Origin of the sequence: Jidongwangia harbinensis, assembly GCF_020216025.1 — a bacterium.
Taxonomy (GTDB): Bacteria; Actinomycetota; Actinomycetes; order Mycobacteriales; family Micromonosporaceae; genus Actinoplanes; species Actinoplanes harbinensis.
On record NZ_JAIWNC010000024.1, the window covers coordinates 115,344 to 172,589 of the forward strand.

A 57,246-nucleotide genomic window follows, 5' to 3' on the forward strand; every position below is an offset into this window, starting at 1 on the left:
GGTCCGGGCGGTCCGCCGGGCCACCGTGGCGGAGACCCCGGACGGCCCGGCCGCCGACGTGCTGAGCCATCTGGAACGCGCGGAGCGGTGCCTGCACCGGGCGGTGCCGACGGCCCGGCGGGCGCTGACCGATTCGGCGCTGGGACTGGCCGCCGAGGAGCTGCTCGCCAGCATCCAGGAGCAGCTCGGCGCGCTGCGGCACCGCCGGGCGAACGCCGCGCGGATGGCGGCGGCGTGTGCCTGCCTGGTCGACTACCAGGCGTTCGTCGCCGGATCGGCGCTCACCGTGTCGCGGGCCGACCAGGACAACGTCCGCTCGTCGCTGGCCGGCCTGGCGGGGCGGATCACCCGGTTGCGGGGCGGCGCACCGGCCGGTTCCGCCGAGGCCCGCCTGCTCGCCACGCTGGCCGACGGCGTGGCCGACCTGCAGAGCCGGCTCCCGATGCCGCATCGCGCCGGCCGGCGCTGACCACACCGGCCCGCCGCCGCCACGGTCCGGAGTGGCGATACGGTGACCACATGTTGATCAGCTGCGGTTGCCCGGTCTCCGGTGCGTGGGCCCGGCCGGACTCCCTGACCCACGTAGCGTCCCGCGCCGAGGGCCTCGGCTACCACGGGCTCTGGACGTTCCAGCGGTTGCTGGTCGGCGCGGATCAGGACCTGGCGCCGGTGTACCGCAGCGTGCTGGATCCGATGGTCGCGTTGAGCTACGCGGCCGCCCGGACCTCCCGGATCCGGCTCGGCGTCGCGGTGATCAACCTGCCCTTCCTGTCCCCGGTGTACCTGGCCAAGCAGGCCGCCACGCTGGACCTGCTGTCCGGCGGCCGGCTCGACCTCGGGCTCGGCACCGGCTGGTCCGAGGTCGAGTTCGCCGCCACCGGAACCGATCCGAACCCGCGTGGCCGCCGCACCGAGGAGTACCTGCGGGTGCTCCGGACGTTGTTCACCGACCGGGTGAGCGCGTTCGACGGCACGCTCTACACCGTGCCGCCGAGCACCATGGCCCCGGCACCGGTCCAGCCGGGCGGCCCGCCGGTCCTGCTCGGCGGCACCGCGGACCCGGCGCTGCGGCGGGCCGGCCGGATCGCCGCCGGGTGGATCAGCAGCAGCCGGGCCACCCGCGCCGACATCGCCCGCGGCGCCCGGATCGTGCGGCAGGCCGCCGAGGAGGCGGGCCGCGACCCGGAGGCGGTACGCATCGTGGTCCGCGGCGTGGTGCGGGCCGGGCACCGGGACGACACGATGCCGCTGTCCGGCAGCTGGGCGCAGATCCGGGCGGGGGCGGACAGCTACGCCGAGGCCGGTGTCACGGAACTCTTCTACGACCTGAACTGGGACCCGCTCATCGGCTCGCCGGACGCGGACCCGGACGCCGCGGCCGAACGCGCCGAGGAGATCCTGACCGCCCTGGCCCCCGGCGCCTGAACCCGGGCGACGGTCACGCTCCGCAGTGGCGCCTGTGCCGGGAGCGTTCGAAGCATGTCGACATGTCGATTTGAGCCCGGTCGGCACCTATTCTTGCCACACGTGCGTCATGACGTACCGTCACGCCATTCCTGAGCGCTCGAACAATGGCGGGAGAATTGCGCGGGCTCCGGCCCGGCCTCCGGGCCGGCCGCCGGGCGGCCCGGCCGGGCGGAGCCGAAAGAGCCTCGCGTCGGCGGCGTCCGCACCGTCGTTACCCGCGTCCGACCTGCCCACCACCGAAGATCTTGCGCACCGGAGCGGTGGGCTGATTCGACGATCATGGGTTTCCGACACGGATAGGAAACATCGATGACATCAAGCCCGGGAGGCGCCCGGACGCGGCCGTGGTGACTTTGCGCGATGGGGTGATACCCCGATGTAGCGGCTTCCCGGGCCTTTGTGGCATCTAGAGCACTAAGATGTCCGTTTTGTGGTCAAGGATCTCACTTACCGGAGCTGTCCTGCAACCAGCGTGTGACATGCTCAATCAGGAAACGGGCCCGAGCTGTTATTCATTCGATGCGTCAACTCATTTCCTACGAGCGAAACTCCGACTACCTTCCCAACCGCAGCGTCCGAATACCTCTCACGCACGACGCACGTGGAGGTGTCGTGTCCGTAGGAGGTGACGAAGCTTGGAACCACTGATCGAGGAAGCCGATCTCAGAAGGACCGGCTCCCCGACCGACGCCATGGGTTCCGCTCCGGCCGGTCCGGAGAAGAAGGTCAAGACGCAGGGCAAGTCGCCGACCGCGATCGCCTTCGCCCGTCTGCGCCGGGACAAGGTCGCGATGATCTGCGCCGGCATCTTCGGGTTCTTCGTCCTGATCGCCGTCTTCGCGCCGCTCCTGGCCCGGCTGGAGGGCCAGGACCCGACCACGCTCAACCAGGACCTCCTCGATCAGTACGGCTACCCGGTCATCGGCGCCACCGCGGAGCACTGGTTCGGCGTCGAGCCCCGGCTGGGCCGCGACCTGTTCGCCCGGTTCGTCTACGGCGCCCGTCCCTCGCTGATCGTCGCCGGATCCGTCACGATCATCACCACGATCATCGGCGTCACCATCGGCCTGATCGCGGGCTTCGCCGGTGGCTGGATCGACCGGATCCTCTCCTGGGTCATCGACCTGGTCCTGAGCCTGCCCTACCTCCTCTTCGCGATCGCGGTGCCGGCCGCGCTGCTGGCGATCTTCCTGGGCTCGTCCGAGAACGCGGCCGCGGAGGACGTCGCCACGACGCGCTTCTACTCTCTGATCATCGTGTTGTCCTTCTTCGGCTGGGCCAGCCTCGCCCGCCTGATCCGGGGCGAGGTGCTCTCCCTGCGGGAGCGCGAGTTCGTCGCGGCGGCCAAGGTGCTCGGCGTACCCACTCGCAAGGTGCTGTTCAAGGAGCTGCTGCCCAACCTGGTGGCGCCCATCGTCATCTCGGTCTCGATGGCTCTACCGAGCTACATCGTGGTCGAGGCGGGCCTGACCTACCTGGGCGTCGGCCTTACCGAGCCGACCCCGTCGTGGGGCGTGACGATCGCCGCCGCACAGAGCTACTACCGGAACTTCCCGCTGTTCCTGTGGATTCCGGTCTTTGCGATCACCATCCTCGTGCTGGCGCTGAGCCTGCTCGGCGACTCGATCCGCGACGCTTTCGACCCCCGCACCCGACGGTGACCTCCGGTCCCGACTCGCAATGAGAAGAGGAGAAATGGCAAGGCGATTTCACGTGGCCGTGGCGGCCACCGCCGCCGCAGCCCTGGTGCTGACGGGTTGTAGCAGCCCGTCCGAGAACAACCAGGGCTCGGGCAACAACACCGATACGGGCAAGATCACGACGCAGGCGAACGCGATCGACCCGAACGCCAAGGGACCCGCGGAGGAACTCCCGGGCGCCAAGCGCGGCGGCACGATCGAGGTGCAGGCGCAGACCACGCCGAACACGTTCGACCCGACGGACATCTACTACGTCGACTCGAACGAGATCGGCAAGCTGCTGTTCCGTACCCCCACCCAGTTCGACATCCGGGACGGCAAGCCCACCCTGGTGCCCGACCTGACCGACCTGGGCACCCCGTCGGCCGACAAGCTGACCTGGACGTTCAAGATGCAGCCCGGCATCAAGTACGAGGACGGCACCGAGGTCAAGGTCGAGGACCTGGCGTACGCCATCAAGCGGTCCTTCGCCCACGACGTCTACGTCAACGGCCCGACGTACCAGATGCAGTACTTCAAGGACGGCGACAAGTACAAGGGTCCGTACAAGAGCGGCGACACCTACTCCGGCGTGGAGACCCAGGGCACCGACACCCTGATCATCCACCTGGCCCGCCCGTTCTCCGACCTGCCGTTCTACATGACGTTCCCGATGTTCACGCCGATCCCGAAGGCGAAGGACACCAAGCAGGAGTACAAGAACAAGCCGCTGGCCACCGGCCCGTACATGTTCGACACGTTCCAGCCGGGCACCCAGCTCAAGCTCAAGCGCAACCCGAACTGGGTCGCCGCCACCGACCCGGTGCGCCACGACTACCCGGACGCCTGGGAGTTCAACTGGGGCGTGGAGCTGGTCAAGAGCCAGACCGCCGTGCTGAACAGCAACGGCAAGGACGCCAACGCGATCAACTACGACGAGCTGGACGCCTCGCTGATCCCGCAGATCCAGGCCGGCAAGCAGTCCCAGCTGGTCCAGGGTGAGAGCTCCTGCACGCTGGTGGTGCAGATGGACACCCGCAAGATCCCGCTGGAGGTCCGCAAGGCGATCGCCAAGGCGTACCCGAACGACCAGATCTGGAAGGCCGCCGGCCTCAACGAGTACGTCGCGGAGCCGGCCAGCACGGTCATGCCGCCGAGCGTCCAGGGTTACCAGAAGTACGCCCCGGTCCCGGACCTGACCGGCACCGGCCCCGGCGACCCCGCCGCGGCCAAGCAGATGCTGGAAGCGGCCGGCAAGCTCGGCTTCGAGGTCAGCTGGTTCTTCGACAACACCAAGCCGATCCCGCAGCAGACCAGCCAGATCCGCGCCGACGCGCTGACCAAGGCCGGCTTCAAGGTCAAGCCGATCGGTGTGGCCACCGCCGAGCTGCGCGCCAAGCTCGGTGACTACAAGGCTCCGGTCAACCTCGGCCAGAGCCCGTCCGGCTGGTGCTCGGACTGGCCGACCGGCTCCTCCTGGTTCCCGGTGCTGTTCCAGACGCACAGCATCGAGGACGGCCAGAGCTGGGGCATGCTGGCCGACAAGGCCCTCGACAAGGAGATCGACGACATCGCCAACCTGCCGGCCACGGAAGCGACCGGCAAGTGGGCCGCGATGGACAAGAAGATCATGGAGCAGTACGTCGCCATCCCGCGGTACTACGACAAGATGGCCGTCGTGCAGGGCAGCAACATCGGCACCACCATCGGTGACCCCACCATGGGCATGCCGTCCTTCATCGACATGTACCTGAAGAGCTGACGCTCCTCAGTTAGCCCGGTCCGCGGTGGTCCGCTCTGCCCCGGCAGATCGGACCACCGCGGACCGTAAGACCTCCCCTTCCCCTTGGACCTGCGCAGGAGCTAGCGGTGCTGCTGTACATCCTTCGACGCGTCGTGAGCGCGATCTCCGTCGTCGTCGTCACCCTGGTGGCCAGCTTCGCGCTGTTCTTCCTCGCGCCCACCGACCCGGCCGGCGTGATCTGCGGCCCGCGCTGCACCCCGGAACGCCTGGCCGACATCGAGGCCAGCCTCGACCTGGACAAGCCCGCCGTCCAGCAGATCGGCCTCTACATGAAGGGCCTGGTCGTCGGCCGCGACTACACCGCCGGCGGCGTTACCACGCATTGCCCGGCGCCGTGCATGGGCTACTCCTACACGCTGGGCCAGCCGGTCACCAAGCTGCTCGCCCAGGCGATCCCGGTCACCATCTCGATCGTCATCGGCGGCGCGGTGGTCTACCTGACCATCGGCATCATGGCCGGTACCATCGCCGCCCAGCATCGAGGGACCACGCTGGACCGGATCACGGTCGGTTCCACGCTGATCATCGCCTCGTTCCCGTACTTCGTCTTCGCGCTGCTCGTGGCGCTGTACGCGACGTTCCTGCCGGAATCGCAGTACACCCCGTTCCTGGAGGATCCGATAGCCTGGGCCAGCGGTCTGCTCACCGCCTGGCTGTGCGTCGGTGTCACGAACGCGGCGTCGTACACCCGGTACTCCCGAGCCTCGATGATCGAGTCGCTGGGCCAGGACTTCGTCCGGACCGCCCGGTCCAAGGGCATCACGCGCCGCCGGGTGGTGTACCGCCACGGCCTGCGCGCGGCCCTCACCCCGGTCGCCACGATCTTCGGCATCGACCTGGCGTTCCAGCTCACCGGCGCGATCTTCACCGAGAGCATCTTCGGACTGCCCGGCATCGGCCTGCTCACGCTGCGCGCCTTCGGCCAGTACGACCTGCCGGTCCTGATGGGCGGCGTGCTGGTCGGCTCGGCCGTGCTGGTCACCATGAACCTCGTCGTGGACATTCTGTACACGTTCCTCGACCCCCGCGTACGGCTCGGATGAGCCACCCGCACCCGGACAGATCCGCACCACGCACGACGGCCCCCGGCGTGAGCGACTGCACCGCAGCGCAGCAAGGGCCAGGAGCGCACGCCAGAGGAGGGACCGCATGAGCGACCAGACGATCCGGGCACCGCAGACCGTGACCCGCACGGCGCGCCCCCGCGACGAGAACGAGGAGCCGTACCTCGAGGTCACCGACCTGCAGGTGCAGTTCCCCACCGCGGACGGCATGGTGCAGGCGGTCCAGGGACTCAGCTACCGGCTGCCGCTGCGCCGCACGCTGGCGATCGTCGGCGAGTCCGGGTCCGGCAAGAGCGTGTCGAGCATGGCCGTGATGGGCCTGCACGACACCAAGACGGCCCGGATCTCCGGCTCGATCAAGGTCGGCGGGCGCGAGATCGTCGGCATGAGCGAGAAGGACCTGGAGGAGTTCCGGGGCGCCGACGCCGCGATGATCTTCCAGGACCCGCAGTCGTCGCTGCACCCGTACTTCACCATCGGCGACCAGATCATGGAGTCGTACCGGGCGCACCACAACGTGTCCAAGCGCAAGGCCAAGGACCGCGCGATCGAGATGCTGGACCGGGTGGGCATCCCCAACCCGCAGCGCCGGGTCAGCCAGTTCCCGCACGAGTTCTCCGGCGGCATGCGCCAGCGCGCGATGATCGCGATGGCGCTGGTCAACGACCCGAAGCTGCTGATCGCGGACGAGCCGACCACGGCGCTGGACGTCACCGTGCAGGCGCAGATCCTGGACCTGATCGCCGACCTGCAGCGCGACTTCGGCTCCGCGGTCGTGTTCATCACCCACGACCTGGGCGTGGTGGCCGAGATCGCGGACGACATCCTGGTGATGTACGCGGGCAACGCGGTCGAGCACGGCCCGGTCGACAAGATCCTCGGCCGGCCGCTGCACCCGTACTCCTGGGGCCTGATGGAAAGCATCCCGGCCCTGACCGGGGAACCGCAGCCCCTGCACCCGATCCCCGGTGCCCCGCCGAGCCTGCTCGCCGTGCCCAGCGGCTGCCCGTTCCACCCGCGCTGTGAGTTCAAGGACCGGGTGGCCGGCGATCTGTGCCGGACCTTGAAGCCGGAGCTGATCCCGCGGACCATCGATCAGGGCCGGGCGTCCCGCTGTCACCTCAAGGAGCCCGACCGGGTGTTCGATACCGAAATCCTCCCCCGGCTGCCGTAAGGACCACGACCATGAGCATCGCGACCGAGACCTCCGGGTCGGGCGTACCGCAGCGGGCGGACGCTCCGCTGCTGCAGCTGGAGAACCTCGCCATGCACTTCAAGACCAGTGGCGATGGTCTGCTGTTCCGGGGCACCAAGTGGGTGCAGGCGGTGGACGGCGTCAACCTCACCGTGCACGCCGGGGAGACGCTGGGCCTGGTCGGTGAGTCCGGCTGCGGCAAGTCCACCACCGCCCGGCTGATCACCCGGCTGCTGGAGCCGACCGCCGGGAAGATCCTGTACCAGGGCAACGACATCGCGCACCTCAACGAGCGCAAAATGCGGCCGTTCCGCCGGGAGATCCAACTGATCTTCCAGGACCCGTTCTCGTCGCTGAACCCGCGGCACACCGTCGGCACAATCGTGGGCACCGCGCTGCGCACCCACGGCATGGTGGACAAGCACGGCGAGCTGCGGCGCGTGCAGGAACTGCTGGAGATGGTCGGCCTCAACCCCGAGCACTACAACCGCTACCCGCACGAGTTCTCCGGCGGCCAGCGCCAGCGCATCGGCATCGCCCGCGCCCTGGCCACCCAACCGAAGATCATCGTGGCGGACGAGCCGGTCAGTGCGCTGGACGTGTCGATCCAGGCCCAGGTGATGAACCTGCTGGAGAACCTGCGCAAGGAACTCGGCATCGCGTTCGTGTTCATCGCGCACGACCTCGGCGTGGTGCGGCACTTCTGCGACCGGGTCGCGGTCATATACCTGGGCCGGGTGGTCGAGGAGGGCCCGCGGGACTCGCTGTACCAGAAGCCGCAGCACCCGTACACCCAGGCGCTGCTGTCCGCGGTGCCGGACATCGGCGTGGTCCGCGGCGTGCCGCCGAAGTCGCGGATCCGCCTGGTCGGCGACGTACCGAGCCCGGTCGACCCGCCGTCCGGCTGCCGGTTCCGGACCCGCTGCTGGAAGGCCCAGGACATCTGTGCCCAGGTGGACCCGCCGCTCGACCTCAAGGCGCCGAACCAGCGCGCGGCCTGCCACTTCGCCGAGCCACCGGCCGAGCCGATCGTCGCCGAGGTTCCGGCCTGAGCCGTGCCCACCACGGTCTACCGGTCCCGATGGCGGACCACCCGGAGCCGGCTGCTGATCGCGGCCGCGGTGCTGGCGCTCATCCTCGCCGGCTACCTCGTCGGGCGCGCGCAGTCGTCGGACCCGGCGGTGTCCGCGCCGCCCCCGCCACCACCGTCCCCGGCCGAGTCGCCGGCCGGGTCGCCGGCCGGGTCGGCGGCGCCGTCCTCGGAGCCGGCGGCGTCCGCGCCGGTGGCCGGTGTGGACGCGTACGGTCGGCTGGAGGCCGAGAACGCCGCCGCGGTGTCCGGGATCGAGATGGAGGACACCGCGGACTCCGGCGGCGGGCGGAACGCCGGCTGGATCAACAACGGCGACTGGCTCCGCTTCGACCAGGTGAACTTCGGTGACACGGCGCCCGCGTCGGTGCAGGTGCGGCTGGCATCCGAGGCAACCGCGGGCGGGCGGCTGGAGATCCGCCTGGACGACCCGGCGGCCGCGCCGGTGGCCACGTTGACCACCGCACACACCGGCGGATGGCAGAACTGGCGCACCGAGGTCACCGACGTGAGCCCGGTGACCGGGATGCACACCGTGTTCGTCACGTTCGGCAACGACCGGCCGGACGACTTCCTGAACCTGAACTGGCTGACCTTCCGCCGCGAGTAGGACGCGCGTCGCGGCCCGGTCACCACCGGTCCGTTACGCCAGGCGGAAGTCGGCGTAGTCGAAGCCCGGCGCCACCACGCAACTCACCAGGACCGGCTCCGGACCGGCCGGTTCGGCGTCCTGCCAGACCCCGGCCGGCACCAGCGCCTGCGGCCGGTCCGGGCCGAGCCGGATCGCCCCGGTCGCGGCCGGCGCGTCGCCGTCGCCGCCGAGGCGCAGGTCCAGGGGGCCGCCGGCGTGCCAGAACCACAGCTCGTCCGAGGCCACCACGTGCCAGGCCGAACGCTCACCCGGGTGCAGCGCGAAGTAGATGGCGGTGGCGGTGGCGCGCGGTCCGGCGTACCCCTCGGGGTGGATCGTGGTCGCGGACCGGAAGGTCTCGCGGAACCAGCCGCCCTCCGGGTGTGGCTGGAGGTCGAACTGCTCGGCGAACGCGGGGCGGGATGTCATGCCGGCCATCATCCAACCTCCCGTCATTCGAACATGTGTGCGAGAATCTCGCGATGGATCACGCCACGATCCTGCACGCCGACCTGGATTCCTTCTACGCGTCGGTCGAGCAGCGCGACGACCCCGGCCTGCGTGGGCGGCCGGTGCTGGTCGGCATGGGCGTGGTCCTGGCGGCGAGCTACGAGGCGAAGGCCCAGGGGGTACGCACACCGATGGGGCTCGCCGCGGCGCGGGCGCTGTGCCCGCGGGCGGTGGTGGTCCCGCCGCGGATGTCGGCGTACTCGAAGGCCAGCAAGGCGGTCTTCGCGGTGTTCCGGGACACCACGCCGATCGTCGAGGGCATCTCCATCGACGAGGCGTTCCTCGACGTCGGCGGCCTGCTGAAGATCCGTGGCACGCCGGCCGACATCGCCGCGCGGTTGCGCGCCGACGTGCGGCACCGGGTCGGGCTGCCGATCACGGTGGGCGTGGCCCGGACGAAATTCCTGGCCAAGGTGGCCAGCGGCGTGGGCAAGCCGGACGGACTGCTGGTGGTGCCGCCGGGCGAGGAGCTGGCGTTCCTGCATCCGCTGCCGATCGAGCGGCTCTGGGGCGTCGGCCCGGTGACCGCCGCCAAGCTGCGCGAGCGCCACATCCACACGGTGGGGCACGTGGCCCGGGTGGGTGAGGCGGCGCTGGTGTCGATGCTCGGCACGCACGCCGGCCGGCATCTGCACGCGCTCGCCCACAATCGCGACCCGCGCCGGGTCCGGGTGGGCCAGCGGCGCGGGTCGATCGGGTCGCAGTGCGCGCTGGGGCGCCGGCCGCGGCCGTTCGAGGAGATCGAGGCGACGCTGGCCGCACTGGTCGACCGGGTGACCCGGCGGATGCGCGCGGCGGGCCGGGCCGGGCGCACGGTCACGCTGCGGCTGCGGTTCGCCGACTACACCCGGGCCACCCGGTCCCGCAGCATGGTGAAGGCGAGCATGCAGACCCGGGCGATCCTGGACACCGCCCGGTCGCTGCTGGCGGAGAACCGTCCGCTGATCGACGAGCGCGGGCTGACCCTGGTGGGCGTGGCGGTCAGCAACCTGGACGGCGACGGCAACGTGCAGCTGGAGCTGCCGTTCCAGACGGCGCCGGACACCGACCGGCTGGACACCGCGCTGGACGCGGTCCGGGACCGGTTCGGCGGCAAGGCGGTGACCCGGGCGGCGTCGCTGGGCCGCGACCTCAACCCGTCGGTCCCGATCCTGTCGGACTGACCGGCCGGCCGAGTCCGAGCTGCGCGCGCCCGGTCGCGTTGAGGTCGTCGACGGTGGGCCGGCCGGCCCAGTCCACCTCGTAGTCCTCGGCCGCGAAGTCGCTCGGGCTGACCCCGGTCCGGAACGCCGTGCCGCACCGTTCGGCGTAGGCGGCGTTCTTCGCGCAGTGCGGGCTGGCCGGGATGTACATGACGTTGCCCCAGCCCTTCTGGTCACGGACCGGCCCGACCGAGTGGATCAGGTCGCCGTGCCACCAGACGGTGTCGCCGGGCTCGACCGCCGGGATCGGGGTGAGGGCCGGCATCAGCACCGGATGCCACCTCTCGTCGACCGGGAGCGCCTGGCCGTTCGCGGCGCCGCACAGGTCGTCGTCGGCGACGTCGTCCTGCAGCGCCCGCAACAGCAGGTACGCCATGGCGGACGGGATCGGCACGGTGTGCAGCACGCCCTCGGTGGGCGCCATGTCGGACAGCGCGGTCCAGCCCTGGAAGGTACGGAACGCCGAGCACATCACGGTGGAGTCGTATTCGTGCACCTCGGTGCGGTAGGCGCCGTCCCACGGGTCGTAGGCGCCGGGGTCGCCGTCGAAGACGTGCCGGAACACCTGCTGGTACGCCGGCAGCAGCCAGCGCTCGACCGACCCGGAGTCGGTGTGCGCGGACAGCCCGCCGGAGCTGGTGCCGGGTTCGCGGCGGCGGACCCGGTCCGGGTACCCGGTGTCGCGGGCCGGGTCGAACCACACGCGCCCCTGCGACTCGTGTTTCCAGAACGAGTTGAGGAAGCCGCGCACGGCCACCATGGCGTCGTCGGAGCGGGCCTCCATCTGCGGGCCGGACCAGTAGATCGGGAAGATCGACGGCCGGGCCGCGGCCAGTCCGCCGAAGATGCCGTCGTCGACGTAGCGGTACGTGCCGGCGAAGTCGTTGCGTTCCAGGTAGGACACCAGCTCGCGGTCCCACGCCTCGGCCCGCGCGCGCGGGAACGTGCCCTTGACCACCGCGCACCCGCGCCGCCGGATCGCCTCGATCTGCCGGGCCGGCACGGTGCCGGCCGCGATGTCGGCGAAGTGCACCACCGGCCAGATGTCCGCGCCGTCCGCCCGCCGCGCCACGATGTCCGCCACCTCGGCCCGCATCGCGTCCTCGGCCTGGCGGAAGGCGCCCGCCACGTCGCCGATCCGTGCGCGCAGCGCCGACTTGGTCTCCCGGATCGCCGCCGGTACGTCGGCCGGTGGGGTCGCCATGTCTGCCTCCCGATTTAAGATGGTCACCTAACTAGATGCTTCAACTAAGGTAGGAGGTCGATCGGGAAGATCACAAGAGGTGACGGTGAACGACGTCGAACGGGCCCTGCCGCAGACCGTTCTGCGCGAGGCCACCGACCGCAGACTGCTCGATGAGACCATCCGGCAGGTACGGACCACCCGGGCGGAACTCGCCGCCGCCACCGGATACTCCCGGCCCACCGTCTCCGAGGCGGTCCGCCGCATGGTGGCCGGCGGCCTGCTCGACGCCACCGGCCTGAAGGAGACCGGCAAGCGCGGCCGGGTCGGCACCTTCTACTCGCTCGGCGCCCGCGCCGGCCGGGTGCTCGCCGTCGAGATCGACCAGTCCGGGGTGCAGGTACGCGCCGCCGACCTGGCCGGACGGACACTGTCCGAGCAGCACCGGGCACCCACCGCGCCGGGCGACACGGACAGCCTGGCCGGGTCGCTGCGCGCCGCCGTACGGGAGGCGGCCGGCGGCCCGGGCCCGCTGCGGGCGGTCGGCGTCTCCATCGCCAACCCGGTCGACCCGGTCAGCCACGAGACGGTGCCGCTGGCCGGGACGCCGTTCCCCGAGGGCCTGCTGAACGCCGTGACCCTGATCGGCGACCTGGTGTCCGCCCCGGTCCTGGTGGACAACGACGTCAACCTGGCCGCGCTCGCCGAGCACCGCCTCGGCCGGGCGGCCGGCGTGTCCAGCTTCGCGTACGTCTACGTGGGCGCGGGCCTCGGCGTCGGCCTGTACATCGGCGACCAGCTGATCCGCGGCGCGCACGGGCTGGCCGGCGAGATCGGCTACCTGCCCGGCCGCACCTCGTCGACGCTGGCCACCGACCTGGCGGCGGCCGGCTTCGGCCGCTCGGACGCCCCGTCCAACGACGTCGCGGCGGTGCTCACGCTGCTGGAGGCCGCGGACGACGACGCGCTGCACCGGCTGGCCGAGGGCGTCCGGCGGGCGATCGTCTCGGTCGCAGCCGTGGTCGATCCGGCGCTGGTGCTGCTCGGCGGGCCGGTGGGCACGCATCCCGCGCTGCTGCCCCGGGTGCGCGACCTGGTCGCCGGCTCGTTCCCCGGCCCCACCCGGATCGACCGGGGCACGCTGGGCGCGGACGCGCCGCTGCACGGGGCGCTGCAGATGGCGGTGGAACACGCCCGCGCGGCGGCCGTCTACGGCCTGCGCTGACCGCCGTCTCCGCGCACCGCCCGCCCCCGCCCGGCACCCGGGACGGGTCACCGGGCAGACTGGGGTGGGTGCGGAAGATCTATGTCATCGGTATCGGCGCGGGCGACCCCGACCATCTGACCCTGCAGGCGGCCAAGGCGATCGGCCGGACCGACGTGTTCTTCCTGATGGACAAGGGCCAGACCAAGGAAAGCATGATCGAACTGCGGCGCCGGCTGCTCAAGGCGTACGCCCGCCCGAGCCGCCGGATCGCCGAGGGCCGCGACCCGGACCGCGACCGCGCCCCCGCCGACTACCCGGACACCGTCGCCGACTGGCGGCACCGCCGCGCGGCGGTCACCGAGGCGCTGATCACCGAACACCTGCTGGACGGCGAGACCGGCGCGTTCCTGGTCTGGGGCGACCCGTCGCTCTACGACTCGACGATCGCGATCCTGAAGGAGATCCTCGACCGTGGCGACATCACGTTCGAGTACGAGGTGATCCCCGGCATCAGCAGCGTCTCGGCGCTCGCCGCGAAGCACCGCATCGGCCTGAACCGGGTGGGCCGCCCGGTGCAGATCACCACCGGCCGCCGGCTCGCCGACGAGGGCTGGCCGGCCGGCGTCGACGACGTGGTGGTCATGCTGGACGCGCAGCAGGCGTTCACGTCGCACCCGGACGCGGACGTGTATTGGGGCGCCTACGTGGGTACCCCGGACGAGTTGCTGGCGTCCGGGCCGGTGGCGAACGTCGCGGACGACATCCTGCGGACCCGCGCCGAGGCCCGCGAACGCCACGGCTGGATCATGGACACCTACCTCCTGCGCCGGCCGGAGTAGACCGCAGCGGCCCGTTGTCCAGCCGTGTCCAACCCCGTCCGGTCTGACAACCACGCTCATCGATGCCCTGCCACGCTGCCTCCACGGACAAGCGCTGAGGAGGATCGATGAGAGGAAATCAGATGCGGCGTCGGTGGTGGGCGTTCTTCGCGACGCTGCTGGCTCTGGTGCTGACCGGGGCGGCGACACCCGCCGCCACGGCGGCGGCGCCGACCACGTTGCGCTACGACGACCTGCCCGCGGCCCAGGCTCACCAGAAGGGCTTCGTGCTCGACCCGGGCATCTGGCCGAACCGCGCGGTGACCTTCTCGTTCGGCACCGGCACCACGGATCTGGGCGGCGCCGCCCAGCGCAACGCGGTGCGGAGCGCGATCGCGCTCTGGCAGAACGCCTCGGGACTGCGGTTCACCGAGGTCGCCGCGGGCGGGCAGATCCAGTTCTCGTACGTGACCGGCAACCACGGCGACGGCAACTCGTTCGACGGCGTGGGCGGGGTGCTGGCGCACGCGTTCTTCCCGCCGCCGACGAACACCAACCCGATCGCCGGTGACACCCACTTCGACGACGCGGAAATCTGGACCAACGCCACCCGGCCGGCCGGCGGTCAGCCGATCGACCTGGTCACCGTCGCGGCTCACGAGATCGGCCACGCCATCGGCCTGCGGCACTCCGCGGACTCCAGTGCGCTGATGTTCGCGTTCTACGGCGGCTCGCACCGCTTCCTGGGACAGGACGACATCAACGGCGTCCGGGCCAAGTACGGCGCTCCGTAGACCGCACCGATCCGGACCGGATCAACGCCGGTGGTCGCTCCCGCGGTCGCCGGCTTCCGGCTGAGCACCCGGCCGGGCCGGCTCCTGGTCCAGGGCGGCCAGGCGGGCGGCCACCTCCGCGGCGTCCGGGTGTTCCAGGTCGCGCAGGATGTCCCAGGCACGGCGCCAACTGTCCCGGGCCGCGTCCGGGTCACCCATCGCCCGCTGGGTGTCGCCGAGCCGGCGCAGCACGTCGGCCTCGGAGAACCGGTGACCCAGCTCCTGCCACAGCTCGTGGGCCCGCCGGTAGGCGGCCACCGCCGGATGGTACTGACCCAGGTCGTACTGCGCCTGCCCGACGCTGTCCCACGAGTCCGCGGCGCCGAACCGGTCGTCCAGCCGCTCCAGCAGGCGCAGCGCCCGCCGCAGATGGGCGAGGGCCTCGTCCGGCCGGCCCAGCCCGATCAGCGACCAGCCGATGTTGTTCAGGGCCCGCCCCCGGCCGGACCGCTGCCCGGCCCGGGTGAACAGGTCCAGCGCCTGCCGGCCGTGGTGCAGCGCCTTCTCCCAGCGCCCCTGCCGGTACGCCATCCAGGTCAGGTCCATGTGGATCCGCGCCTGGCCGCAGTCGTCGGCGGCGGTCCGGAACAGCACCAGCGCCGCCCCGAAGTGACCGCCGGCCGCACCGAGCCGGTCGAGGTGCATGCAGGCCCGTCCCATGCTGCGCCGGGCGTGCGCCTCCTCCACCGGATCGGCCAGCCGCCGGGCCGCCGCCAGGGCCTGCTCCTGCACCGCGATCCACAGCTGCCAGCGCCCGCGCCGTTCCAGGTAGTGCGCCAGCGTCCGGGTGAGCCGGCAGAGATGCAGGTCCGCCCCGGCCGCCTCGGCGGCCGCCAGCATCCCCTGCAGCACCGGCAGCTCGGTGTCGAACCAGGCGAGCGCCGCGCCGTGGTCGGCCGGCCCGGACACCGTGACACCCGGCGTGTTCGGCGGGAGGGGCACCGGGTCGCGGTGCGGGTCCAGCCGCAGATCGGCATGGTGTGCGGTGCGCAGGTAGTGGCTCAGCAGCCGCTCGCGGGCGGCGCTCCGGTCGGTGCCCGAGTCGGTGGCCCGGGTCAGATGGCCGGCGTACTCGCGGAGCAGATCGTGGAACGCGTACCGGCCCGGGGTGTGCTCGGCCAGCAGGTTCGCCACGGTCAGCTCGGTCACCGACGGCCGGACCAGGGTGAGCGGCTGTCCCAGCAGGCTGGCCACGGCCGGGGCCGCGAGATCCGGGCCGGGATGCAGCGCCAGCAGCCGGAACAGCCGGGCCGGGCCGGGCGCCAGCGTGCGGTACGACCAGGAGAACACCGTCCGGGTGTCGGTGGTCAGGTCCGCCGCCGCGAACGCCGCCTGCCGGCCCGGTGCCGCGGCCAGCTCCGCGGCCAGCGCGGTGAGCGGGAACGTCGGGTGCATCGCGGCCCGCGCCGCCACGATGGCCAGCGCCAGCGGCAGCCGGGCGCAGGCGGCGATGATCTCCGCGACCGCGGCCGGTTCCGCCGCCACCCGGTCCGCGCCGATCCGGGCGACCAGCAGGTCGCGCGCCTCCGCCTCGGTGAGCAGGTCCAGCACCACCGGTTGGGCGCCTTCCGTGGCGACCAGGCCGGTCAGCTGGTTGCGGCTGGTGACCAGCGTCCGGCACGCGGACCCGCCGACGAGCAGCGGCCGCACCTGCGCGGCGTCCCGGGCGTTGTCCAGCACGACCAGCGTGCGCCGGTCGAACAGCAGTTCCCGGTACACCGCCGACCGCCGGTCCGAGCTGGCCGGGATGCGGTGGGCCGGCACCCCGAGCGTGTCCAGCAGCGCACGTAACGCGTCGCCGGGTGCGACGGCCGGGCCGGTCGGGTCGAATCCGCGCAGGTTGAGATAGAGCTGGCCGTCCGGGAAGCGGTGGGCCGTGCGATGCGCCCAGTGCAGCGCGAGCGCGGTCTTGCCCACGCCGGCCGTGCCGGACAGCGCGGTGATCAGCACCGGCGCGCCGCTGTCCGCCTCCGTCAGCCGGTCGAGTTCGGCCAGTTCGGCGTCCCGGCCGATGAACCCGTGCACCGACGGCGGCAGCTGGCGGACCGCCGTGCAGGCCGGTTCGACCCGGGCCGGCGCGCCGCCGCGCCGGCGTTCCTCCACCCGGTCCCGTGCCGTGGCCAGCCGGCCCTGCTCGGCCTGGTCGGCGCCGAGCAGCCGGATCAGTTCGTCGAAGCGATCGGTCGGCGGCAGCACCCGGCCGGCGAAATACTCCCCGACGATGCCGTGCGACCAGCCGGTCTTGGCCGCGATCTCCCGGTAGGTCAGCTGGGCGCCGCCGGTCCGCCGCGCCTCCCGGCGGCGCAGCTGACGCAGCAGGGCAGCCAGCTCGGCGATGGTTTCCGGTTCCGCCACATCGGATGTCTCGGACACCTCATCCTCCCCCCGCACACCACCCAACCCCCAGGGTATCGGCGTGCGTCGATCGCGGGACGCGCATTTACTCGTCGCCGCCCTCCAGATCGCCCTCGGTCTCCAGATAGACCTGCTGCAACGCGGCCAGCGTGTCCGGGCTCGGCGCCTCCCACAGCTTGCGGTCGGCGGCCTCCAGCAGCCGTTCCGCGATGCCGTGCAGCGCCCACGGATTCGACTGGGTCATGAACTTCTGGTTCTCCGGATCCAGCACGTACGTGGCAGCCAGCTGCTCGTACATCCAGTCCGCCACCACGCCCGCGGTGGCGTCGTACCCGAACAGGTAGTCCACCGTCGCGGCCAGCTCGAACGCGCCCTTGTAGCCGTGCCGGCGCATGGCCGCGACCCACCGCGGGTTGACCACCCGGGCGCGGAAGATCCGGGCGGTCTCCTCGGTGAGGCTGCGGGTCCGGGTCGCGTCCGGGTTGGTGGAGTCACCGATGTACGCCGCCGGCGCGCGCCCGGTCAGCGCCCTGACCGTGGCGATCATGCCGCCGTGGTACTGGAAGTAGTCGTCGGAGTCGGCGATGTCGTGCTCGCGGGTGTCGATGTTCTTGGCGGCCACCTCGATCCGCCGGTACGCCGCCTCCATGTCCGGCCGGGCCGCCACCCCGTCCAGGCCCCGGCCGTACGCGAACCCGCCCCACACCGCGTACACCTCGGCCAGGTCCGCGTCGTCGCGCCAGTTCCGGCTGTCGATCAGCGGCAGGATGCCGGCACCGTACGCACCCGGGCGGGATCCGAAGATCCGGGTGGTGGCCCGCCGCCAGTCGCCGTGCCGGTCCGCGTCGGCCCGCGCGTGCGCCCGGACGAAGTTCAGCTCGGCCGGCTCGTCCAGCGTGGCGACCAGTTGCACGGCGTCGTCCAGCATCGCCACCACGTGCGGGAACGCGTCCCGGAAGAAGCCGGAGATGCGGACCGTCACGTCGATCCGCGGCCGGTCCAGCTCGTCCAGGGGAATCGGCTCGATGCCGCTGACCCGGCGCGACGCCTGGTCCCAGATCGGGCGTACCCCCATCAGTGCCAGGATCTCGGCGATGTCGTCGCCGGCCGTACGCATGGCGCTGGTCCCCCAGGCCGACAGCCCCACCGACCGCGGCCACTCCCCGTAGTCGGCGCGATAGCGCGCGAGCAGCGAGTCGGCCATCGCCTGCCCGGTCTCCCAGGCGAGCGCGCTGGGAATCGCCTTGGGGTCGACGGAGTAGAAGTTGCGGCCGGTCGGCAGCACGTTGATCAGGCCGCGCAGCGGGGAGCCGCTGGGACCGGCCGGCACGTAGCCGCCGTCCAGCGCGTGCAGGATGTGGGTGAGCTCGTCCGACGTGCGGTCCAGTCGCGGCACGATCTCGGTGGCCGCGAAGCGCAGCACCCCGGCCACCGTCTCGTCCGGCGCGATCCGGTCGGCCTCGGCCGGGTCCCACCCGGCGGCCTCCATGGCGGCGACCAGCTCGCGGGCCCGGGCCTCCACGGCGTCGACGTTGGAGCGTTCCGGCACGGACTCGTCCAGGCCGAGCGCCTCGCGCAGCCCCGGCAGCGCCGCCACCTGACCGGCCCACATCTGGCGGGCGCGGAGCATGGCCAGGACCAGGTCGACCCGCGCCTCCCCGGCCGGTGCCGCACCCAGCACGTGCAGCCCGTCCCGGATCTGCACGTCCTTGATCTCGCACAGCCACCCGTCGATGTGCAGGATGAACTCGTCGAACTCCTCGTCGCCGGGCCGGTTGTCCAGCCCCAGGTCGTGGTCCAGGCGGGCGGCCTGGATCAGCGTCCAGATCTGCGCCCGGATGGCCGGCAGCTTCGCCGGGTCCAGCGTGGCGATCGCGGCGTGCTCGTCCAGCAGCTGCTCCAGGCGGGCGATGTCGCCGTACGACTCGGCCCGCGCCATCGGCGGCACCAGGTGGTCGACCAGGGTGGCGTGCGCCCGGCGTTTCGCCTGGGTGCCCTCGCCCGGGTCGTTGACCAGGAACGGGTAGATCAGCGGCAGGTCGCCGAGCGCCGCGTCGGTGCCGTCCGAGGCGGACATGCCGACGTTCTTGCCGGGCAGCCACTCCAGATTGCCGTGCTTGCCCACGTGCACCACGGCGTCCGCGCCGAAGTCGTCGGCCAGCCACCGGTACGCGGCCAGGTAGTGATGGCTCGGCGGCAGGTCCGGGTCGTGGTAGATGGCGACCGGGTTGGCGCCGAACCCGCGCGGCGGCTGCACCATCACCACCAGGTTGCCGTCCCGCAGGGCGGCCAGCACGATGTCGCCGTCGTCGGTGTACAGCTCGCCGGGCGGCGGACCCCAGTGCCGCTCCACCGACTCGCGCAGGTCCGCCGGAAGGGTGGCGAACCAGCTCCCGTAGCGGGCCCCGGAGATCCGCACCGGATTGCCGCTGAGCTGCTCCTCGGTGAGCCAGTCCGGGTCCTGCCCGCCGGCCGCGATCAGGGCGTGGATAAGCCCGTCGCCGTCGTAGGAACCGAAGTCACCGGTCTGGTAGCCCCGCTCGCGCAGCGCGGCGAGCAGCGCCACCGTCGACGCCGGAGTGTCCAGGCCGACCGCGTTGCCGATCCGGGAGTGCTTCGTCGGGTACGCCGACAGCATGACCACGATCCGCCGGTCCGCCGGGGCGATGTGCCGCAGGCGGGCGTGCCGCACCGCGATCCCGGCGACCCGGTCCGCGCGTTCGGGATCGGCCACATACACCGACAGTCCGTCCGGGTCGATCTCCTTGAACGAGAACGGCACCGTGATGATCCGGCCGTCGAACTCCGGGATCGCCACCTGGGTGGCCGCGTCCAGCGGCGACAGGCCGTCGTCGCTGGCCTCCCACGCCGCGCGGCTACTGGTCAGGCACAGGCCCTGCAGGATCGGCACGTCCAGGTCGGCGAGCACGCCGACGTCCCAGGCCTCGTCGTCGCCGCCCGCGGACGCGGTGGCCGGCCGGGTGCCGCCCGCGGCCAGCACGGTCACCACCAGCGCGTCCGCGGTGCGCAGCTCGGCCAGCAGCTCCGGGGACGCGGTGCGCAGCGAGGCGGTGAAGATCGGCACCGGCCGGGCGCCCTTGGCCTCGATCGCCCGGCAGAGCGTCTCCACGAACGCGGTGTTGCCGGCCATGTGGTGGGCCCGGTAGTAGAGCACCGCGACGGTGACCGGGGCGTCCACGGCCGGCCGCTCCAGGACGCCCCAGTCCGGCGCCTGCTGCGCGGCCGCGAAGCCTTTACCGGTGAGCAGCACCGTGTCGGAGAGGAAGTCGTGCAGCGCGGCCAGGTTGTCCGGTCCGCCGTACGCCAGGTAGGTGTGCGCCTCGGCGGCCACCCCGGCCGGCACCGTGGAGAGCTTCATCAGCTCGGCGTCCGGTGCCTGTTCGCCGCCGAGCACCACCACCGGGACCGGGCCGGCGAGCAGCGCGTCCAGCCCGTCCTCCCAGGCGCGGCGCCCGCCGAGGATGCGGACCACGACCAGGTCCACGCCGTCGAGCAGCGGGGGCAGGTCGGCCACGCCGAGCCGGGCCGGGTTGGCCAGACGGTACGCCGAGCCGCTGGCCCGGGCGCTGAGCAGGTCGGTGTCGGACGTCGACAGCAACAGGAACACGCGCGCTCCCTCCGGGGTCCGCGCCCCGAGATCGAAGGGTCACGGCGACCGGAGTTCCTGGCTCCCGAGACCTGCCGGACTCGGTGACAGTGGCGGGACCGCGCCGGATTCGCACCGGCTTCCTCCGCGGCGTCGCCGCTCGTGGGCCCCACCCTTCCGTGGCCCCGTCCGCCGAGTCAAGGCAGGGTCGCGTCTGTGACTATCCCGACCGGCGCCTGCGTTTCTGTCGGTCGGCATCCGTAGTATCCGGGCCGTGCCCACCCCAGAGTCCCGGCGCTCCGACGTCGACGCCTGCCCCGGCGCGCTGCGGCTGCACGCCGCCGCCGACGGGCCGCTGGCGCGCGTCCGGCTGCCCGGTGGACTGCTCACCGGCGCCCAGGCCGGGGCGCTGCGGACGCTGGCGGAGCGCTGGGGCGACGGGCACCTGGAGTTCACCTCCCGGGGCAACGTCCAGCTCCGGGCGCTCACCGGAGCCCCGGCCGCGGCGCTCACGGCCGCGTTGGCGGGCGCCGGCCTGCTGCCGTCCGAGACCCACGAGACGGTACGCAACATCGCCGCGTCCCCGCTGCCGGCCGCGCCGGACGTGCGGCCGGTGGTCCGGGCGCTGGACGCGGCGCTGTGCGACGACCGGCGGCTGGCCGGCCTGCCGGGGCGCTTCCTGTTCGCGGTCGACTCGGGGGCGCTCGACGTGGCCACGACCGCCGACGTGACCGCGGTCCCCGGCCCGGCCCTCTCCCCCGCCACGACCGCCGACGCGGCCGCGGTCCCCGGCCCGGCCCTCTCCCCCGCCACGACCGCCGACGCGGCCGCGGTCCCCGGCCCGGCCCTCTCCCCCGCCACGACCGCCGACGTGACCGCGGTCCCCGGCCCGGCCCTCTCCCCCGCCACGACCGCCGACGTGACCGCGGTCCCCGGCCCGGCCCTCTCCCCCGCCACGGCCGCCGACGTGGCCGCGGTGCCCCGCCCGGCCCTCTCCCCAGGCGCCGGGCCCACGTCGCCGGCCGACCCGTTCGGCTTCGCGGTGGTGTTCGGCGGGTTCGACCTGGGGCTGCGGGTGCCGGCAGACCGGCTGGTCGCGGCGCTGATCGCGGCCGCACACGCGTTCCTCGACGAGCGCGCCGCCCAGCAGCGGCCGGCCTGGCGGATCGGCGAACTCGACGACGGGCCGGCCCGGGTGGCCGCCCGCACCGCCGCCGCGCTCGGCCGGCCGCTCGGACCGGCGGCGGGCCGGTTGGCGCCACCCCGCGTCCGGGAGCCGATCGGTGTGCTGGCGCAGCCCGGCGGGCTCGCCGCGGCCGGGGCGTCGGTGCCGCTCGGGCGGCTGGGCGGCGTACCCCTGGAGGTGCTGGCGTCGGCCGACCACCTGGTGGTGACGCCGTGGCGCGGGATCGTGGTGCCCGATCTGCCGCCGCCGGCGGCGCGGTCCTGGCTGTCCGCCCTGGGCGAGGCCGGCCTGGTGGTGACGGCCGGCTCGCGCTGGTCCGGGGTGAGCGCCTGCGCCGGGCGGCCCGGCTGTGCCAAGTCGCTGGCCGACGTGCGGGCGGACGCCGGCGCGGCCACCACGCCCGGGACCGGCCTGCCGGTGCACTGGGTGGGCTGCGCCCGTGGGTGCGGCAGTCCGAGCGGCCCGCACGTGCGGGTGGAGGCGACCGGTTCGGGCTACCGGGTCACCGCGCCGGGGCTGGTCGCGGACGCCCCGGCGGGCGAGGTCGGCGGGCTGGTCGCCGCGGCGAGGAGGAGCTAGATGGAGTACGTGCGCGACGGCGCGGAGATCTACCGGCGGTCGTTCGCCACGATCCGGGCCGAGGCCGACCTGTCCGGTCTGCCGGCGGACGTGGCCCGGGTGGCGGTCCGGATGATCCATGCCTGCGGCATGGTGGACCTCGTCGACGACCTGGGCTTCAGCCCAGGGGTGGTGACCGCGGCCCGCACGGCGCTGCGCGACGGCGCCCCGGTCCTCTGCGACGCCGAGATGGTGGCGTCCGGGGTGACCCGGGCCCGGTTGCCGGCCGGCAACGAGGTGGTCTGCACGCTGCGCGATCCGGCGGTGCCGGCGCTCGCGGACCGGCTCGGCAACACCCGCAGCGCCGCCGCCCTCGACCTGTGGGGCGACCGGCTCGGCGGGGCCGTGGTGGCGATCGGCAACGCGCCGACCGCGCTGTTCCGGCTGCTCGAGATGATCTCCGCGGGCGCGCCCCGGCCGGCCGCGGTGCTGGGCATCCCGGTCGGCTTCATCGGCGCCGCCGAGTCGAAGGACGCGCTGGCCGCGTCCGATCTGGAACACCTCGTGGTCCGGGGCCGCCGCGGTGGCAGCGCCATCACGGCCGCCGCCGTCAACGCGCTGGCCTCGGAGAAGGAGTAGGACATGCAGGGGCGGCTATTCGGGGTCGGGCTCGGCCCCGGCGATCCGGAGCTGGTCACCGTCAAGGCGGCCCGGCTGATCGAATCGGCCGGCGTGGTGGCCTATCACGCGGCCCGCCACGGTCGCAGCAACGCCCGCGCCATCGCGGAGCCCTACCTGCGCGCCGGGCAGATCGAGGAGGCGCTGATCTACCCGGTCACCACCGAGACCACCGACCATCCGGGCGGCTACCAGGGCGCGATCGACGAGTTCTACCGGTCCTGCGCGGAACGGCTGGCCGCCCACCTGGACGCCGGGCGGGACGTGGTGGTGCTCGCCGAGGGCGACCCGTTCTTCTACGGCTCCTACATGCACATGCACAAGCGGCTCGCGCACCGGTACGAGACCGCGGTGGTGCCCGGGGTGACGTCGGTGAGCGCGGCGGCCGCGGTGCTCGGCCGGCCCCTCGTGGAACGCGACGAGGTGCTCACCGTGCTACCCGGCACGCTGCCGCCGGAGGAGCTGGCCGCCCGGCTCGCGGCCACCGACTCGGCCGCGGTGATGAAGCTGGGCCGCACGTTCGAGGGGGTCCGCACCGCCCTGGAGACGGCCGGCCGCCTCGACGACGCCTGGTATGTGGAACGCGCCACCACCGACCGGGAGCGCCATGGCCCGTTGGCCGACGTCGATCCGGCGTCCGTGCCGTACTTCTCCCTGGCGCTGTTGCCCAGTCCGGCGGTGTCGGCCTACCGCGAGGCGACCCCCGTGGACCCGTCCGGGCCGGCGACCGGCCGGGTGACCGTGGTCGGCCTCGGACCGGCCGGCCGGGAGTGGCTGACGCCCGAGGCGCAGGCCGCGCTCGCCGAGGCCGACGACCTGGTCGGCTACGGCCCGTACGTGGACCGGGTCCCGCCCAACCCGCGCCAGCGCCGGCACTCGTCCGACAACCGGGTCGAGGCGGAACGGGCCGCGTTCGCGCTGGACCTGGCCAAACGCGGACGCCGGGTGGCGGTGGTGTCGTCCGGCGACCCGGGCGTGTTCGCCATGGCCGCCGCCGTGCTGGAGGTCGGCGAGGACCCGCAGTGGAAGGACGTCGGCGTGCGGATCGTGCCGGGGCTGACCGCCGCGCAGGCGGTGGCGTCCCGGGTCGGTGCGCCGCTCGGGCACGACTTCTGCGTCGTCTCGCTCTCCGACCGGCTCAAGCCGTGGGACGTGATCAAGGCCCGGCTGACCGCGGCCGCGGGCGCCGACCTGGTGATCGCGATCTACAACCCGGCGTCCAAGACCCGCCGCGAGCAGCTCGTGGAGGCGCGTGAGCTGCTGCTCAAGCACCGGGCGCCGGAAACGCCGGTGGTGGTCGGCCGCGACGTCGGCGGGCCGGCCGAGTCGGTGCGCGTGACCACGCTGGGCGATCTGGACCCGGCCACGGTGGACATGCGCTGCCTGCTGATCATCGGCTCGTCCCGGACCCGGTCCACGGTGCGCGGCGACGGGTCGGCGCTGGTCTACACGCCGCGGCACTACTGAGCCGGGCCGGGAGTCGCTAGCTCACGACCAGCACCGGACCGCCCGGACCGCCACCCGGTCGGATTCGTGGCCGCCGTCGGAGGTGGCCAACGTGACCAGCACCGGACCGCCCGGAGGCACGGTGACCTCGGCCGTACCCTCCCGGACCGTCAACTCCGCCACCACCGGCGCGGCGTCGACGAGCCGGACCGCGCGCACGGTCAGGACCTCCGGGGGCAGCGGGCGGGTGGCCTCGTACGGTCCCCGCGCCCACGGAGCCTGCCCGGACGCGGCCGTCGCCACGGGTGCGGCCGATGCCACGGGCGCCGCGGTGCCCCGCGGGACCGGCACCTCGGGCAGCACCCGGCGCAGCCGGCGGCTCAGAGCGGTGCTCGCCCGCCGGGCCGGCTTCGGCAGCCAGGACCGGACCCTCCGGGTGGCGCTGAGCTGGCAGGTCAGGGGACGGTCGTCGGGCGGGTTGAGGACCAGGAACGCGCTGTGCGGCGGCAGCGGCCGGGGCCGGGTCGTGACGCCGCGCAGCCCGCCGGTGCTGATCAGCCCGGCCAGTTCGGCGGTGCGCCCGTCGACGATGCCGGTCTCGCCGCCGGCCCCGTCGTCGGCCGGTGTCACCTCGACCGAGTCGATGCGCAGGCCCTGCGGCGCGGACGGTACGAAGTCGCCCGCCGCCGGCCCGGGCAGCCCGGCGGCGGCGTCGATCAGCTCGATCAGCAGCAGCCCGTCCTCCGGCAGTTCCTCGGCCGGCAGCACGAACGACACCCGGGACCCGACCGCCTTGCGGCTCTCCCCGATCGGGGTCCTGGACAGCAGCACACCGCGCCGGGTCCGCCCCTGCGCGAGCACCGCCACCAGCCGGTGCCCGCGGACGCGCGCCGGGTCGAGCCCGGACTGGGCCGTCCACCACTCGTCCGCCCCCACGTCGAGACGCAGGTCGACGACCACGCGCACCGGCCGGCCGTCGCCGCGCACCTTCAACCCGATCATCGACGTCGCCGAGTTGCACCGCCCGAGGATCGCCACGCCGCGGACGAAGGAGTCCACCGACCGCAGCGCGGGGTCCCGCCCGCTGGTCACGGTGCAGGGCACCGGCAGGACCGCCGGGTCGGCGTCCCAGATCGTGCCGAACCAGGTTCCGATGGGGTGTTCCGTCTTCACTGTTGCGTGGCTTTCCGCGTGGCGGGATGGATGGTGGCGGAGAACATCGACGTGGACGGCTGCACCGGCGCGGGCAGCGCCACCGAGGGCAGGGTGGCCTCGGTGCGGGCGTGCGGGGCGGGGGCGGTGACCGGTTCGGTGCCCTCCGGCACGACCGTGCCGGCGGCCAGCGCCGAACGGGTCAGCAGCGGCAGGCGGTTGGTCCACATCCGTTCCACGGCGGCGAACAGCGGCTCGTCGTCCGTCTCGACCTGCCGCATGTAGACCTGCACCGCGCGCAGCAGATGCTCGGGCGGCCAGGTGTCCCAGGCCGGTACCAGGCCGGACACGACGTCCGTACCGCTGCGGTACAGCCACAGCCAGAGCCGGGCCCGTTCCACCTGCTCCGCGGTGATCAGGGACTCGCCGGCCAGCAGGGCCGCCACCGCACGGCGCAGCCGGGCCCAGTAGTCCTCCGGGTCCGTGGCGACCTCGGCCAGTCCGCAGGCGCTCCACTCCGACCAGCCCGCCATCAGCACCGGGATGCCGTACGCCGGCATCTCGTTGCTGACGCTGCCGCGGACGGTGAGGCCCAGGTCGGCCAGGCTCCACTGCACGCTCTTGCTGAGCGCGGTGCTGCGGTCGAACACCATGTGCGGTACGCCGGCGTGCTCGCTCGCCAGGGCGTCGAAGAAGCCGCTCTCGTCGTACCGGTCCTGGCTCGGGTGGTCGAGGAAGAGCCAGTTCACCCGGGTCTCGGTGCGCGCGTACGCGGCCGTCGCGGAGAACCAGTCGGCCAGGCTGGGGAAGATCTCCTGGTTGGTACCGAGCGCATCGCTGACGCAGTGGTTGAACGCCACCACGACCGGCTTGTCCGGGTCGAAACCGAACCGCCGGGCGGCGTGCGCCCGTACCTGGCGCCGCTCCACCGGGTTGTGCAGCTCGACGTCGGCATCGGCGCCGGCCCGCCACCAGCTGGGCCGGCCCAGGTTGGTGCGGGCCCGCCAGGCGACCCGTTCGGCGGCCGGGCGCAGGTCGTCGCGGCGGCTCCAGATCCGCTGCTCGAAGAACTCGCCGACCTGCGGGGTGAGGCGGGACCGGAACGACTGGTTCGCGCCGCCGGTCTCCGGGAACCAGGCGTACGTCTTCAACGCGCCGGTCTGCTGGGTGTGCATCACCGGTACGCCGCCACGCATGGCCGACTCGACCAGCAGGCCCCACTGGTCGTAGTCGACGTGGCTGGACACGACGGCGACCACCCGCCGGTCGCCGTGCACGATCTCGTCGTAGAAGCGGGAGTACACCGCGGCGCGGGCCTGGGCGTGCGCGTACGCGTCGCTGTCGCGGACCTCGTCGGTGATGAACGGGATCCGCTGCAACCGGCAGTGCGTCGCCACGACGATGTCGTCGAGCACGTCCGCGGGCACGTCGCCGGGCTTCGTGTCGCCGCCGGCCAGCCGTTCCTCGACCAGGCTGTGCAGGTCGACGATCTCGTCGGCCCCGAACGCCCGGGCGAAACCGGTGGCGCGCTCCGTGTCGTACGACATCCGCCAGGCGTCCGGCCAGACCGGGTCCGCGCCGACCAGGACCAGCAGCGTCGCCGGCACGAGACGGCGGATCGCGTTGGCCAGGGTGAGGTTGCGCAGCACCACACGGACGTCGCAGTGCAACGCCTCGACGACCATGACGGCCTGCGGGTCGGGCGGTAGCACCTGCATCGGCCAGAACGTCTCGGCATCGGCCAGGAAGCGGCCGTACGTCGTCTCACTCGTGCGGAGCAACATGCTCGAATTAACGTTTAACGCCAGCTCAAGACACGGTCGTTGATCGAATCGGCGGTGCCTGCCGGACCGCGGTGAAACCGGTTCGCAGCAGCCACCGCAGGGCGTCGCCGACGCCGGCCACGATCGGCGCGAACCCGGCCGGCGGCCGGTCCACCATGAGCACCGGAATTCCCAGCTCGCGGGCAGCGTCGAGCTTGGCGGTGGCACCGCCGCTGTCCTTGGTGACGAGGACGTCGATCCGGTGCCCGGCGAGCAGCGCCCGCTCGCCGGCCGGCCCGAACGGACCCCGGTCCAGCAGCACGTCGAGGTGGCGGGGCATCGGCGGGGACGGCGGCTCCACCGACCGGCTGAGGAACCAGCAGTCGTCCAGAGCCGCGAACGCCGCGATGCTCTGCCGGCCGGTGGTCAGGAACACCCGCCGCCCGAGGCCGGGAAGCAGGCCGGCCGCCGCCGCCATCGACGGCACCCGGTGCCACCGGTCCCCCGGCCGTTCGGTCCAGCCCGGCCGCCGCAACACCACCAGGGGTACGGCCGCCGCCCGCGCCGCCGCGACCGCGTGCGCACTCATCGTCGCGGCGAACGGATGGGTGGCGTCGACCACCGCGCCGATGCGCTGCTCCCGCAGGTACCGGGTGAGGCCGTCCACCCCGCCGAAGCCGCCGACCCGGACCTGGCCGGCCACCGCGAGCGGCTCGCTGGTCCGCCCGGCCAGCGACGTGACCGTGGGAACCAGGTCCGCGCAGGCGGCGGCGAGCGCCCGGGCCTCGGTGGTCCCGCCGAGGATCAGGAGGGTCGGCATCGCTCGGCGGAGTAGAGGTGGCTGTCGGGGAACTGCGACGCGGTCAGCGCCGCCCCGACCACGATCACCGCGGTCCGGCGTACCCCCGCGTCCCGCACCTGCGCCGCGATGTCGGCGAGCGTGCCGCGCAGGATCAGCTCGTCGTCCCGGCTGGCCCGCGCCACCACCGCGACCGGGCAGTCCGCGCCGTAGTTCCCGACCAGGTCCGCCACCACCGCCTCGATCCGTTGCACCGCCAGGTGCAGCACCATCGTGGCGCGGCTCGCGCCGAGCGTGGCCAGGTCCTCACCGGGCGGCATGGCGGTGGCCCGCTCGGCGGTCCGGGTCAGAATCACGGTCTGCGCCACGCCCGGCACCGTGAATTCCCGGCCCAGCGCGGCCGCCGCGGCCGCGAACGCCGGCACCCCGGGCACGATCCGGTACGGCACCCCGGCCGCGTCGAGCCGGCGCAACTGCTCGGCCACCGCGCTGAACACCGACGGGTCGCCGGAGTGCAGCCGGGCCACGTCCGCACCGGCCGCGTGCGCCGCCACCATCTCGGCGACGATCTCGTCCAGGGTGAGGTTGGCCGTGTCGATCAGCCGGGCGCCGGGCGGGCAGGACTCCAGCAGCGATGCCGGGACCAGGCTGCCCGCGTACAGGCAGACCGGCGCGGAGGCGAGCACCCGCTGACCGCGGACGGTGATCAGATCCGCGGCGCCGGGGCCCGCGCCGATGAAATGCACGGTCATGGCCGGGCCGGTCCGAGTTGCGTGTCCAGTGCCGTCCCCGTCCCGTTCCACGTCGCTGACCAGGCCGCCAGCGTACCGTCCGGCACCCGACGGGCCGCCTCCGGACAGCCGATTACTCTGATCGATGCCTGCCGTCGGCCGAACCGGGGGAATGACGAGAAATGTCCGAGAACCAATCACGACAGCGGCGTGCGAACACGGACACCAGCATGGGCCACAAGCTGGGCGTCGCGGCCGCGGTGGCCACCCTGGTGTCGCTGGTGATCGCGGCGGCCTCGTTCGTCTACGACCGGATGGACAACCGGCGCGCCGACCCGGCGCCGGCCGGCCCGGTCGGCGCCGCGGCACCGCCACCGTCCAGCATCCTGCCGGCGCTCCCGTCGTCAGCGCCGGCGGCGCCGGCGCCCGCGTCGTCGGCCCCGGCGACCGCCGAGTCCTACGTGAAGGTGCACGACGTGGCCCGGTGGACCATCCCGGCGCCCCGGTCGTCCTGTGGCCGTACCTACGTCGACCTCGACACCGAACAGCCGTCGTCCCGGGTGAACAGCGACAACACCGAGGACGACGACCTGCTGTACTGGCAGTGCTCCCCGGTCGGGCTGCAGCTGGAGAAGGGGCAGGCCATGGGACGCGCCCCGAAGAAGCCACCGGCCACCGGGTCGGCCTGCGAGGCGATGGCCCGGCAGGACGCGGTGGCGTCGAACCTCGAGCCCGGCGATCTCAACCCGCGGAAGGACGCCTTCTGCGTGGTGACCGGTCCGGGCAACGTCGCCTGGCTCAACCTGCTCGCGAAGGAGACGGTCGCGAACTCCGATCCGAACCTGGTGTTCCGGCTGGTCGTCTGGCACTACCGGCCGGCCTAGGTGCCCGCCGTGCCGAGGTTCAGCCCGTCACCAGCGACCAGATGGTCACCGGCATCATGGCGCGCCACCCGGTGAACCCGCCCACCGGCGAGCCGCGCTGCACGGCCACCCGGGTGAGTTCACCGCCGAGCTTCGCGTACCAACCGGCCAGCACCGCCTCGGACTCCACGGTAACCGCGTTCGCGACCAGCCGCCCACCGGCCGGCAGCGCCGCCAGGCAGGCGTCGACGACGCCGTCGCGGGTCACCCCGCCCCCGATGAACACGGCCGCCGGCGTGGGCAGGCCGGCGAGCGCGTCCGGCGCCCGGCCCTCCACCACCCGCAGGCCGGGTACGCCCAGCGCGGCGGCGTTCGCCCGGACCGTGGCGGCACGGCCGGGGTGCGACTCGATCGCGACCGCCCGGCACGTGCGGTGGGCCCGCATCCACTCGATCCCGATGCTGCCGGACCCGGCGCCCACGTCCCACAGCAACTCGCCGGGAACGGGCCCGAGCACCGCCAAGGTCACCGCGCGCACCTCACGCTTGGTCAGCTGACCGTCGCCGTCGTACGTGGCGTCGGGCAGGCCCGGTACCAGCGACGTGGCCGGGCCGGGACCACAGTCGACCGCCACCACGTTCAGCGGGTCGACGTCCGGGTCCGGCCAGCCGCCCGCGGTCCCGGCGACCCGGCGGAACCCCGGTCCGCCCAGGTGCTCCAGCACCTCGACCGTGGCGGTGCCGTACCCGCGGTCCCGCAGCAGCCCCGCCACCCGCGCCGGGGTCTCCGCGCCGGCGCTGAGCACCAGGATCCGCCGCCCCGGGTTGACCAGCCGGTGCAGCGCCTCGACCGGAGCGGTGACCAGGCTCAGCACGTCGACGTCGGCGAGCGGCCAGCCCAGCGCGGCGGCGGCCAGCGACACCGACGACGGATGCGGCAGCACCCGGACCCGGCCGGCGCCGGCCAGCCGGACCAGGGTGGCGCCGATGCCGTGGAACATCGGGTCGCCGCTGGCCAGGACCGCGATCCGGCGGCCGTGGTGGGCTTCGAGCAGCCCGGGCAGCGCCGGCAGCAGCGGCGACGGCCAGGTCACCCGGTCCGCGGTCACCTCGGCGGGCACCAGGTCCAGCTGCCGCGGGCTGCCGAACAGCACGTCCGCGGACATCAGCGCCGAGACGGACGTACCGCCCAGACCGGCCCACCCGTCGGCGCCGATGCCGACGACCGTGAGCGTCGCGGGGTGGTCGGAGGTCACGCCGGAACGCTATCGCAGACCGGTCCGGCGGAAGTTTTCTCGTCCGGAGTTGAGCCTTGTCGGCCGGGGCTGCGTACAACATCGCGACGGCTCCCGAGGTCGGGTCGTCACGTGCACCGCCGGGGGGTGGTGCTCGTCGAGACCGACTGCTGAGCGGGTGAGGACCATGGCGCGGCCGTACAGCGAAACCGTGGACCAACAATTCCAGACGTTCGAGGACCAGCGGTACGCCCGCGAGGACTCGGTCGAGGTCGCCCGCTACTCGACGGAGACGGTGCCGCCGGAGTGGTGGCAGAACGACGCCTACCAGCGCAGCGACGTGGTGCTGGAGTCGCACACGGACCCGACCGGCTGGAAGGCCGGGGCGGTGCCGATCATCGACGACCGGCCGCCCGCCGAAGCCACGTCCGGCAACCGCCTGCTCACGGTGCTGTTGTTCTTCGCCGGGCTGGCCACCAGCGTCTCGCTGTGGCTGTTCGAGACCGAGGCGGGCGCGGTCAACGACCTGCCCACGCTGATGATGGCGGTCGGCCGGATCACCGGCCTGGTCGGCGGCTACCTGCTGTTCATCCAGTTGCTGATGATGAGCCGGGTGTCCTGGCTGGAAGAGTGGGTCGGCGCCCGCGACCTGCTGCGCTGGCACCGCTGGCTGGGCACGTCGCTGGTCGTCACGGTGCTCGCCCACGCGGTCTTCATCACCTACGGGTACGCGCTGACCGCCGAGTCCGGCTTCGTCGACCAGGCCGTCACGATCGTCACCACGCTGCCCGAGATGCTCAGCGCCACCGCGGCCACCGGCATCCTGGTGTTCATCAGCCTGATCTCGATCCGGTTCGCCCGCACCAAGCTCCCGTACGAGCTGTGGCACCTGATCCACCTGACCGGGTACCTGGCGTTGCTGCTCGGTTACGGCCACCAGGTCGCCACCGGCGCCAACCTCAGCGGCCCGTTCGCCTCGGTCTTCTGGCCGGCGCTGACCGCCCTGGTCATCGCCGCGCTGGTCTGGGGCCGGCTGGTCGAGCCGCTGTGGCTGAACGTGCGGCACCGCTTCGAGGTCGCCGAGGTGGTGGCCGAGGGCGCCAACACGTTCTCGATCTACATGGACGGCAAGAAGCTGGACAAGCTGCCCGCCCAGGCCGGCCAGTTCATGCGGTGGCGCTTCCTCACCCGCAACGGCTGGTGGCAGTCGCACCCGTTCTCGCTCTCCGCGGCGCCGAACTCGGAGTGGCTGCGGCTGACCGTCACCGCGGTCGGCGGGCACACCGCCCGCCTGGCCGAGATGGAACCCGGCACGCCGGTGTGGGCGGAGGGCCCGTTCGGCACGTTCACCGCCCAGCGGCGCACCCGGCGGCGGGCGTTGCTGATCGCCGGCGGCAGCGGCATCGCGCCGATCCGGGCGCTGCTCGAGGACATGCCGCCGGACACCATCGTGATCTACCGTGCCAGCCGCCCCGACGAACTGGTGTTCCGGGCCGAACTGGAGGACCTGGCCGAGCGCCGCGACGCCTGGGTCCGCTACGTGGTCGGCTCGCGCAACGACCCGGGCCCGCGCCGGCTGTTCACCCCCACCGGGATGCTCGGCCTGGTGCCGGACGTGAACCGCCGCGACGTGTACCTGTGCGGGCCGCCCGGGCTCGTCGACGCCGCAGTGGCCACGCTGCGCGAACTCGACGTACCCGACAGCCAGATGCACCTCGACCCGTTCGAGTTCTGACCCCCCGATCCCCTGGGAGTTAACGATGCGACGTAGTACCGCAGCAGCCGTCGGCACCCTCACCGGCGCCGCCCTCATCGTGGGGGTACGGCTGAGCGTGTCCGCCCCCGACGTGACCGCCGCACCGCCCGCGGTCGACCTGGCGGGCAAGGGCGGCGCGGCGGACTCGTCCCCGTCGAAGAAGCCGACGAAGAAGCCCGCCGACTCCGAGGAGTCCGAGGACGAGGCCGGCGACTCCGGTCTGCAGGACGGCACGTTCCGTGGCGCGGGCGCGAAGAACCCGTACGGCACGATCCAGGTCTCGATCAAGGTGACCGGCGGCAAGATCGTCGCGGCCGACGCGTCGTACCCGACCACGAACGACAGCGCCACGATCAACCCGCCGGCCGTCGCCAAGCTCAAGGAGGCGACGCTGGAGGCACAGAGCGCCGACGTCGACGCCGTCTCCGGCGCCACGTTCACCAGCGAGTCGTACGTCAAGTCGCTGCAGGCGGCCCTGGACCAGGCCGGCGGGTAGGCGTGCGCCACGTCGAACACGTCATGGGTACGGCGGTCAGCATCGAACTGGCCGACCCGCTGCCCGACGCCGACCTGACCACGATGATCGGTGACGTGTGCGCGTGGCTGCACGAGGTGGACCAGCGGTTCAGCACGTACCGCCCGGACAGCGAGGTGAACCGCTTCGCCCGCCGGGAACTGGCCCTGGCGGACTGCTCGCCGGACCTGCGGCACGTCCTGGACGCGTGCGCCGACCTGTGGCGCGCCACCGACGGCTACTTCGACGCCTACGCGGCCGGTCCGCTGGACCCGTCCGGCTACGTCAAAGGCTGGTCCGTGGAGGTGGCCTCGCAACGGCTCGCGGCGGCCGGCTCGACCCGCCACTACATCAGCGCCGGCGGCGACATCCGCATGCGCGGCCACAACGCCGACGACCGGCCGTGGCGGGTGGGCATCCGGCACCCGTGGGAAGCGGACAAGCTGAGCTGGGTGCTCACGCTGACCGACGCCGCGGTGGCCACGTCGGGCGTCTACGAGCGCGGCGGCCACGTGCGCAACCCGCGTACCGGCGCGGTGGCCCAGGGCCTGCGCTCGGTCACCGTGGTCGGCCCGGACCTGGCACTCGCCGACGCATACGCCACCGCGGCGCTGGCCATGGGCGAGGCGGGCCTCACCTGGCTGCCCAAACTCGAGGCCGACGGGTACGAATCCGCGGCGGTCACCGACGACGGCCGGGCGTACACGTCGAACGGTCTTCCCGCCGCCGTCTGAAGCCCGGTCAGAAGTCACTGAACAGGTACGGCATCGACCGCGGAAACAGCGCCCGCAGCGGCTCGAACGCCACCGCATCCACCTCCCCGAGCCCTCGGGTCAGCACGTCCACCGGGTCCAGTACGCCGTACACCAGCCCGCTGAAACCCGCCGCGCTGAGCCGGGCCTGCGGTTCCCCGCCCACCGCCACCCGGAGCCGCCCCTCCTCGCTCTCCAGGCGGTACACGCCTGTGATCAGCGGCCCGTCGACCACCTCCACCGTCACGCCACCCTCGCCCACCGGCGTGCCCTCCAGCGCCTGCGCGTTCAGCACCCGCGCCATCGGACCGGCATTGCTGGGGTACGCCACCCGGCCCTCCGTCGTGACCGCCATGTCCGTACCCCACAGGTCCGGCACCGCGTCGGAGTCGACCGACACCATCACCCGGCTCACCTGATCGACGTGCCGGGCGAAATACTGCAGCAGCAGCGCGCGCCCCAGCGGCCCGGTGGTCAGCAGATGCTCCCCCACCAGGTCGCCACCGAACCGGTCGATCCGGTAGCGGACCGCGCCCACCACCTCCCCGTCCACCCGGGCCATCGCGACCCACAGCTTGTCCTCGCGGAACGCACCCGCGCGAACCGGGTCGAACACGGAGAAGCCGTGCCGCTCCCCCAGCAGGCGCCGGGTGAACGCGTCGTACTCGTCGAAGGCCTCCGCGGCCGTCCGCCGCTCCACCGTCCCCGGAAGATCGATCCGGAGCAGATGGGAGACGCTCTCCGGCGGGAACGTGGCCCGGCGCAACCGCGGCAGCCCCACATAGCCGAGGCGGCCGTAGAACGACGGCCGGAACGGGTAGAGCGCGCTCACCGCACACCCCTGATCGCGCATCTGCACCATCAGACGGGTCATCAGCTGCCGCACCAGACCACGCCGCCGCGCCGTCGGATGGGACGCCACCGAGGCGATGCCGGCCATGTCGTGCACCACCCCACGGACGTTCTGCCGCATCGGCAGCGCGGCCACGCAGGCCAGCGCCTGCCCGTCCTCCTCCGCCACGAGGCTGGTCACGTCCCGGTAGAACTGCATCTGATGCCGGTAGGCAGCCTCGTCGGGGTCCGGCCAGGGCGAGGGCGTGAACGCATACGCCTGCAGCGGGAACATCGTGTCGGTCCGCTCGTCCGCGGTGATCTGTCGGATCTCCATGTCTGCCATCAAAGCGGTTCGGAGGCCCCGATGAGGCCGGAACTTCCGGGCCTGTGGACAACCGGGCGACGCGCCGGAGGTACCCCGGTTTGGCAAGCCGTGGGGCGACCGGCTAAAGTTCCTATCCGTCGCCGGGGAACGTTCCCGGAGGGACAAGCGGACGTAGCGCAGCTGGTAGCGCATCACCTTGCCAAGGTGAGGGTCGCGGGTTCGAATCCCGTCGTCCGCTCGGAGAGGCCGCCACAGGTTACGTGCGGGGTCAGCTCGGTGGAGTGGCCGAGAGGCGAGGCAACGGCCTGCAAAGCCGTGTACACGGGTTCAAATCCCGTCTCCACCTCGGCATGAAGATCGAGGGCGATTGGCGCAGCGGGAGCGCGCTTCCTTGACACGGAAGAGGTCACTGGTTCGATCCCAGTATCGCCCACCACGCAGAACAGCAGGTCAGAGCGGGTTTCGTCCCTCCGGGACGGAGCCCCTTTTTTACTTGTAGACCCGTCGGGGAGAATCTGGGGAGATGATCTTGTCTCCCGGGAGAAGGGTCACTTTGTCGCCGGACCCTGAACGGATCAGGTACACGCCATCGTCAACGGTTCAAACTCGATCCGTTACTGCCGGTCAATAGGCCAACTCCCACGCGGCGGGCCACCGGCCAGGCGGTGGGCGCCCTACTGGGCGCCGACGCCCTAGCGGCGGTGGCCGCAGATCTGGTACAGCATCGTCAGCGCCGCGGCGGACGGTGAGTCCGGGTCGGCGATGACGGTGATCAGGGACTGGTGTGGCGCTTGGGGAAGGCTCAGCGCCTGCTGGGTCACCGTGAGGTCGCCGACGAGCGGATGGGTCAGGTCGTAGACGTCGCGGCCGCAGGGTCGGACCGGGTGTTCGGCCCACATGGTGGCGAATTCGGCGCTCTCGATGGCCAGCTCGCCGACGAGCGCCGCCAGCCCGGCGTCGCCGGGATTGCGGGCGGTCATGACGCGCAGGTTGCCGACCACGGCCCGGGCCTTGGTGTGCCAGTTGCGGTAGAGGCCGCGTGTGTGTGCGTCGGTGAAAATGAGCCGGGACATGTTGGGCCTGGTTTCCGGGTCGTCCGGTGCGGCGGCGTCGAGGTGGCCGGCGAGCAGGGCATGACCGGCTCGGTTCCAGGCGAGGACGTCGTTGCGGCGGCCCACGACCAGGGCGGGCACCTCGTTCATGGCGGCGAGGAGCGTACGCAGCCCGGCGTCGGCTTCCTCGTCGGGCGGAACGGACGGGCGTACCCGATGGGGCACGGTGGCCGACAGCAGATGCAGGTGTTCGCGTTCGGCGGCGGTCAGCTGCATGGCGCCCGCGATCGCGTCGAGGACCTCGGTCGAGGCATGGAGCGACTGGCCCTGTTCCAGGCGCGTGTAGTAGCCGGCGCTGACCCCGGCGAGCATCGCGAGCTCCTCACGACGCAAACCGGGCACCCGCCGACGGTCGCCGTAGCGTGGCAGTCCCACCTCCTCGGGGCTGAGCTTGGCCCGTCTGGCACGCAGGAATTCACCGAGCGGCGATCTGGCGTCCATGGTCGGACAGTCTGCCCGGTCTCCGCCGTCGTTGCCTGTACCTGTCAGGGCTAGGCAAGACCGGGTCTGGATAGCGGGCCTCGGGGTTTCCAGCATCGTCTGCATGACACCTGTTCGTACCGCTCCTGCGACGGCGGCGGGCACCGCCGTCGGCCCCGGGGAGATCCGATGACCGACACTATTCAGCTCGGCGACGTCACGGTCACCCGGGTCTGGGAGTACTACGGCGCGGTGGAGATGGCACCCGAGGTCTTCTTCCCCGGCAACTCCGAGCAGGTCTGGGCCGACAACGCGGACTGGCTGCAGCCGACCTTCCTCGACCCGGCCACCCGGGTCGTCAACTCGGCCATCCAGACGTGGGTGCTGCGCAGCGGCGGCCGGACCATCCTCATCGACACCGGCGTCGGCAATCACAAGGAACGCCCGTACGCGCAGGTCTGGGCTCACCACGACTCGGACTTCCTGGCAAACCTCGCCCGGGCCGGCGTACGCACGGCGGAGGTCGATGTGGTCGTCAACACCCACCTGCACATCGACCACGTCGGCTGGAACACCCACCTCCACGGTCGCAACTGGGTGCCGACCTTCCCGAACGCCACGTACGTGATGCCGAAGGCTGACTTCGACTTCTGGAACCCGGACAACAACAACGCCACCGTGCTCGGACGGGGCAACCAGAACGTGTTCGAGGACAGCGTGATCCCCGTGCATCAGGCCGGGCAGACGCTGCTGTGGGAGGACAGTCACCGCCTCGACGAGAATCTCGTCCTGGAACCGGCGCCGGGACACACGCCCGGATCCAGCGTCCTGACACTCACCTCCGGCACGGACCGGGCACTGTTCGTCGGCGATCTGGTGCACAGCCCCGTGCAGGTACTCGAGCCGGACGCCAACAGCTGTTTCTGCGAGGACCCCGTCGCCGCCGCCACCACCCGCCGCCGGCTGCTGGGCTGGGCCGCCGACCACAACGCGCTGGTCGTGCCGGCCCACTTCCCCGGCGGCGGCGCCCTCGAGGTCACCCGCGACGCCGACCGGTTCGCCATCAAGGATTGGGCGCCATTCCGATGACCATCGTCACCACCACCCACGGTGCCGTACGCGGCACTGGCGCCTTCCGCAACATTCCGTACGCCGCACCACCCCTCGGCGCCGCCAGGTTCGCGGCTCCCCGGCCACACCCGCCGTGGGAGGGCGTCCGCGACGGCACCACCTTCGGCCCCAACGCGCCGCAGTCCGAACGCCGGCTCGGCGACGTCGACATGTCGGGCTACTTCGGCGACGGCTGGCACCGGGGCGAGGACTACCTGACCGTCAACGTCTGGACGCCCGACGCCAAGGGTTCCGGTGCCCCGGTAATGGTGTTCGTCCACGGCGGCGGGTTCGTCGCGGGCTCCAACCGCGCCGCCTACTACGACGGGTCCACCTTCGCCCGCGACGGCGTCGTCCTGGTCACCGTCAACTACCGGCTCGGAATCGCGGGTTTCCTGGACCTGCCTGATGCGCCCGCCAACCGAGGCTTGCTCGACGTGGTGGCCGGCCTGCGCTGGGTACGGGAAAACATCGCGGCCTTCGGCGGCGACCCGGACAACGTCACGCTGTTCGGGCAGTCGGCCGGCGCCACCATCGTCGGCGGCGTACTCGCCACACCCGACGCCGCCGGGCTCTTCCGGCGCGCAATCATCCAGAGCGGAAGTGGCCTCGGTGCGTTCAGCCGGGAGCAGGGCGCCCGCGTCGCCCGGGCAGCAGCCGAGATACTCGGCGTCGGGGCAACCGCCGAGGCGCTCGGACAGCTGACGGACGAGCAGCTGGTCGAGGCGGCCGCACAACTGGCGGGCCTCGACCTGCGCACGGCGGACCACCGGGACCCACTGATCGGACTGAGCCCCTTCAGCCTGGTCTCGGACGTCCAGCCGGCCGACGCCGTCGCCACCGGAATGAGCGCCGACGTTGATCTACTCATCGGCACCAACACCGAGGAGGGCAACCTCTATCTCATCCCGGTCGGCAGGTACGACGGTTCGACGAGCGCCGACGTGCACGCCGTGGCGGCGCTCGCCCACCCGGAACCGGAACGGCTCGTCACGGCGTACCGGAGAAACCGGCCTGACGCGACGGACGCCGAGCTGCGGTCGGCCATCCTGGGTGACGCACTGTTCGGAGCCGGCAGCTGGGCGCTGAGTGAGGCGCACTCCCAGAACTCACGCTCACGGACGTTCGGGTACGAGTTCGGCCGGCGCGATCCCCGCCTCGGCGCAACGCACACGATCGAGCTGCCGTACGTATTCGGCGACTCCGACGTGCACGACACCTGGATCCGCTTCGCCCGGACGGGTGATCCGGGCTGGGAGCCGTTCGAGGCGGACCGCAGGGCCACGATGCACATCGGTGCGACGTGGGAACAGGTCGACGATCCGCGTGGGCCTGAACGGCTGGCATGGCGACGCCGCACACCCGTCGGGGCACCGGTCTCCGCGTCGCCGCTGTCGCGAGGCATCCGCAAGGGAAACATCCTGCAGGTGTCCGGGCAACTCCCGTACGACCCGGCCACCGGCGAGCTCAGCGGCAGCACGGTCTCCGCACAGACGGCGCAGGCCCTGCGTAACGTCATCGCCGTGCTGGAGGCGGGCGGCGCGCACCTCGCGGACGTCGTGATGCTGCGCGTGTACCTCGCCCATCCCGGTCACCTGAACGAGATGAACGAGGCCTACGCGGCACTGGTCGGAAGACCGTATCCGGCCCGCACGACCGTCTACATGCAGCTCCCACCGGGCGTGATGGTGGAGGTCGACGCGCTGGCCGTACTGAGCTGATGACGGTACTGATCACACCGTTCCTCGCGGTGTTCGACTTCTTCGCAATGAGCACGGCCGGGCTGGGTGCTCCGGCCCTGGCCGTCTTCACCACCGCGTACGCCGCCGGGCCGGTCCTGGCCCTGCTCATGTATGGCGGACACCCCGGAGTGCCGCCGTGCGGCTCAACCCGGGGTGAAAGTCGCGGTGAACGCTGGCCTGGGTCATGAGTGACATCACCGCTGACGTCTACCTCAGCTTCCAGGCCGACATCTGAGCGTCTACGGGCGTCGCCGGGACGCCTCAGTCCGCGGACGGCACGGACCGAGGGCCCCTCGCCTGTCCGGCCCGGACCCGTTACCTACTCGTGATGGTGGTTTCCGAACTCCTTCGGCGGGCGGCGCATCGCACCACGTGTCGGAAGAACTCAAACGGAGAACGGGGAAGACATTGCGCAAGAACCACCTCGCCGCGGGGCTGCTCGGGACGGCGCTCGTCGTGGGATTCGCAGCGCCCGCCGAGGCGAGCGCTACGGGAACGGCATCCGTCGTTTCCTACCAGGATGGCCAGATGGTCGTCTTCAAGGCGGCGTCCGGCAAGGCCAACCGGGTCGTCATCTCCAGCGCGTCGACGCACCACTACCTCACGCTCGACGACACGTACCCGATCAGGGCCGGTGCCGGCTGCAAGCCGGTCAAGGGTGACAGGACCAAGGTGACCTGTGGCCTCGGCGAACTCACCGAGCGGGTCCGGGTGCACACCTACGACCGCGGCGACAGCATCACCAACAAGACCCGGCTGAAGCTGATCGCGTACGGCGGTTCCGGCAACGACACGATCCGGGGTGCCTCGGCCGGCGACCTGATCTACGGCGGGTCCGGCAACGACACGGTCCACGCCAACGGCGGCAACGACAGAATTCATGGCGGCTCGGGGAACGACATCCTCTACGGCGGTTCCGGCAACGACCACCTGATCGGCGGCACGGGCAAGGACACGCTGCGCGGCGGCCCGGGCTCCGACCGCATCTCCTAGAACGGGCGACGACGCGGTCGGCTCCGCCTCGAGCAAGGAGGGAGGCGGGGCCGGCCGCAGGACGACGGGATGACAAAGAACGGTCGGGCGTGATCGCCGACGAACCTTGACATGCCGAGGGGAGTGCTGTTCCCAAACCACCACGCCAGCACGCAGATCATCCACCACGAAGGCGAACTGGTCGGCTGGCCTGTTCCCCGTGACGGAAGCGGGCTGACGCAGGAACAGGCCGCGATCAGTGCAGCAGATCTGGGACGCCGACTGTCGATGGCCGAGGTAGAGCTGACATTCTTACGGTCATGCTCCCCACCGACGGACATGTTCACACCGAATGGTCCTGGGACTGCGAGCCAGGTGACATGGAGGCCAGTTGCGCCCGGGCGCTGGCCATGGGCCTGCCGGCCATCGCCTTCACCGAGCACCTCGACTTCACCGTCTGGACCAGGGTGGAACCGGCGCCGGATGCCCCCGCGAAGGTCACCGACCTGATCACCGAGGACGGGACGCTGGCCCCGCCCCGGCTGGACGTCGACGGCTATCTGGCGTGCGTGCAGCGTTGCCGGGAGAAGTTTTCCGACCTGGTGATCCTCACCGGGGTGGAGGTCGGCGAGCCGCATTGGCACCGGGATCAGGTTGCGGCGGTGCTCGCGGCGGGGCGGTTCGACCGCGTCCTCGGCTCCCTGCACACCCTGCCGCTGGGCGCGGGGCTCAATGAGCCGGGCGAGCACTTCGCACGACGGCCGGCCGCGGAGGTGGTTCGCGACTACCTGGCCGAGATTCCCCGGCTGGTGGCCGGATCCACGGACTTCGAGGCGCTCGCCCACATCGACTTCGTCAGCCGGTACTGGCCCGCGACCGCGGGGCCGTTCGACCCCGCGGACTTCGAGGAGGAGTTCCGGCATGCGCTGACGGTGGTGGCGGCCGCCGGCCTGACGCTGGAGGTCAACACGAACCGGCGGCCCTTCCCGGAGGTCGTGCGGTGGTGGAGGGAGGCCGGAGGTGCGGTAGTCACCTTCGGCAGCGACGCGCACTGTCCCGGCGGCGTCGGCGAGGGCTTCGCGGAAGCAGTCGCCATGGTCGAGGCGTTCGGCTTCCGTCCCGGCCGGCACCCCTACGACAGCTGGTACGCCTGACGCGATCTGCATCTGTGGCATGCGGTCGCCGTCGGCGCCCCACCGGAAGGTGCGCCGCCAGCCTGTGGGCTGTCAGCGACGGCCCCAGATCAGCCGGCACGCGTACGGCAGCGTGTAGGAGCCCTCGGGGCTGCGGTAGTCGCTCAACAGGTCACCGAAGCGCACGCGGGCCCTGGCAAGAAGGTCGTCGTCGGCATCCTTGAGTACGGCCCCGAGCATCGCCGGACCGGTTGCGAGTTCCCACATCGCCGACTCGTGGGGGAACTCGACGGACCACGACCAGAGTTCACTGGCGACCTCGGAGAGTCCGGCCTGGACGAGCCATTGCTCCCGGCGACCGGGCATGGCGAGGTGCTCGAGCCGCTGGATCGAGGCGGTCGCCTGCGCGGGCAGCCGTTCGCCGACAGCTTCCGAGATCGCGTACGTGAGGATGTTCTTGCTGGCGGCGTCCCAGGTCGCGATGCTGAACGCCGCGCCGGGGCGCATCACCCGGGCCAGCTCGCGAGACTCGGCCCTCGGGTCGGCGAAGGACAGCACGCCGAACCGGGAGACGACCAGGTCCGTGCTCTCGTCCGGCAGGTCGAGCTGCTGGCTGTTCTGCACTGCGAAGCGGACGCCGGTGATCCCCCTTCTGGCCGCCTTGGTGCGCGCCATGCCGACCATGGGTTCGGCCGCCTCGACGCCAACCAATTCCAGTCCGGGGAAGCGCTCCGCCAGGGTCAGGCCGGGCTCGCCCGTGCCGCAGGCGACATCCAGCACCTTGGCGCCCGCCGCAGGCTCGGGAATATGTTCCATGATCCTGGTGGTCACCGGTGCCAGAACGGGCAGCATCTGGGCGAAGCTGTCGGCAAGCCGGCCGAAGTCGAAACTGACCTGGGATGACATCGTCCTGCTCCGCGATAGAAGGGTGGGTGAGGAAACCGTGGAGGACATGGTTCGGCGGGAGTGCCCGTCGCCCCTGCCGTTCCGGCTCGGCGACGTCCGTGGACATGACGCCTAGAGGACCGGCACGACCGGCCGGCGTACGCCGTTCGGCAGGTGGCGGTTCTCGACGAACGGCACCCCCGGCGCCACCGCCGAAGCGTCGTCGAGCCGCGCGCTCTGCTCCTGCGGCAACGTGAGGCTCAGCGCCGCCAGGTATTCGTCCAGCTGCTCGACGGTGCGCGGGCCGATCAGGGGAATGAGCGCGGTCGGTGACTGGGCTTGGCGGTGCAGCAGCCAGGCCATGCTCACCTGCCCGGGCGTGACCCCGAGCTCGGCCGCGATGTCGAGGACCAGGTCCAGAATCGTCTTGTTCTCGGCGTGCACCAGCGCTCCCCGCCAGTTCGTCAGCCGGCCCGCGTCGCTCGTGCGGTACTTGCCGGTGAGCCGTCCACCGCCCAGTGGGGACCACATTCCCACGCCGAGGCCGAGCGCGGTGGCCATCGGCAGCAGCTCGCGGTCGGCGGTGCGCTCGAGCAGGCTGTACTCGGCCTGGATGGCGGTGACCGGCGCCCAGCCACGAAGGTCGGTGATCGCCGTGGCACGCGACACCTGCCAGGCCGGGAAGTTGGACAGTCCCGCGTACAGAATCTTGCCGGCCGAGACCAGGTCGTCGAACCCGCGCAGGATCTCGTCGATCGGCGTGAGGCCATCCGGGAAGTGCGCCCAGTAGAGGTCGATGCGATCGGTACGCAGGCGGCGCAGGCTCGCCTCGACGGCGCGGACCATGTTCTTGCGGCTGTTGCCGGAGACGGTGATTCCGCTGTGCGTACCGTCGGGGCTGCCGAATTTCGTGGCCACCGTGAAGTGATCGCGATCGGTGGCGAGCAGGTCACCGAGAATCTCCTCGGATTCCGCGCGCGCATAGCTGTCGGAGGTGTCGATGAACGTTCCGCCGGCCGTGGCGAACCGGTCGAACATGGCGCGAGCCTCGTCGGGAGTGGCACCGCTGCCCCACCGTGTTCCAAAGTTGACGGTGCCGAGTGCATAGGCGGACACCCGCAGGCCGGAGCGCCGGCCGAAGTTCTGATGCAGCATGAGGGGGAAAACCTGACCGACCACGGCGTCGCCGCGGTGCATCGAGGGACGGGATTGCTTGGACATGCGAAACGGGCTGGTTCAGCTCAGCCCGGCGTTTGCCCGTGGCGGCAGCGCGCTGACGCCGAGCTCGCGGACGCAGCGTTCGTAGACGTTGGCGGCCAGGACGGGATCGCGGGCGGGCTTCGGCGGGTCCGCGGGGGCGCCCTTGGCGAAGAAGCCGCCGTTCGGCGATGGCGTGATTCTGCTCGTGGCGAGCAGAACGGGCGTACGGGCCGCCTTGTCGGGCGCCTGGGCGAAGAGTCCGCCGACGGCGGCGACTGCCTTGAGTATCCCGCCGGACTTGGCGTTGAAGCCGGTCCTGATGACGCCAGGGGTGGCGCTGTACGCGCTCATGTCCGCCGGGAGCCGATCCGCCAGCGCGGCGGTGGCCAGGATGCCCAGCAGTTTGGCGGAGCCGTAGACGGCCAGCTGAGGGAATCTGCTACGCCAGGAGGTGCCGGTGACGTCGGGGTTGTCGGCGTCGACGCGGCCGCGGGTGACCAGGTCGCTGGAGATGGAGACGATCCGGGCGGTGGGGGCGAGCAGGCCGGCGCCGAGCAGCACATGGGTGAGGTGCAACGGTGCCAGGAGGTTCAGCGCGTGGGTGCGTTCGACACCGTCGGCGGTCTCCGCATAGCCGGCGAAGGCGGCTCCGGCGTTGTTGATCAGCACATCGACGTGCCCGACGAGGTTGCGCAGCTGGGCTCCGAGGGCCAAGACACCGGCGCGGTCGACCAGGTCGGTGTGCAGAGCGTGCACGGTACGCCCGGCGGCCTGCGCGGCGAGAACCTGGCGGGCCTCCCGGGCGCTGCCGGCGTCGCGGGTGACGGCGACGACGTCGAAGCCGGCGGCGAGCAACTGCCGGGCGGTGGCCTGCCCGAGACCGCCGGCCGCGCCGGTGATGACAGCGGTACGCGTGTTCATGGGTGCTCCTGATCAGCGAGGGATCTGCAGGGTGAGATCGGCGCGGTGGCCGTCCCCGGCCGGCTGGATGCTGAGCCAGCTTCCCGGGGAGCCTTTGGCGAGCCGGATCTCGATGTCGGTGTCGTTGCGGTACGGGCTCCGGCCGCGCGGCGCGTAAGGGGGCAGCGTCTGGACGTGGGCGGCGAAGTCGTCGGGGAAGTACAGCTCGGTGCCGAGCGCCGCTGCGCCTTCGACGCAGACCCGGGCGTGGATGTGCACGGTGCGCGGGGTGTACCAGCCCGGGACGATGGTCTGGAACTCCACGTACCCGGCGTCGTCGGTGTTCTGCAGACCACGCAGGAACATCGCGTCGTCCGTCGGCCGGAACCGGCGCAGCGTCAGCGACACCAGCGCCGGGAACCTGTCGGCGCCGTAGCGCTGATAGCCGGAGTAGATGCCCCGCGAGTCGCAGTGCCAGATCTCCACGGACGCCCCGGCCAGCGGCGCCAGCGTGCCGGCCCGCACGACGCGGAGGCGCAGCAGCAGCGGGACGCCGTCACGGCCCTCCCGTACGTCGCGCCGCACCGGCGAGCCGGGCACGTAGTAGGGCCCGTTGCCCTGGCCCGCCGTGGCCTGGTCCGGGTCGAGCGTGGCGGCGCGGCGGATGGTCGCCCGGTTGTCGATGAAACCCAGCACCGTGGTCAGTACGCGGCGCCGTAGCCGGTCGCGTGCCGATCGTGGCCGGCCCACGGTCCCCGCCATCGCAGATCCTCCGTTCCAGCATTGCTTGGACTGTCCAAGCATGTTCGATGCTGACGGAGAAGCTTGGAGTTGTCAAACATTGGATGCTCAAAGCAGTATCCGGTACGCTGAGCGGATGGAGGAAGAGTCGTTGACCTACCAGCTCCTACGGATGCTGCATGCCATGGAGAACGCGACCAACGCGGAGATCCGGGACGTGCTCGCCGAGCTGAGGCTCACCCACGCCCTGGCCGACATGCTGTGGCAGCTGGACCCGGCCGGTCCGGCGCCGTCCATGCGGCACATGGCGGCCCGGCTGCGTTGCGATCCGTCGACCGTGACCTTCCTCGCCGACAGGCTCGAGCAACTGGGCTATGTGGTCCGCACCACGGCCCCCACCGACCGGCGCACCAAGGTGCTGAACCTGACCGACGGCGGCCGCGCCGCCCGGAGCCATCTGGTCGAGGCCGCGACCACCCGTACCCCCATCGCCCGCCTCGGCAGCGCCGAGCAACGCCGCCTGCACACTCTGCTGGCCAAGGCTCTCGCCGACACCGCCCCGGAATCGGAGGGTGTGGGCGCGACAATCGTCGCCGCCCCCGGAAAGGACCGGCACCACACGTCAGCCCGCCGGACCGTCCCGGGTCGATCGGGCTGACCTGGTCCCGCCTCCCGGCCGGCATACCCAGCAGTCCGCCACGAGTTCAGCCGGCCGCGGTAGCCGGCGACCGCGTGCCGAACCCCGGCCACCCCGGTCCCCGCGATTCTCCGCCGTGACGCATCCGGCGAGACGCTATGCGCACTCCGCGACCACGACCATTCGATCGTGATCGCTTCTCAGTGGCTCACCGTCCTCGCCGTACCCGGCCACGTCGGTGAACCCGGAAGCGGCACACCAGTCGCGCAGCTCAGGGAAGGCGAACAACCGTTTGACGAAGGTCAGTTTGCGGGCCCGGCCGTCGCGAACCACGGTGCGTTCCACCTCGAAGCGCGCCGTCAGCGGATCCAGGTGATGCCGGTCGGCAAGCAGGTCGCCGTTGTCGAGGCGCGCCGTGATCCGCGAGGGCGTGTAGGACATCAGGAACTTCGGCAGGTTGTCCAGGTCCATGGCCAACCGGCCGCCGGGTCGCAGGAGGCGCGCGATCTCCCGCAGAACGCCGCGGTTGGTGGCGTCGTCGAAGTACCCGAACGCCGTCGTCCAGTTCACCACCCGGTCGAACCGAGCGACCCACGGCGGAAGTTCGCGCATGTCGCCGGCCACGTACTCGACGTCCACGGCCATCGCCGCCGCGTCACCCCGAGCGCGATCCAGGAAGACCGCCGACGAGTCGAGGCCCGTGACCCGGCAACCGCGCGCTGCCAGCTCATTCGCCAGCACGCCATGACCACAGGCAAGATCGAGCACCCGCATGCCCGGCTCCAGATCCAGCAGCCGCCAGACGACGTCCGCGGCGGATGTGCCGGTGTACGCGGTACCCACCACCGGTCCGTGCGTCGGTGCGCCGCCAGCATCCGGCGCGGAGAAGAAATGCAGATAGTCCTCGTCGTACATCGCCGCCGCGTTGAACAGATCCGCCGTCACGATGCCCAACCGTATGGTCGAACACGGGGCCGGACAACCTCCGCGGGGAGCTCATCGACGACGGCTGCTCCAACGGTCGTGGTGGACCGCCGCCTGCAGGGGACGGCGTCGGCGCCATCCGTGTCGCTCGAGGTCGGGCACCGCCTGCAGGTGACTGACCGGGCCGAGGCACAGCCAGGCGACCGGCCGGATGCCGGCGGGGATGCCGAGCAGCCGCTGCAGGAACGGCTCGCGGTAGAACGACACCCAGCCGACGCCGAGATGTTCGGCGGTGGCGGACAGCCACAGGTTCTGGATGGCCAGGCATACCGAGTAGAGGCCGGCGTCGGCGATGGCGTGCCGGCCCAGCACGGCCGGGCTGCCCCGGTCGGGGTCGTAGGTCACCACGATCGACAGGCTGGACTCCAGCACGCCGTCAATCTTGATCCGGGAGAACCGGTCGGCGTCCTCGGCATCCAGGGTGGCGGCGAACGTCTCCCGCTCGTGCTGGACGTGCCGGTGAAACGCTTCCCGCACTCCGCGGTCCCCGATCACGACGAAGTCCCACGGCTGAGACAGCCCGACGCTGGGTGCGGCGTGCGCCGCCGCGAGCACCCGATCGAGTACGCCGGCCGCAAGGGGCTCACCGGTGAATTGGGCGCGCACGTCCCGGCGGCGGTGGATGACGTCGTACAGGTCGCTGATCATGGATAGGCTCCCGCCGTGCTCTCTGGTCACCGCGGCGGGCCCGTGCCGACATCACACCGGCTTCCCGATTCTCCCCACCATTCGTGGGACGCCCCGCACCAATTCATGCCATCGAGCACGCTACCAACCGCGCCCGGCCGCCCCTGCCGCACCCAACCGCCCGAGCGGCGAGGCGGTCTGGACACCGGCCTACGTCCTGGCCCACGCCCACCGCCATCGTCATCCGCCCCGGGCTCCCCTCGGGCTCTGAGTTCCGCAGATCCGTGGCCCGCTGGGCGACTGCCTCCCGCACCGACTGCGGCGGCGCCCTATTCTCTCATTCGGTTATGATGAAGCGCCCCGCTCAAGTAGATCGAGAAGCATTTCGAGACAGCTGACCATTGGATAGGAACAGGCAATTAGGATCGCGCACTTCTCTGACACCAACACATATCTTCCGAATGGCGTGGCTACGTCGCTGCGCCTTCTTGTGCCGTCGCTGCAGAGTCATGGCGTGCATTCCCTGATAGTATGTCCAGGCCGTCATGGTCAAACTTGCATGAATACACCGACAATACGGCTGCCATCGATTCCGATACGCCGATTCGGCGGTCGATTCGCTGTTCGCTTCAGCAGTGCAGTCATTGCAAGGATCCGCGAGTGGAGCCCCGACGTCGTGCACGTACACACGCTGGGTCCCATCGGAATCTGGGGGGTATCATTCGCCCGGGACCTAGGCCTGCCCCTTGTCCAGACCTACTGGACGGACCTGCACCGGTACGCAGATGCGTACCGTATCCCCGACTGGGCATTACTGGCCGCCGCCAAACTGATCGCCACTCGCCTGGGAAAGAGTCTGCCAACGAGCCGGGCAGGAAGGGCGCAGCTGGTGAGCACAATGTGCTCCATGATTCTTGACGAGTCGGACGTGGTCGTGTCGCCGACACAGGCGGCAATTCTGCGGAACGGCTTTGCTCCATCGAAGCATGTTGAGTACATTGCCGCTCCCAGCGATCTCTCCTCAACCGCACCAGCGGTCACTCAACGAGAGGGATTCCGTAGACGCTGGCGGATCGATGATGACGCCAGGGTTGTACTCTTCGTAGGGCGGTTGCACTCGGAGAAATCCACAAGTTTTCTGTTGACCGCCTTCGGTCTCCTGCTCAGAAGGCTGCCATCAGCAAGACTGGTGCTGGTCGGCACGCCGGTGCGGCGGGCCAAACTCGCGCTGCAGATAGAAAGAGCAGGCGTGCTGCGCCAGACCATCTGCACAGGAAACCTGAACGGCCGGGAGCTCGAGGCGGCCTATAGCGCAAGCGACGTTTTTGCGTTTCCATCGACAACAGAAACCCAGGGGCTGGTACTGCACGAGGCTGCCTTGGCGCGCCTGCCCACCGTCATCCGGGACAGTCTGTTGCACAGCTGTCACCCATTAGGAGAAGGCCTTCTTCTTACCGAGGAGAGTCACGTCGAGTTTTCGGACGGCATCTTGCGGCTACTGACCCAGCCTGGCTTGTCTGCACAACTCGTAAGCCGGAGTCATCGCAAGGCCACTGCACAAAATCTCCCCGCGTACGGCTTGGCGATGCTGAACGCCTACCAGAAAGCGGTCGAGATACACCCACCTGGAGCCTGCCGTTGAAAGCGAATACCGGAGAAACCCGGACGGCAAAGGATGGGTGAGGCTCACCCCCTGTTGGATATCGTTATTCCGGCATGCAATGAACGCTACTGGTTGAAAGACCTATTTTCGACACTCTCGACGCAGGACACCTCCGACATCGCCATCCATCTGGTGTGCTCCGGCTGCACGGCCGAGCTGTGCTGCCTGGACCCGGTACCGCCAGGCGTATCGATCATCCGTACTGGACTGGGCGTCTCTCACGCTCGCAACCGCGGAGCACTGGCCGGGAGAGCGCCGTGGATTCTATTCCTCGACGCCGACGTGCTATTGCCGCGGTTCTTCCTGATCGAAGTCAGGAATATAATCAAAAGCAGTGACAGCGATGCGATCTCTTTCAGTTTCTACGCAGATACTGACGACCTCATGCTTAGGTTGGGCACACGACTGACATATTATTATCTCCGGGTGATAAGCAGGCTGCTATTCCCAAGCCTTCCAGGGTTCGCCATGCTTGTCCGTCGCAAGTCATTCCTGCTTGCCGGCGCGTTCGATACGACCCTGTCGATCGCCGAAGATGTAGAGTTCTCGCGTCGGCTGCACCGAATGGGTTTTACTGTCAGTTGGTGCACGTCGTTGTGGCTGGTCGCCTCGACCCGCAGATTCGATACCGGTTTGGCAGAGCGATTCAAGACACTTCGCCTCTACGCTCTGGCCGAAACTATTCGGCTTACCCCCGGCCTTCTTCTCCGTGCGAAGCTCCCGCAGTTGCCGAGGAGGATTCATCCGCGCGCTGCGCGGAGGAGATTTCCTGACACGTTGCCACTACGGCCTCCGGCACATCGGCCCGACGAAAATGTGGATGATGCTGCGGCAAGAAGAGAGCAACAATCTGCAATACATGAGTCGCGCCGTACACGACGGCTGCTACAACCTTGGCTGCCACCCACGGCCCGGGAACGAGACAAATCGCGGTGAAGCCGACGACCACGGCGCAAAAGATTCCGTAGCTGACTATCGAAGTGAAGAGATAAAATAGTTCGAAACCTCTAGGTCTAGGTTCAAATATTGACATGGTTGCGGTACGGAAGCTCGGCACGTACGCGCCGATGAGCCGTTCGTCAGCCTGGTCCGGATTCGTCCCCAACAAGGCTTCGAGACGCGTGAGCAGCCGGGCACGCACCCACGTGGACGAACTTGTCAGAACAAAGAACCCGAAGATCGCGATGGTGATGCTTGGACCGGCCAGCTGCAGCCAGAGAGGAACTCCTTGGAGCTTTCCCGCCTGATATTTGCTGAGCATGAATCCCGTTCCGGCAATAACATAGGTCATGCCCAACGCGAGAATCGCAGTACTCACGGCCGCCGACTGCGCATCGTCCTGCCGCTCCACCGCGTAAAGCGCAGTCAGGTTCTGACGGAGATGACTATCCATCTGCATTGTGGCTGGCCCTCGCAATCTATAAGTCTGGGCTTCATCACCATACCGGCGCGAGGGCCTTGTGCGACATCCGGCCGCCCTCACTGGACGGACGGGCCGAGAACGAGCTAATCAAAGACGGTGTACGCAGTCCACCGAGGTAGTCCGTCGCGCTGCGACCCGAGATCGCCGTGTTGCCGCATTCCCTCGACCTACCCGCGAAGATTCTCAGACCTTGGACGGCGGCGCCGCCATGGGATACCGCCGTCTTTCTGCACTGCGATCTCTCCCGGTCAACCTGCTGTGATCGCGCGGGCGGATTGATGTGTCCGGCATGACGTCCCGGGTCGAAGTCGCTGTCGAGACAGCTTTACGGCGCCTCGGGTGATCGCGGGCTTCGGCCCCGTCGCAAATCGTTGACCTGCGAGTATGTCGATGTGGGCTTCTTCGACGCAGCTTCTCCGCAAGACGCCACCCCCGAGACGAGGTGGAGCAACGGCGCGGCGGACGAAGTCTGGGACGGCTGGGGCACCATGCTTCCTGGGGTGGTGAACCGGCGCCTGGTCGTCGCGCGGAGCACCGAGGCGGTGGTCGCGGTGACGAGCCTGCACGCCTACCCCGACGGCTTCGCCGTGACCTGGACGGCCGTCTGGCTGCCGCCCGTCGGCCGGCGGATCCACCGTGCCGACATCGGTGTGTGGCTCGGCGCTGACCGGCTGCCCGACGAGCTGCTGAGACTCGGGGTTCAGTTCGCCGACGGACGCAAGGCCACCAACCTCGACGTCGAGCGGTACAACCCCGCCGACAGCCCAGTGCTGGACAGTGACGGTGGTGATGGCGGCAACCACCAGCTCAGGGAGCACCATCGCGTCCGGCCGCATCCTCCCGACGGCCCGTTGAGGTTCGTCTGCGAATGGCCGGTGTTCGGGATTCCGGAAAGCAGTGCGGCAGTGGACGCGGGCCTCGTTCGGGCGGCCGCCGCCGACGTGATTGCGCTCTGAGACGGCGTCACCGTCGGCCGGCATCCCCCCGGTGTCGTCCGCTCTTCCGGGTGGCGATGCGCCCGGGGATGACCACTGAAAGTAACCCGGCGCCTACGATGGTCCGGTGCCGCACCTCCGTCAGCCTGCCGAACGGGAGGTTGACCCGGCGGTCAACCGTGGTGGCCGGGACGAGCCGGCCGAACGCTTCCGCGGCGCACCGGGTGGCGTCGTCCACGGCGCCGGGAACGGCGCCGTCGCACGGGCGCTGCACCGCGCCGCGTCGACCGGGGAGTCCTCCGCCGATCGAACCACGCTGCCGGCTGCCGTCGCCGACGGGATCGCCGCGGCACGCGGCGGCGGTCGCCCGCTGCCGGAGGAGGTCCGAGCCGAGATGCAGCAGCGGCTCGGTGCCGACTTCTCCGCGGTCCGGATTCACGATGACGACCGCGCCGACCGGCTGACCGGCGAGGTGCACGCCGAGGCCTTCACCACCGGTGCCGATGTCTTTTTCCGGGCCGGCGCCTACGACCCGGCCAGCGCGTCCGGGCGGCATCTGCTGACCCATGAGCTGACCCATGTGATGCAGAACGCGAGCGGGGCATCCGGTGCCGGGAACCGGGTGAGCCGGCCCGGGGACGCGATCGAGGTACAGGCCCGCCGGGTGGCCGACGCGGTCGTGGCCGCTCCGTCGACGGACACACCGACCGCACCGGCTCCGGCGGTGATCGCTGCGGTGGGCCTCCACCCGGCGGTGGGTAACCGCACCATCGGGCGGCTCGCCGGACCGGTGGCACGGTTCGGGCCGTTCGACTCCGGTCCGCCGGTGCCCGACACAGAGCTGCGCGACCGTGCGCTCGGGCCCGGCGGTGCGGCGAACGACGCCAAGGCGATCCGCGACTTCGCGGTGGCCGACGACGGCCAGAAGGCTCAGCTCATGCAGCTGATTCTGGCGGACTGGTGGGTGGGCCCGGAGGGCGAGGCGGCGCTCGAGCGGTGCTGGGCCAGCCTGCCGGGCGAGCGCCTGGCGGCCTTCGCCACCACCCACCCCGGCCTGTGGACGCAGAGCGTCGACCGGGGTGCGGAGATTGAGAACCTGCCGCAGGTGGTACGGCTCCGCGACGAGTTCCGGACCGACGTACGGACTCTGGCCGAGCAGTACCTCACCGGCAACCGCCAGATCGTCGAGGCGGAACTCCACCGGTACGGCCTCGCACCGGGTGCGTCGGGTGCCGCGGGCCCGCCCGGACACGACGAGGAACTGCAGCGGCTGCAGGTGGCCGCTCGCGCCTTGGCCGCCCTGCAACGCGCGCAGGAGCAGGCTCGTCAGGCGCGGGTCGGCTGGCGGATCGGCGACGGGGGCGACGTCGACCCGGACTGGACCGGCCGCAGGGTGAAGTACCAGGTTCCGTTCGACCCGGCACAGGCACCGCCGTTGCGGGAGGATCCCGGGCCGGAGTATCCGAACGGCGACGTCCTGCTCCATCCCGTGCGGTCGTACGAGGACGTGCTGACGCACCATCACCAGGCGATCCGGTCGATCGGCGGGCTCATCGCGGCGTTTCCGGCGCTCTTTGCGATGGCCCGCGGGGGCCGCAGCGGCGAGACGACGCAGTTTGCCGAGGCTCGGGATCCGGCCATCGCCCGCGAGCGCCTGCGGGTCGGCCTGACCGGGGTGCTGGACGACATCCGGCGCACCGGCGAAGCGCTGTCCGGCGGCCGACTCGACCTGATGGACCTGGTCCCGTTGCACGACCAGCTCCGCGCCGCGGCCGCCCCGCTCGCCGGCGACCGGTGGACCGGTGGTTTCCGCCGCCGGCTCGCCGACGAGATGACCCGCGACCGGCAGGCCGAGCGCATGCTCGCCGAGCTCGGCTTCCAGGTCCTTCAACAGGTCGCGTTCCTGGTCGCGCCGCTGACCGGTGGGCTGACCCTGGTCGCGATCCTGGCGGTGACCGCCACGGTGTCGGTGGGCCGGGCCATCGCGTCGGAGCGGGACTTCCAGACGTTGCAGGGCGCCCAGGGCACGGCGGTGGCGCCCGGCACCGGCCTGGTGAGCGACGCCCAGGTCGACCACGCCTCGCGGGTGGCCGACGCGGAGGCGGCCGCGGCCGCCCTCGCCGCCGTCGCGCTGGGCGCGGCTGTCGTCTCCGCCGCGGCCGGTCGCCCGGGTGGCACCGGAACCGGCGCGGGCGGACCGGCAGCCGGCGAAGCCGCGGCCGGCGCGCAGGCGGCCGGCACCGAGACCGCCGCCGGTCAAGCCGCGGCGACAGGCCAGACGACCGCCGCGAGCGCCGGTGGTTCGGCGCCGCGCATGGGATCCGGTCTCCCGGTCCTGCGCGTCGACGTGGCCGACGTGGTGGTGGAGGAGGAGGTTCTCGCGGACGGCGGACTGCAGATCCGGATCAGCTTCGACGATCCGATGCACGGTACGTTCCCGCTGGGTGAGGTGGACGTGGTCGTGATCGAGGGGGTACCCCGTGCCCGCATGGGTCTGACCGCCCGGGCCACGATCGGCGGCGTCGAACACGCGGTGCGGCTGGTGGAGTCCGGCAGCGAGCTGTCCGTCACCCGGCACGCGATCGACCAGGCCAACGCCCGGTACGCGCGCGTGTTCGGGCCGCAGATCCACGCCTTCGACGGTCAACTCGGCGCACAGAACCTGCGCAACTTCCGGGTGGAGTTCGGCCGGTCCCGGATCAGGCTGGCCGCCGCGAACCCGGGCTGGGGGCCGGACGAACTGCACCAGGCGGCGGCGCAGGACGCGATCCGCCGGATGTCGTTCGGGCAGCATCGGGTGGCCGCCGGCTACGCGGACTTCCGCATCGACCTCGGCGACCTCATCGAGATCGACTTCGGTCCCCCGGACGGCGTGATGCTGGTGCCGGCGATGGTGGACGTCGAGGCGACCCTGCGGCCGTTTCCGGGGCCGGCGCAGTGACCGGGGACCGTACCGCCCCGGCGCCGGACGCCCGGACGCTGCGTGAGCTGACCGCCGCCCTCGGACACGCGCCGCGGACCTACGGCCCGGTCGGGGATCTCGGCGCCGTGCCGGACCGGGTGGTGGCCGCGGCGCGGTCCCTTCCGGAGCATCTGCGCCTGCCGTTCCTGCGCCTCGTCGTCGCCGCGGCGGAGCATCGCTGGCTGCCCTGGTTCGCCGCCGAGGTGGTCGACGGCGGTGCGGATCCGCGCCGGTTCGGCCGGAGCGGCGTCCTGGTCGTCGCGGCGCCGCTGAACGAGTTGCTCCGCACGCCGCTGACGGTCCTGCTGGGCCGCCTGGACGCCGGCGCCGGCTGGGTGGCGGTGCCGGCGGACCGGCTGCAATGGGAGCGCGGCAACGAGTTCACCGGGGCGGCGGCCCGCCCCTGTCCCGCCCTGAACCACCGCTGGCCGGCTCCGGCCGGCGTGAGCCGGATCCATCTACGCCGGACCGCTCCGGCCGAAGCCGACCCGGTGCTTCGCGCCCGCCGGTGGTTGGCGTCGCGGATCGCCGCCGCCACGGCGGCGCCGACCGGCCTGATGACGGTGGACCGCGCTTCGCTCAGCGCCGACGCCCGGATCGCCCACGCGGCGCTGATCCGGGAACAGCGGATGGCCGGGCCGGCGGCGGCGACGGTTCCGGGATTCGCCGGGCCGGCCCAGTGGTACGCCGCTGCCGACCCGGACGACGTACCGTGACGGCCGCGATCCGGACGCTCGACGAGACATCTGGCCGCAGCCGGGCCGCGGGTCAGACGCGCGGCCCGGCTGCCACGGCCGGGGCGGCGGTCACCCGGCGCTGGAGAGCAGCTGGTCGGCCGCGCGCTGGATGCTCTGGCTGAAGTAGGCGACGTCGGTGTAGACCGGGGTCGGCTCCTCGCCGGCGTCCCAGTCGCAGTCCGAGCCGGCGCTCACGATGCCGACCTGTTCCCAGGTGCCGCTGGGGAGCCGGTGCAGGGCCGGTCCGCCGGAGTCGCCGGGGCAGTGGCTCCTCTGGTCCACGGACTTCGCGCAGACTGTCGCCCTCGGGTACTCGGGATGCTCCGCCCACCAGGGGTCGTCGAAACACTGCTCGTCCGGCAGGAACGGCAGCTCCACCTTGTGGAGGAAGCGTTCCTGGGGACCGCCGGACTTCTTCGTGCCCCAGCCGGTCACCGTGAGCGTCCGCAGGTCCTGGGGCTCGGTGGCGAACCTCAGGGTGGGCAGGTCGAGCGGCTGCTCCAGCTTGACCACCGCCCAGTCCGGCCCGTTCCACCACTCGGTCCCGCCGATGATGGCGGTGGACCTGGTGGACGTCCGCTGCGGGTCGTCCAGGTCGGCGGCGCCGGAGACGACGGTGAAGCTGTCGCCCGGCTGCTCGTCGACGCAGTGCTGGGCGGTGAGCACGAGTTGCGGATGAATGAGGCTGCCGCCGCACCCCACCGGGAGGAGCCGGACCATCCACGGGAACTCACCGGGCGCGGCCCGTTCACCGCCACTGATGGCGGCGGCCGGAGCCGCCGTGGCGAGTACGGCGGCCAGCGCCACCCCGGCGGTCAGAAGTCGTTCGAAGCGCAACGGGCCTCCTTGGAAGGACTGCGGGTACCTGGGTAGGACGGTGCCGGCGGACCTTCCGGTTGCAGTTGCCCGACATTGCGGCTCGGCTCCCCCGGTCGCGGCGGGTTGCCCGGGGATCAGCGCACGACGAGCCGCAGGTCCGCCGGGTCCACCTGCTCGGCCGCGTGTCCGGCCATCACCGCCCGGAGTGCCGCCACGTCGATCGGGCCGGTGACGGAGATCAGCGCGGTCCGGCCCGGGTCGACGAAGTCCATCGGGACTCCGCCGGCGTACTCGATGGTGGTGACGGTCAACTTCTCGGCCACCGGCCGGTCGGCGGCGGCGAGACGCAGTTCCACCGTGTCCCCCACCCGGACCGTCCCGGCGACACCGCGCACCGTGCCGCTCAGCGATCGGTGGGTCAGCCCGACGATGGCGAACAGTTGCAGCTGCGGGTCGTCGTCCATGGTGCACCTCCGGAACGAAACGGTCGGTCTGGTCGGGGAGGACAGGCTTGCGCGGGTCTCAAGTGGACGGCCGGATCTGGCTGGACGGGCCATGCCCGTGGGGCGGACGGGGTGCCACGATGATGGGTCACGGCATGCGATGCCGCTGATCACCGGGAGGACCCATGCGTACCCTCAAACGACTCGTCATCCTCGTGGCCGCCACCGCGGCCACCGTGCTGGCCTGGCAGGCCGCCGCCAACGCGGCGTCGATGGTCGAGTACGCGCTGCTCTGATCGTCCGCACGACGGCGCCGGACGGTGACCTGCCGGTCCACCGCGAACCGGCCGGCCGGGAGCCCGGTTGGGGTCACCGGCCGGCCACCTGGCGGGTCAGCCGGTCCAGGCCGTTCCTGATCACCTGTCCGTACTCGTCGTCGCCGAGCGCGTCGAGTCCGGCCCGGGCCTGCTGCAGGTGCGCGCGAGCGCGGTCGAGGTCGCCGAGCCTGCGGTAGCAGTCACCCAGGTTGAGGTGCAGGGACGGGGATAGACCCGCGACCGGCAGC

General features: G+C 71.5%; 50 protein-coding genes, 3 tRNA genes, 1 pseudogene and 2 riboswitches (2 of these 56 running past the window's edge). Of the genes and pseudogenes, 33 read left to right on the top strand and 21 right to left on the bottom strand.

Going from position 1 to position 57,246, the window contains the following annotated elements; all coding sequences use genetic code 11:
* From LDL48_RS27125 to LDL48_RS44675, 8 genes are all read left to right on the top strand, one after another.
* On the top strand, window positions 1–469 hold the 3' portion of the coding sequence (locus LDL48_RS27125; RefSeq protein WP_225258055.1) for a hypothetical protein. The gene continues 458 nt to the left of window position 1, outside the view; only the last 469 of its 927 coding nucleotides appear in the window; its start codon lies beyond the left edge, outside the window; the stop codon is at window positions 467–469.
* A 50-nt stretch (window positions 470–519) separates the two neighbouring features.
* Window positions 520–1,425, top strand: coding sequence for a TIGR03619 family F420-dependent LLM class oxidoreductase (locus LDL48_RS27130; protein WP_225258056.1), 906 nt, complete (start codon window positions 520–522; stop codon window positions 1,423–1,425).
* A gap of 677 nt (window positions 1,426–2,102) precedes the next feature.
* Window positions 2,103–3,128 (top strand): ABC transporter permease, encoded by a 1,026-nt coding sequence (locus LDL48_RS27135; RefSeq protein WP_225258057.1) that lies wholly within the window; start codon window positions 2,103–2,105, stop codon window positions 3,126–3,128.
* Window positions 3,129–3,162: 34 nt separating this feature from the next.
* On the top strand, window positions 3,163–4,908 hold the full coding sequence (locus LDL48_RS27140) for an ABC transporter substrate-binding protein (RefSeq protein ID WP_225258058.1): 1,746 nt from the start codon (window positions 3,163–3,165) through the stop codon (window positions 4,906–4,908).
* A gap of 107 nt (window positions 4,909–5,015) precedes the next feature.
* Complete coding sequence (locus LDL48_RS27145; protein ID WP_225258059.1) at window positions 5,016–5,993, top strand: ABC transporter permease; 978 nt, start codon at window positions 5,016–5,018, stop codon at window positions 5,991–5,993.
* 106 nt (window positions 5,994–6,099) lie between these two features.
* Window positions 6,100–7,188, top strand: coding sequence for an ABC transporter ATP-binding protein (locus tag LDL48_RS27150; RefSeq protein ID WP_225258060.1), 1,089 nt, complete (start codon window positions 6,100–6,102; stop codon window positions 7,186–7,188).
* 11 nt (window positions 7,189–7,199) lie between these two features.
* Window positions 7,200–8,261 carry an ABC transporter ATP-binding protein gene (locus LDL48_RS27155; protein WP_225258061.1) on the top strand — a complete coding sequence of 354 codons (1,062 nt, stop codon included), beginning with the start codon at window positions 7,200–7,202 and terminating at the stop codon, window positions 8,259–8,261.
* Window positions 8,262–8,264: 3 nt separating this feature from the next.
* On the top strand, window positions 8,265–8,909 hold the full coding sequence (locus LDL48_RS44675; protein WP_225258062.1) for a carbohydrate-binding protein: 645 nt from the start codon (window positions 8,265–8,267) through the stop codon (window positions 8,907–8,909).
* 33 nt (window positions 8,910–8,942) lie between these two features.
* Here LDL48_RS44675 and LDL48_RS27165 read toward each other — a convergent pair whose 3' ends face one another.
* On the bottom strand, window positions 8,943–9,359 hold the full coding sequence (locus LDL48_RS27165; RefSeq protein WP_225258063.1) for a cupin domain-containing protein: 417 nt from the start codon (window positions 9,357–9,359) through the stop codon (window positions 8,943–8,945).
* A 53-nt stretch (window positions 9,360–9,412) separates the two neighbouring features.
* Between LDL48_RS27165 and dinB the strand changes: the two genes are divergently transcribed.
* Window positions 9,413–10,603: a DNA polymerase IV gene (gene dinB / locus LDL48_RS27170; RefSeq protein ID WP_225258064.1), complete on the top strand. Its 1,191-nt coding sequence runs from the start codon at window positions 9,413–9,415 to the stop codon at window positions 10,601–10,603.
* On the opposite strand, the gene LDL48_RS27175 is transcribed toward dinB, so the two are convergent.
* A complete protein-coding gene (locus LDL48_RS27175) occupies window positions 10,572–11,846 on the bottom strand; it encodes a YbiU family protein (RefSeq protein WP_225258065.1) in 1,275 nt (424 codons plus the stop codon). The genes dinB and LDL48_RS27175 overlap by 32 nt on opposite strands.
* 85 nt (window positions 11,847–11,931) lie before the next feature.
* On the opposite strand from LDL48_RS27175, the gene LDL48_RS27180 reads away from it, so the two are divergent.
* From LDL48_RS27180 to LDL48_RS27190, 3 genes are all read left to right on the top strand, one after another.
* Window positions 11,932–13,050, top strand: coding sequence for an ROK family transcriptional regulator (locus LDL48_RS27180; RefSeq protein ID WP_225258066.1), 1,119 nt, complete (start codon window positions 11,932–11,934; stop codon window positions 13,048–13,050).
* A gap of 68 nt (window positions 13,051–13,118) precedes the next feature.
* Window positions 13,119–13,871, top strand: coding sequence for a precorrin-6A synthase (deacetylating) (gene cobF, locus LDL48_RS27185; RefSeq protein WP_225258067.1), 753 nt, complete (start codon window positions 13,119–13,121; stop codon window positions 13,869–13,871).
* A gap of 107 nt (window positions 13,872–13,978) precedes the next feature.
* Window positions 13,979–14,644, top strand: coding sequence for a matrixin family metalloprotease (locus LDL48_RS27190; protein ID WP_225258068.1), 666 nt, complete (start codon window positions 13,979–13,981; stop codon window positions 14,642–14,644).
* A 21-nt stretch (window positions 14,645–14,665) separates the two neighbouring features.
* On the opposite strand, the gene LDL48_RS27195 is transcribed toward LDL48_RS27190, so the two are convergent.
* Complete coding sequence (locus LDL48_RS27195) at window positions 14,666–17,056, bottom strand: tetratricopeptide repeat protein (protein WP_225258069.1); 2,391 nt, start codon at window positions 17,054–17,056, stop codon at window positions 14,666–14,668.
* A gap of 67 nt (window positions 17,057–17,123) precedes the next feature.
* The gene (gene cobN, locus LDL48_RS27200) at window positions 17,124–20,666 is read right to left on the bottom strand and encodes a cobaltochelatase subunit CobN (RefSeq protein ID WP_225258070.1); all 3,543 of its coding nucleotides are present in this window, start codon (window positions 20,664–20,666) and stop codon (window positions 17,124–17,126) included.
* 51 nt (window positions 20,667–20,717) lie between these two features.
* Window positions 20,718–20,791: riboswitch (cobalamin riboswitch) on the bottom strand.
* A gap of 128 nt (window positions 20,792–20,919) precedes the next feature.
* On the opposite strand from cobN, the gene LDL48_RS27205 reads away from it, so the two are divergent.
* The 3 genes from LDL48_RS27205 to LDL48_RS27215 are packed head-to-tail and all read left to right on the top strand — an operon-like array spanning window position 20,920 to window position 24,534.
* Window positions 20,920–22,410, top strand: a complete 1,491-nt coding sequence (locus LDL48_RS27205) for a ferredoxin-like domain-containing protein (protein ID WP_225258071.1) — start codon at window positions 20,920–20,922, stop codon at window positions 22,408–22,410.
* Window positions 22,411–23,028 carry a precorrin-8X methylmutase gene (locus LDL48_RS27210; protein ID WP_225258072.1) on the top strand — a complete coding sequence of 206 codons (618 nt, stop codon included), beginning with the start codon at window positions 22,411–22,413 and terminating at the stop codon, window positions 23,026–23,028.
* A 3-nt stretch (window positions 23,029–23,031) separates the two neighbouring features.
* Complete coding sequence (locus LDL48_RS27215; RefSeq protein WP_225258073.1) at window positions 23,032–24,534, top strand: precorrin-2 C(20)-methyltransferase; 1,503 nt, start codon at window positions 23,032–23,034, stop codon at window positions 24,532–24,534.
* Window positions 24,535–24,555: 21 nt separating this feature from the next.
* Here LDL48_RS27215 and LDL48_RS27220 read toward each other — a convergent pair whose 3' ends face one another.
* The 4 genes from LDL48_RS27220 to cobM are packed head-to-tail and all read right to left on the bottom strand — an operon-like array spanning window position 24,556 to window position 28,979.
* Entirely contained in the window at window positions 24,556–25,686 is a 1,131-nt protein-coding gene (locus LDL48_RS27220; RefSeq protein ID WP_225258074.1) for a hypothetical protein, read from the bottom strand.
* On the bottom strand, window positions 25,683–27,449 hold the full coding sequence (locus tag LDL48_RS27225; RefSeq protein WP_225258075.1) for a hypothetical protein: 1,767 nt from the start codon (window positions 27,447–27,449) through the stop codon (window positions 25,683–25,685). The genes LDL48_RS27220 and LDL48_RS27225 overlap by 4 nt, the downstream gene beginning before the upstream one ends.
* Window positions 27,450–27,474: 25 nt before the next feature.
* Window positions 27,475–28,248, bottom strand: a complete 774-nt coding sequence (locus LDL48_RS27230) for a cobalt-precorrin-6A reductase (RefSeq protein ID WP_225258076.1) — start codon at window positions 28,246–28,248, stop codon at window positions 27,475–27,477.
* A complete protein-coding gene (cobM, locus tag LDL48_RS27235) occupies window positions 28,233–28,979 on the bottom strand; it encodes a precorrin-4 C(11)-methyltransferase (protein ID WP_225258077.1) in 747 nt (248 codons plus the stop codon). The genes LDL48_RS27230 and cobM overlap by 16 nt, the downstream gene beginning before the upstream one ends.
* 209 nt (window positions 28,980–29,188) lie before the next feature.
* Between cobM and LDL48_RS27240 the strand changes: the two genes are divergently transcribed.
* Complete coding sequence (locus LDL48_RS27240; RefSeq protein WP_225258078.1) at window positions 29,189–29,842, top strand: hypothetical protein; 654 nt, start codon at window positions 29,189–29,191, stop codon at window positions 29,840–29,842.
* A 19-nt stretch (window positions 29,843–29,861) separates the two neighbouring features.
* Here LDL48_RS27240 and cbiE read toward each other — a convergent pair whose 3' ends face one another.
* The gene (gene cbiE, locus LDL48_RS27245) at window positions 29,862–31,076 is read right to left on the bottom strand and encodes a precorrin-6y C5,15-methyltransferase (decarboxylating) subunit CbiE (protein ID WP_225258079.1); all 1,215 of its coding nucleotides are present in this window, start codon (window positions 31,074–31,076) and stop codon (window positions 29,862–29,864) included.
* 190 nt (window positions 31,077–31,266) lie between these two features.
* On the opposite strand from cbiE, the gene LDL48_RS27250 reads away from it, so the two are divergent.
* Genes LDL48_RS27250 through LDL48_RS27260 form a run of 3 tightly spaced genes read left to right on the top strand, consistent with a single transcriptional unit; the run spans window position 31,267 to window position 34,059 of the window.
* Complete coding sequence (locus tag LDL48_RS27250; RefSeq protein ID WP_225258080.1) at window positions 31,267–32,790, top strand: ferredoxin reductase family protein; 1,524 nt, start codon at window positions 31,267–31,269, stop codon at window positions 32,788–32,790.
* Window positions 32,791–32,815: 25 nt separating this feature from the next.
* Window positions 32,816–33,307 (top strand): FMN-binding protein, encoded by a 492-nt coding sequence (locus LDL48_RS27255; RefSeq protein ID WP_225258081.1) that lies wholly within the window; start codon window positions 32,816–32,818, stop codon window positions 33,305–33,307.
* 23 nt (window positions 33,308–33,330) lie between these two features.
* Entirely contained in the window at window positions 33,331–34,059 is a 729-nt protein-coding gene (locus LDL48_RS27260) for an FAD:protein FMN transferase (RefSeq protein WP_225258122.1), read from the top strand.
* Window positions 34,060–34,066: 7 nt separating this feature from the next.
* On the opposite strand, the gene LDL48_RS27265 is transcribed toward LDL48_RS27260, so the two are convergent.
* Window positions 34,067–35,245 (bottom strand): GNAT family N-acetyltransferase, encoded by a 1,179-nt coding sequence (locus tag LDL48_RS27265; protein WP_225258082.1) that lies wholly within the window; start codon window positions 35,243–35,245, stop codon window positions 34,067–34,069.
* Window positions 35,246–35,401: 156 nt separating this feature from the next.
* On the opposite strand from LDL48_RS27265, the gene LDL48_RS27270 reads away from it, so the two are divergent.
* The 3 genes from LDL48_RS27270 (at window position 35,402) to LDL48_RS27280 (ending at window position 35,672) form a co-directional block, all read left to right on the top strand.
* A tRNA-Gly gene (locus LDL48_RS27270) sits at window positions 35,402–35,474 on the top strand.
* 37 nt (window positions 35,475–35,511) lie between these two features.
* A tRNA-Cys gene (locus LDL48_RS27275) sits at window positions 35,512–35,582 on the top strand.
* Between the two features lie 15 nt (window positions 35,583–35,597).
* Window positions 35,598–35,672, top strand: a tRNA-Val gene (locus tag LDL48_RS27280).
* Window positions 35,673–35,928: 256 nt separating this feature from the next.
* Here LDL48_RS27280 and LDL48_RS27285 read toward each other — a convergent pair.
* Entirely contained in the window at window positions 35,929–36,894 is a 966-nt protein-coding gene (locus tag LDL48_RS27285) for a helix-turn-helix domain-containing protein (protein WP_225258083.1), read from the bottom strand.
* 63 nt (window positions 36,895–36,957) lie between these two features.
* Between LDL48_RS27285 and LDL48_RS27290 the strand changes: the two genes are divergently transcribed.
* The 5 genes from LDL48_RS27290 (at window position 36,958) to LDL48_RS27310 (ending at window position 41,746) form a co-directional block, all read left to right on the top strand.
* The gene (locus tag LDL48_RS27290) at window positions 36,958–37,857 is read left to right on the top strand and encodes an MBL fold metallo-hydrolase (RefSeq protein ID WP_225258084.1); all 900 of its coding nucleotides are present in this window, start codon (window positions 36,958–36,960) and stop codon (window positions 37,855–37,857) included.
* A complete protein-coding gene (locus LDL48_RS27295) occupies window positions 37,854–39,599 on the top strand; it encodes a carboxylesterase family protein (RefSeq protein WP_225258085.1) in 1,746 nt (581 codons plus the stop codon). The genes LDL48_RS27290 and LDL48_RS27295 overlap by 4 nt, the downstream gene beginning before the upstream one ends.
* Window positions 39,599–39,808 carry a hypothetical protein gene (locus LDL48_RS27300; protein ID WP_225258086.1) on the top strand — a complete coding sequence of 70 codons (210 nt, stop codon included), beginning with the start codon at window positions 39,599–39,601 and terminating at the stop codon, window positions 39,806–39,808. The genes LDL48_RS27295 and LDL48_RS27300 overlap by 1 nt, the downstream gene beginning before the upstream one ends.
* Before the next feature lie 340 nt (window positions 39,809–40,148).
* Complete coding sequence (locus tag LDL48_RS27305; protein WP_225258087.1) at window positions 40,149–40,613, top strand: calcium-binding protein; 465 nt, start codon at window positions 40,149–40,151, stop codon at window positions 40,611–40,613.
* A 299-nt stretch (window positions 40,614–40,912) separates the two neighbouring features.
* Window positions 40,913–41,746: a PHP domain-containing protein gene (locus tag LDL48_RS27310; protein ID WP_225258088.1), complete on the top strand. Its 834-nt coding sequence runs from the start codon at window positions 40,913–40,915 to the stop codon at window positions 41,744–41,746.
* Between the two features lie 72 nt (window positions 41,747–41,818).
* Here the strand turns inward: LDL48_RS27310 and LDL48_RS27315 are convergent, their stop codons facing one another.
* The 4 genes from LDL48_RS27315 to LDL48_RS27330 all read right to left on the bottom strand — a co-directional run bounded on the left by LDL48_RS27315 (window position 41,819) and on the right by LDL48_RS27330 (window position 45,472).
* Window positions 41,819–42,631, bottom strand: a complete 813-nt coding sequence (locus LDL48_RS27315) for a class I SAM-dependent methyltransferase (protein WP_225258089.1) — start codon at window positions 42,629–42,631, stop codon at window positions 41,819–41,821.
* 111 nt (window positions 42,632–42,742) lie between these two features.
* Window positions 42,743–43,831, bottom strand: a complete 1,089-nt coding sequence (locus tag LDL48_RS27320; protein ID WP_225258090.1) for an aldo/keto reductase — start codon at window positions 43,829–43,831, stop codon at window positions 42,743–42,745.
* Between the two features lie 15 nt (window positions 43,832–43,846).
* Window positions 43,847–44,731 (bottom strand): SDR family NAD(P)-dependent oxidoreductase, encoded by an 885-nt coding sequence (locus LDL48_RS27325; RefSeq protein ID WP_225258091.1) that lies wholly within the window; start codon window positions 44,729–44,731, stop codon window positions 43,847–43,849.
* 12 nt (window positions 44,732–44,743) lie between these two features.
* Window positions 44,744–45,472, bottom strand: a complete 729-nt coding sequence (locus LDL48_RS27330; protein WP_225258092.1) for a dioxygenase family protein — start codon at window positions 45,470–45,472, stop codon at window positions 44,744–44,746.
* A 115-nt stretch (window positions 45,473–45,587) separates the two neighbouring features.
* On the opposite strand from LDL48_RS27330, the gene LDL48_RS27335 reads away from it, so the two are divergent.
* Complete coding sequence (locus LDL48_RS27335) at window positions 45,588–46,109, top strand: MarR family winged helix-turn-helix transcriptional regulator (RefSeq protein ID WP_225258093.1); 522 nt, start codon at window positions 45,588–45,590, stop codon at window positions 46,107–46,109.
* 135 nt (window positions 46,110–46,244) lie between these two features.
* Here LDL48_RS27335 and LDL48_RS27340 read toward each other — a convergent pair whose 3' ends face one another.
* A complete protein-coding gene (locus LDL48_RS27340) occupies window positions 46,245–47,033 on the bottom strand; it encodes a class I SAM-dependent methyltransferase (protein WP_225258094.1) in 789 nt (262 codons plus the stop codon).
* 51 nt (window positions 47,034–47,084) lie between these two features.
* Window positions 47,085–47,720 (bottom strand): 5,6-dimethylbenzimidazole synthase, encoded by a 636-nt coding sequence (gene bluB / locus LDL48_RS27345; RefSeq protein ID WP_225258095.1) that lies wholly within the window; start codon window positions 47,718–47,720, stop codon window positions 47,085–47,087.
* Window positions 47,694–47,829, bottom strand: a riboswitch (cobalamin riboswitch). (Overlaps the previous gene by 27 nt.)
* A 336-nt stretch (window positions 47,830–48,165) precedes the next feature.
* Between bluB and LDL48_RS45450 the strand changes: the two genes are divergently transcribed.
* Both LDL48_RS45450 and LDL48_RS45165 read left to right on the top strand, forming a co-directional pair.
* Window positions 48,166–49,341, top strand: coding sequence for a glycosyltransferase (locus tag LDL48_RS45450; RefSeq protein WP_504786025.1), 1,176 nt, complete (start codon window positions 48,166–48,168; stop codon window positions 49,339–49,341).
* Window positions 49,342–49,374: 33 nt separating this feature from the next.
* Window positions 49,375–49,938 (top strand): annotated as a pseudogene (locus tag LDL48_RS45165) (glycosyltransferase family 2 protein); the annotation flags it as partial.
* Window positions 49,939–50,050: 112 nt separating this feature from the next.
* On the opposite strand, the gene LDL48_RS27365 reads toward LDL48_RS45165, so the two are convergent.
* A complete protein-coding gene (locus tag LDL48_RS27365) occupies window positions 50,051–50,755 on the bottom strand; it encodes a hypothetical protein (protein ID WP_225258124.1) in 705 nt (234 codons plus the stop codon).
* Between the two features lie 422 nt (window positions 50,756–51,177).
* Between LDL48_RS27365 and LDL48_RS27370 the strand changes: the two genes are divergently transcribed.
* The 3 genes from LDL48_RS27370 (at window position 51,178) to LDL48_RS27380 (ending at window position 55,398) form a co-directional block, all read left to right on the top strand.
* Entirely contained in the window at window positions 51,178–51,741 is a 564-nt protein-coding gene (locus LDL48_RS27370) for a hypothetical protein (protein ID WP_225258096.1), read from the top strand.
* A gap of 106 nt (window positions 51,742–51,847) precedes the next feature.
* On the top strand, window positions 51,848–54,661 hold the full coding sequence (locus LDL48_RS27375) for an eCIS core domain-containing protein (RefSeq protein ID WP_225258097.1): 2,814 nt from the start codon (window positions 51,848–51,850) through the stop codon (window positions 54,659–54,661).
* The gene (locus LDL48_RS27380) at window positions 54,658–55,398 is read left to right on the top strand and encodes a hypothetical protein (protein WP_225258098.1); all 741 of its coding nucleotides are present in this window, start codon (window positions 54,658–54,660) and stop codon (window positions 55,396–55,398) included. The genes LDL48_RS27375 and LDL48_RS27380 overlap by 4 nt, the downstream gene beginning before the upstream one ends.
* A gap of 90 nt (window positions 55,399–55,488) precedes the next feature.
* Here LDL48_RS27380 and LDL48_RS27385 read toward each other — a convergent pair whose 3' ends face one another.
* From LDL48_RS27385 to LDL48_RS27395, 3 genes are all read right to left on the bottom strand, one after another.
* Entirely contained in the window at window positions 55,489–56,256 is a 768-nt protein-coding gene (locus tag LDL48_RS27385) for a S1 family peptidase (RefSeq protein WP_225258099.1), read from the bottom strand.
* Window positions 56,257–56,372: 116 nt separating this feature from the next.
* Window positions 56,373–56,702, bottom strand: a complete 330-nt coding sequence (locus LDL48_RS27390) for a hypothetical protein (protein WP_225258100.1) — start codon at window positions 56,700–56,702, stop codon at window positions 56,373–56,375.
* A gap of 348 nt (window positions 56,703–57,050) precedes the next feature.
* A protein-coding gene (locus tag LDL48_RS27395; protein WP_225258101.1) for a tetratricopeptide repeat protein crosses the window boundary here: on the bottom strand, window positions 57,051–57,246 show its end. The gene runs 266 nt beyond the window's last position; 196 of the gene's 462 nt are visible here — the last part of the coding sequence; its start codon lies beyond the right edge, outside the window; its stop codon occupies window positions 57,051–57,053.

Excerpts from the sequence above, each read along its gene's own strand:
- LDL48_RS27225 (WP_225258075.1), bottom strand. The coding sequence starts at position 27,449 with ATGTTGCTCCGCACGAGTGAGACGACGTACGGCCGCTTCCTGGCCGAT.
- LDL48_RS27265 (WP_225258082.1), bottom strand. The coding sequence starts at position 35,245 with ATGGAGATCCGACAGATCACCGCGGACGAGCGGACCGACACGATGTTC.
- LDL48_RS27320 (WP_225258090.1), bottom strand. The coding sequence starts at position 43,831 with ATGTCCAAGCAATCCCGTCCCTCGATGCACCGCGGCGACGCCGTGGTC.
- LDL48_RS27290 (WP_225258084.1), top strand. The coding sequence starts at position 36,958 with ATGACCGACACTATTCAGCTCGGCGACGTCACGGTCACCCGGGTCTGG.
- LDL48_RS27210 (WP_225258072.1), top strand. The coding sequence starts at position 22,411 with ATGGAGTACGTGCGCGACGGCGCGGAGATCTACCGGCGGTCGTTCGCC.
- LDL48_RS27150 (WP_225258060.1), top strand. The coding sequence starts at position 6,100 with ATGAGCGACCAGACGATCCGGGCACCGCAGACCGTGACCCGCACGGCG.
- LDL48_RS27315 (WP_225258089.1), bottom strand. The coding sequence starts at position 42,631 with ATGTCATCCCAGGTCAGTTTCGACTTCGGCCGGCTTGCCGACAGCTTC.
- LDL48_RS27255 (WP_225258081.1), top strand. The coding sequence starts at position 32,816 with ATGCGACGTAGTACCGCAGCAGCCGTCGGCACCCTCACCGGCGCCGCC.
- LDL48_RS27230 (WP_225258076.1), bottom strand. The coding sequence starts at position 28,248 with ATGCCGACCCTCCTGATCCTCGGCGGGACCACCGAGGCCCGGGCGCTC.
- LDL48_RS27330 (WP_225258092.1), bottom strand. The coding sequence starts at position 45,472 with ATGGCGGGGACCGTGGGCCGGCCACGATCGGCACGCGACCGGCTACGG.
- LDL48_RS27240 (WP_225258078.1), top strand. The coding sequence starts at position 29,189 with ATGGGCCACAAGCTGGGCGTCGCGGCCGCGGTGGCCACCCTGGTGTCG.
- LDL48_RS27285 (WP_225258083.1), bottom strand. The coding sequence starts at position 36,894 with ATGCAGACGATGCTGGAAACCCCGAGGCCCGCTATCCAGACCCGGTCT.
- LDL48_RS27335 (WP_225258093.1), top strand. The coding sequence starts at position 45,588 with ATGGAGGAAGAGTCGTTGACCTACCAGCTCCTACGGATGCTGCATGCC.
- LDL48_RS27310 (WP_225258088.1), top strand. The coding sequence starts at position 40,913 with ATGCTCCCCACCGACGGACATGTTCACACCGAATGGTCCTGGGACTGC.
- LDL48_RS27260 (WP_225258122.1), top strand. The coding sequence starts at position 33,331 with ATGGGTACGGCGGTCAGCATCGAACTGGCCGACCCGCTGCCCGACGCC.
- LDL48_RS27300 (WP_225258086.1), top strand. The coding sequence starts at position 39,599 with ATGACGGTACTGATCACACCGTTCCTCGCGGTGTTCGACTTCTTCGCA.
- LDL48_RS27155 (WP_225258061.1), top strand. The coding sequence starts at position 7,200 with ATGAGCATCGCGACCGAGACCTCCGGGTCGGGCGTACCGCAGCGGGCG.
- LDL48_RS27215 (WP_225258073.1), top strand. The coding sequence starts at position 23,032 with ATGCAGGGGCGGCTATTCGGGGTCGGGCTCGGCCCCGGCGATCCGGAG.
- LDL48_RS27130 (WP_225258056.1), top strand. The coding sequence starts at position 520 with ATGTTGATCAGCTGCGGTTGCCCGGTCTCCGGTGCGTGGGCCCGGCCG.
- LDL48_RS27365 (WP_225258124.1), bottom strand. The coding sequence starts at position 50,755 with ATGGATAGTCATCTCCGTCAGAACCTGACTGCGCTTTACGCGGTGGAG.
- LDL48_RS27295 (WP_225258085.1), top strand. The coding sequence starts at position 37,854 with ATGACCATCGTCACCACCACCCACGGTGCCGTACGCGGCACTGGCGCC.
- LDL48_RS27175 (WP_225258065.1), bottom strand. The coding sequence starts at position 11,846 with ATGGCGACCCCACCGGCCGACGTACCGGCGGCGATCCGGGAGACCAAG.
- dinB (WP_225258064.1), top strand. The coding sequence starts at position 9,413 with ATGGATCACGCCACGATCCTGCACGCCGACCTGGATTCCTTCTACGCG.
- LDL48_RS27305 (WP_225258087.1), top strand. The coding sequence starts at position 40,149 with ATGGTCGTCTTCAAGGCGGCGTCCGGCAAGGCCAACCGGGTCGTCATC.
- LDL48_RS27390 (WP_225258100.1), bottom strand. The coding sequence starts at position 56,702 with ATGGACGACGACCCGCAGCTGCAACTGTTCGCCATCGTCGGGCTGACC.
- LDL48_RS27140 (WP_225258058.1), top strand. The coding sequence starts at position 3,163 with ATGGCAAGGCGATTTCACGTGGCCGTGGCGGCCACCGCCGCCGCAGCC.
- LDL48_RS27165 (WP_225258063.1), bottom strand. The coding sequence starts at position 9,359 with ATGACATCCCGCCCCGCGTTCGCCGAGCAGTTCGACCTCCAGCCACAC.
- cobM (WP_225258077.1), bottom strand. The coding sequence starts at position 28,979 with ATGACCGTGCATTTCATCGGCGCGGGCCCCGGCGCCGCGGATCTGATC.
- LDL48_RS27190 (WP_225258068.1), top strand. The coding sequence starts at position 13,979 with ATGAGAGGAAATCAGATGCGGCGTCGGTGGTGGGCGTTCTTCGCGACG.
- LDL48_RS27325 (WP_225258091.1), bottom strand. The coding sequence starts at position 44,731 with ATGAACACGCGTACCGCTGTCATCACCGGCGCGGCCGGCGGTCTCGGG.
- bluB (WP_225258095.1), bottom strand. The coding sequence starts at position 47,720 with ATGATCAGCGACCTGTACGACGTCATCCACCGCCGCCGGGACGTGCGC.